This window comes from uncultured Maribacter sp., from assembly GCF_947500405.1.
Classification (GTDB): Bacteria; Bacteroidota; Bacteroidia; order Flavobacteriales; family Flavobacteriaceae; genus Maribacter_B.
In genome coordinates this window covers 57,672-115,342 of the sequence record NZ_CANMRY010000002.1, presented here as the reverse complement: position 1 = coordinate 115,342, position 57,671 = coordinate 57,672, and the positions used below count along the sequence as shown (strand labels likewise).

At 31.1% G+C, this 57,671-nt stretch carries 60 protein-coding genes (2 of these 60 cut by a window edge); 47 read left to right on the top strand and 13 right to left on the bottom strand.

Translation table 11 applies throughout. From position 1 onward, the window contains the following. From Q0945_RS02690 to Q0945_RS02675, 4 genes are all read left to right on the top strand, one after another. Nucleotides 1–595, top strand: the 3' end of a protein-coding gene (locus Q0945_RS02690) for a glycerol-3-phosphate dehydrogenase/oxidase (protein WP_299430517.1). It extends 1,055 nt beyond the left edge of the window; the window shows 595 of its 1,650 coding nt (coding positions 1,056–1,650); its start codon lies beyond the left edge, outside the window; its stop codon occupies nucleotides 593–595. Nucleotides 596–853: 258 nt separating this feature from the next. Then, entirely contained in the window at nucleotides 854–2,242 is a 1,389-nt protein-coding gene (gene rimK / locus Q0945_RS02685; RefSeq protein ID WP_299430515.1) for a 30S ribosomal protein S6--L-glutamate ligase, read from the top strand. 56 nt (nucleotides 2,243–2,298) lie between these two features. Further along, the gene (locus tag Q0945_RS02680) at nucleotides 2,299–2,796 is read left to right on the top strand and encodes a hypothetical protein (protein WP_299430513.1); all 498 of its coding nucleotides are present in this window, start codon (nucleotides 2,299–2,301) and stop codon (nucleotides 2,794–2,796) included. 15 nt (nucleotides 2,797–2,811) lie between these two features. Further along, nucleotides 2,812–3,249, top strand: a complete 438-nt coding sequence (locus Q0945_RS02675; protein ID WP_299431158.1) for a nuclear transport factor 2 family protein — start codon at nucleotides 2,812–2,814, stop codon at nucleotides 3,247–3,249. A 70-nt stretch (nucleotides 3,250–3,319) separates the two neighbouring features. On the opposite strand, the gene Q0945_RS02670 is transcribed toward Q0945_RS02675, so the two are convergent. From Q0945_RS02670 to Q0945_RS02660, 3 genes are all read right to left on the bottom strand, one after another. Beyond that, on the bottom strand, nucleotides 3,320–4,018 hold the full coding sequence (locus tag Q0945_RS02670) for a hypothetical protein (RefSeq protein WP_299430511.1): 699 nt from the start codon (nucleotides 4,016–4,018) through the stop codon (nucleotides 3,320–3,322). Nucleotides 4,019–4,148: 130 nt separating this feature from the next. Then, a complete protein-coding gene (locus Q0945_RS02665) occupies nucleotides 4,149–4,523 on the bottom strand; it encodes a hypothetical protein (RefSeq protein ID WP_299430509.1) in 375 nt (124 codons plus the stop codon). Nucleotides 4,524–4,638: 115 nt separating this feature from the next. Beyond that, nucleotides 4,639–5,445: an NAD(P)-binding domain-containing protein gene (locus Q0945_RS02660; RefSeq protein WP_299430508.1), complete on the bottom strand. Its 807-nt coding sequence runs from the start codon at nucleotides 5,443–5,445 to the stop codon at nucleotides 4,639–4,641. A 195-nt stretch (nucleotides 5,446–5,640) separates the two neighbouring features. Between Q0945_RS02660 and Q0945_RS02655 the strand changes: the two genes are divergently transcribed. Beyond that, nucleotides 5,641–6,105 carry a CBS domain-containing protein gene (locus Q0945_RS02655; RefSeq protein ID WP_299430506.1) on the top strand — a complete coding sequence of 155 codons (465 nt, stop codon included), beginning with the start codon at nucleotides 5,641–5,643 and terminating at the stop codon, nucleotides 6,103–6,105. A 2-nt stretch (nucleotides 6,106–6,107) separates the two neighbouring features. On the opposite strand, the gene Q0945_RS02650 is transcribed toward Q0945_RS02655, so the two are convergent. Both Q0945_RS02650 and Q0945_RS02645 read right to left on the bottom strand, forming a co-directional pair. Then, nucleotides 6,108–6,458: a hypothetical protein gene (locus Q0945_RS02650; protein WP_299430504.1), complete on the bottom strand. Its 351-nt coding sequence runs from the start codon at nucleotides 6,456–6,458 to the stop codon at nucleotides 6,108–6,110. A 3-nt stretch (nucleotides 6,459–6,461) separates the two neighbouring features. Next, entirely contained in the window at nucleotides 6,462–6,953 is a 492-nt protein-coding gene (locus Q0945_RS02645; protein ID WP_299430502.1) for a DUF6265 family protein, read from the bottom strand. 321 nt (nucleotides 6,954–7,274) lie between these two features. Here Q0945_RS02645 and Q0945_RS02640 point away from each other — a divergent pair, with 321 nt between their 5' ends. Further along, nucleotides 7,275–8,648 (top strand): glycoside hydrolase family 71/99-like protein, encoded by a 1,374-nt coding sequence (locus Q0945_RS02640; RefSeq protein ID WP_299430500.1) that lies wholly within the window; start codon nucleotides 7,275–7,277, stop codon nucleotides 8,646–8,648. 291 nt (nucleotides 8,649–8,939) lie between these two features. On the opposite strand, the gene Q0945_RS02635 is transcribed toward Q0945_RS02640, so the two are convergent. From Q0945_RS02635 to Q0945_RS02625, 3 genes are all read right to left on the bottom strand, one after another. Continuing rightward, the gene (locus Q0945_RS02635) at nucleotides 8,940–10,751 is read right to left on the bottom strand and encodes a lysophospholipid acyltransferase family protein (RefSeq protein WP_299430498.1); all 1,812 of its coding nucleotides are present in this window, start codon (nucleotides 10,749–10,751) and stop codon (nucleotides 8,940–8,942) included. A 77-nt stretch (nucleotides 10,752–10,828) separates the two neighbouring features. Beyond that, entirely contained in the window at nucleotides 10,829–12,079 is a 1,251-nt protein-coding gene (locus Q0945_RS02630) for an aspartate kinase (RefSeq protein ID WP_299430496.1), read from the bottom strand. 34 nt (nucleotides 12,080–12,113) lie between these two features. Then, nucleotides 12,114–12,596 (bottom strand): GNAT family N-acetyltransferase, encoded by a 483-nt coding sequence (locus Q0945_RS02625; RefSeq protein WP_299430495.1) that lies wholly within the window; start codon nucleotides 12,594–12,596, stop codon nucleotides 12,114–12,116. A gap of 194 nt (nucleotides 12,597–12,790) precedes the next feature. Here Q0945_RS02625 and fbp point away from each other — a divergent pair, with 194 nt between their 5' ends. Beyond that, nucleotides 12,791–13,798 carry a class 1 fructose-bisphosphatase gene (gene fbp / locus Q0945_RS02620; protein WP_299430493.1) on the top strand — a complete coding sequence of 336 codons (1,008 nt, stop codon included), beginning with the start codon at nucleotides 12,791–12,793 and terminating at the stop codon, nucleotides 13,796–13,798. Between the two features lie 58 nt (nucleotides 13,799–13,856). Here fbp and Q0945_RS02615 read toward each other — a convergent pair whose 3' ends face one another. Further along, entirely contained in the window at nucleotides 13,857–14,276 is a 420-nt protein-coding gene (locus Q0945_RS02615) for a TerB family tellurite resistance protein (protein WP_298484917.1), read from the bottom strand. Between the two features lie 139 nt (nucleotides 14,277–14,415). Here Q0945_RS02615 and mfd point away from each other — a divergent pair, with 139 nt between their 5' ends. Both mfd and Q0945_RS02605 read left to right on the top strand, forming a co-directional pair. Then, nucleotides 14,416–17,781 (top strand): transcription-repair coupling factor, encoded by a 3,366-nt coding sequence (mfd, locus tag Q0945_RS02610; RefSeq protein ID WP_299430490.1) that lies wholly within the window; start codon nucleotides 14,416–14,418, stop codon nucleotides 17,779–17,781. Nucleotides 17,782–17,844: 63 nt separating this feature from the next. After that, nucleotides 17,845–19,164 (top strand): TlpA disulfide reductase family protein, encoded by a 1,320-nt coding sequence (locus tag Q0945_RS02605; RefSeq protein ID WP_299430488.1) that lies wholly within the window; start codon nucleotides 17,845–17,847, stop codon nucleotides 19,162–19,164. A 56-nt stretch (nucleotides 19,165–19,220) separates the two neighbouring features. On the opposite strand, the gene Q0945_RS02600 is transcribed toward Q0945_RS02605, so the two are convergent. Further along, a complete protein-coding gene (locus Q0945_RS02600) occupies nucleotides 19,221–19,880 on the bottom strand; it encodes an aspartate kinase (protein WP_299430486.1) in 660 nt (219 codons plus the stop codon). Nucleotides 19,881–19,935: 55 nt separating this feature from the next. Next, nucleotides 19,936–20,295 carry a YraN family protein gene (locus tag Q0945_RS02595; protein WP_299430485.1) on the bottom strand — a complete coding sequence of 120 codons (360 nt, stop codon included), beginning with the start codon at nucleotides 20,293–20,295 and terminating at the stop codon, nucleotides 19,936–19,938. A gap of 181 nt (nucleotides 20,296–20,476) precedes the next feature. On the opposite strand from Q0945_RS02595, the gene Q0945_RS02590 reads away from it, so the two are divergent. Further along, nucleotides 20,477–21,979, top strand: a complete 1,503-nt coding sequence (locus Q0945_RS02590; RefSeq protein WP_299430483.1) for a DUF1800 domain-containing protein — start codon at nucleotides 20,477–20,479, stop codon at nucleotides 21,977–21,979. Nucleotides 21,980–21,990: 11 nt separating this feature from the next. Further along, nucleotides 21,991–23,730, top strand: coding sequence for a DUF1501 domain-containing protein (locus Q0945_RS02585; protein WP_299430481.1), 1,740 nt, complete (start codon nucleotides 21,991–21,993; stop codon nucleotides 23,728–23,730). A gap of 56 nt (nucleotides 23,731–23,786) precedes the next feature. Here Q0945_RS02585 and Q0945_RS02580 read toward each other — a convergent pair whose 3' ends face one another. Continuing rightward, nucleotides 23,787–23,948, bottom strand: coding sequence for a hypothetical protein (locus tag Q0945_RS02580; protein ID WP_170146690.1), 162 nt, complete (start codon nucleotides 23,946–23,948; stop codon nucleotides 23,787–23,789). 179 nt (nucleotides 23,949–24,127) lie between these two features. On the opposite strand from Q0945_RS02580, the gene metG reads away from it, so the two are divergent. The 7 genes from metG (at nucleotide 24,128) to Q0945_RS02545 (ending at nucleotide 32,683) form a co-directional block, all read left to right on the top strand. Next, nucleotides 24,128–26,194 (top strand): methionine--tRNA ligase, encoded by a 2,067-nt coding sequence (metG, locus tag Q0945_RS02575; protein ID WP_299430478.1) that lies wholly within the window; start codon nucleotides 24,128–24,130, stop codon nucleotides 26,192–26,194. 24 nt (nucleotides 26,195–26,218) lie between these two features. Then, nucleotides 26,219–27,547, top strand: coding sequence for an AAA family ATPase (locus Q0945_RS02570; protein WP_299430476.1), 1,329 nt, complete (start codon nucleotides 26,219–26,221; stop codon nucleotides 27,545–27,547). Further along, nucleotides 27,540–28,085 (top strand): hypothetical protein, encoded by a 546-nt coding sequence (locus Q0945_RS02565; protein ID WP_299430474.1) that lies wholly within the window; start codon nucleotides 27,540–27,542, stop codon nucleotides 28,083–28,085. The genes Q0945_RS02570 and Q0945_RS02565 overlap by 8 nt, the downstream gene beginning before the upstream one ends. Nucleotides 28,086–28,169: 84 nt before the next feature. Next, nucleotides 28,170–28,688, top strand: a complete 519-nt coding sequence (locus Q0945_RS02560) for a ferritin (RefSeq protein ID WP_299430473.1) — start codon at nucleotides 28,170–28,172, stop codon at nucleotides 28,686–28,688. A 308-nt stretch (nucleotides 28,689–28,996) separates the two neighbouring features. Next, a complete protein-coding gene (locus Q0945_RS02555; RefSeq protein WP_299430471.1) occupies nucleotides 28,997–31,114 on the top strand; it encodes a Tex family protein in 2,118 nt (705 codons plus the stop codon). An 8-nt stretch (nucleotides 31,115–31,122) separates the two neighbouring features. After that, nucleotides 31,123–31,998: a phosphatase PAP2 family protein gene (locus tag Q0945_RS02550; protein WP_299430469.1), complete on the top strand. Its 876-nt coding sequence runs from the start codon at nucleotides 31,123–31,125 to the stop codon at nucleotides 31,996–31,998. A 79-nt stretch (nucleotides 31,999–32,077) separates the two neighbouring features. Then, nucleotides 32,078–32,683, top strand: coding sequence for a hypothetical protein (locus Q0945_RS02545; protein WP_299430467.1), 606 nt, complete (start codon nucleotides 32,078–32,080; stop codon nucleotides 32,681–32,683). 59 nt (nucleotides 32,684–32,742) lie between these two features. On the opposite strand, the gene Q0945_RS02540 is transcribed toward Q0945_RS02545, so the two are convergent. Beyond that, complete coding sequence (locus Q0945_RS02540) at nucleotides 32,743–33,981, bottom strand: NAD(P)/FAD-dependent oxidoreductase (RefSeq protein WP_299430465.1); 1,239 nt, start codon at nucleotides 33,979–33,981, stop codon at nucleotides 32,743–32,745. Between the two features lie 103 nt (nucleotides 33,982–34,084). Between Q0945_RS02540 and Q0945_RS02535 the strand changes: the two genes are divergently transcribed. The 29 genes from Q0945_RS02535 to Q0945_RS02395 form a co-directional block, all read left to right on the top strand. After that, on the top strand, nucleotides 34,085–35,611 hold the full coding sequence (locus tag Q0945_RS02535; protein ID WP_299430463.1) for an aromatic amino acid ammonia-lyase: 1,527 nt from the start codon (nucleotides 34,085–34,087) through the stop codon (nucleotides 35,609–35,611). A 5-nt stretch (nucleotides 35,612–35,616) separates the two neighbouring features. Beyond that, on the top strand, nucleotides 35,617–36,747 hold the full coding sequence (locus Q0945_RS02530; RefSeq protein ID WP_299430461.1) for a WG repeat-containing protein: 1,131 nt from the start codon (nucleotides 35,617–35,619) through the stop codon (nucleotides 36,745–36,747). 22 nt (nucleotides 36,748–36,769) lie between these two features. Further along, nucleotides 36,770–37,522, top strand: coding sequence for a 3-oxoacyl-ACP reductase FabG (fabG, locus tag Q0945_RS02525; RefSeq protein ID WP_299430459.1), 753 nt, complete (start codon nucleotides 36,770–36,772; stop codon nucleotides 37,520–37,522). Nucleotides 37,523–37,537: 15 nt separating this feature from the next. Continuing rightward, on the top strand, nucleotides 37,538–38,755 hold the full coding sequence (locus tag Q0945_RS02520; RefSeq protein ID WP_299430457.1) for a beta-ketoacyl-[acyl-carrier-protein] synthase family protein: 1,218 nt from the start codon (nucleotides 37,538–37,540) through the stop codon (nucleotides 38,753–38,755). 4 nt (nucleotides 38,756–38,759) lie between these two features. Then, nucleotides 38,760–39,002 (top strand): phosphopantetheine-binding protein, encoded by a 243-nt coding sequence (locus Q0945_RS02515; RefSeq protein WP_121063795.1) that lies wholly within the window; start codon nucleotides 38,760–38,762, stop codon nucleotides 39,000–39,002. Nucleotides 39,003–39,009: 7 nt separating this feature from the next. Continuing rightward, nucleotides 39,010–39,897 carry a lipid A biosynthesis acyltransferase gene (locus Q0945_RS02510; protein WP_299430455.1) on the top strand — a complete coding sequence of 296 codons (888 nt, stop codon included), beginning with the start codon at nucleotides 39,010–39,012 and terminating at the stop codon, nucleotides 39,895–39,897. Continuing rightward, nucleotides 39,894–40,823, top strand: coding sequence for a dialkylrecorsinol condensing enzyme DarA (locus Q0945_RS02505; RefSeq protein WP_299430453.1), 930 nt, complete (start codon nucleotides 39,894–39,896; stop codon nucleotides 40,821–40,823). The genes Q0945_RS02510 and Q0945_RS02505 overlap by 4 nt, the downstream gene beginning before the upstream one ends. Then, the gene (locus tag Q0945_RS02500) at nucleotides 40,820–41,953 is read left to right on the top strand and encodes a beta-ketoacyl-ACP synthase III (RefSeq protein WP_299430451.1); all 1,134 of its coding nucleotides are present in this window, start codon (nucleotides 40,820–40,822) and stop codon (nucleotides 41,951–41,953) included. Before Q0945_RS02505 ends, Q0945_RS02500 begins: the two co-directional genes overlap by 4 nt. Next, nucleotides 41,954–42,391, top strand: coding sequence for a hypothetical protein (locus tag Q0945_RS02495; protein WP_299430449.1), 438 nt, complete (start codon nucleotides 41,954–41,956; stop codon nucleotides 42,389–42,391). It begins immediately after the preceding gene. Nucleotides 42,392–42,398: 7 nt separating this feature from the next. After that, the gene (locus Q0945_RS02490) at nucleotides 42,399–42,848 is read left to right on the top strand and encodes an ABC transporter permease (protein ID WP_299430448.1); all 450 of its coding nucleotides are present in this window, start codon (nucleotides 42,399–42,401) and stop codon (nucleotides 42,846–42,848) included. A 2-nt stretch (nucleotides 42,849–42,850) separates the two neighbouring features. After that, on the top strand, nucleotides 42,851–43,252 hold the full coding sequence (locus tag Q0945_RS02485) for a hypothetical protein (protein WP_299430446.1): 402 nt from the start codon (nucleotides 42,851–42,853) through the stop codon (nucleotides 43,250–43,252). Between the two features lie 5 nt (nucleotides 43,253–43,257). Continuing rightward, nucleotides 43,258–44,253 carry a BtrH N-terminal domain-containing protein gene (locus Q0945_RS02480; RefSeq protein ID WP_299430444.1) on the top strand — a complete coding sequence of 332 codons (996 nt, stop codon included), beginning with the start codon at nucleotides 43,258–43,260 and terminating at the stop codon, nucleotides 44,251–44,253. Nucleotides 44,254–44,265: 12 nt separating this feature from the next. Beyond that, entirely contained in the window at nucleotides 44,266–45,009 is a 744-nt protein-coding gene (locus tag Q0945_RS02475) for an ABC transporter ATP-binding protein (RefSeq protein ID WP_299430442.1), read from the top strand. After that, on the top strand, nucleotides 45,002–46,270 hold the full coding sequence (locus Q0945_RS02470) for an ABC transporter permease (RefSeq protein WP_299430440.1): 1,269 nt from the start codon (nucleotides 45,002–45,004) through the stop codon (nucleotides 46,268–46,270). Before Q0945_RS02475 ends, Q0945_RS02470 begins: the two co-directional genes overlap by 8 nt. Beyond that, entirely contained in the window at nucleotides 46,248–46,697 is a 450-nt protein-coding gene (locus tag Q0945_RS02465; RefSeq protein WP_299430438.1) for an acyl-CoA thioesterase, read from the top strand. Before Q0945_RS02470 ends, Q0945_RS02465 begins: the two co-directional genes overlap by 23 nt. After that, complete coding sequence (locus Q0945_RS02460) at nucleotides 46,690–47,838, top strand: beta-ketoacyl synthase (RefSeq protein WP_299430436.1); 1,149 nt, start codon at nucleotides 46,690–46,692, stop codon at nucleotides 47,836–47,838. The genes Q0945_RS02465 and Q0945_RS02460 overlap by 8 nt, the downstream gene beginning before the upstream one ends. An 18-nt stretch (nucleotides 47,839–47,856) precedes the next feature. Then, nucleotides 47,857–48,918 (top strand): methyltransferase, encoded by a 1,062-nt coding sequence (locus Q0945_RS02455; RefSeq protein WP_299430434.1) that lies wholly within the window; start codon nucleotides 47,857–47,859, stop codon nucleotides 48,916–48,918. A 6-nt stretch (nucleotides 48,919–48,924) separates the two neighbouring features. Continuing rightward, nucleotides 48,925–49,542: a 3-oxoacyl-ACP synthase gene (locus tag Q0945_RS02450; RefSeq protein ID WP_299430432.1), complete on the top strand. Its 618-nt coding sequence runs from the start codon at nucleotides 48,925–48,927 to the stop codon at nucleotides 49,540–49,542. Between the two features lie 5 nt (nucleotides 49,543–49,547). Continuing rightward, entirely contained in the window at nucleotides 49,548–49,805 is a 258-nt protein-coding gene (locus Q0945_RS02445; RefSeq protein WP_121063768.1) for a phosphopantetheine-binding protein, read from the top strand. 40 nt (nucleotides 49,806–49,845) lie between these two features. Beyond that, nucleotides 49,846–51,042: a beta-ketoacyl-[acyl-carrier-protein] synthase family protein gene (locus Q0945_RS02440; protein ID WP_299430430.1), complete on the top strand. Its 1,197-nt coding sequence runs from the start codon at nucleotides 49,846–49,848 to the stop codon at nucleotides 51,040–51,042. Then, nucleotides 51,042–52,106, top strand: a complete 1,065-nt coding sequence (locus Q0945_RS02435; protein WP_299430428.1) for a beta-ketoacyl synthase N-terminal-like domain-containing protein — start codon at nucleotides 51,042–51,044, stop codon at nucleotides 52,104–52,106. Before Q0945_RS02440 ends, Q0945_RS02435 begins: the two co-directional genes overlap by 1 nt. After that, entirely contained in the window at nucleotides 52,100–52,876 is a 777-nt protein-coding gene (locus Q0945_RS02430; RefSeq protein WP_299430426.1) for a polysaccharide deacetylase family protein, read from the top strand. The genes Q0945_RS02435 and Q0945_RS02430 overlap by 7 nt, the downstream gene beginning before the upstream one ends. Next, nucleotides 52,869–53,492 carry an outer membrane lipoprotein carrier protein LolA gene (locus tag Q0945_RS02425; RefSeq protein ID WP_299430424.1) on the top strand — a complete coding sequence of 208 codons (624 nt, stop codon included), beginning with the start codon at nucleotides 52,869–52,871 and terminating at the stop codon, nucleotides 53,490–53,492. Before Q0945_RS02430 ends, Q0945_RS02425 begins: the two co-directional genes overlap by 8 nt. Beyond that, nucleotides 53,473–54,081 (top strand): hypothetical protein, encoded by a 609-nt coding sequence (locus Q0945_RS02420; RefSeq protein WP_299430422.1) that lies wholly within the window; start codon nucleotides 53,473–53,475, stop codon nucleotides 54,079–54,081. Before Q0945_RS02425 ends, Q0945_RS02420 begins: the two co-directional genes overlap by 20 nt. A gap of 1 nt (nucleotide 54,082) precedes the next feature. Then, nucleotides 54,083–54,670, top strand: a complete 588-nt coding sequence (locus Q0945_RS02415; protein ID WP_299430420.1) for a porin family protein — start codon at nucleotides 54,083–54,085, stop codon at nucleotides 54,668–54,670. Nucleotides 54,671–54,673: 3 nt separating this feature from the next. Next, a complete protein-coding gene (locus Q0945_RS02410) occupies nucleotides 54,674–55,042 on the top strand; it encodes a 3-hydroxyacyl-ACP dehydratase (protein ID WP_299430418.1) in 369 nt (122 codons plus the stop codon). 1 nt (nucleotide 55,043) lies between these two features. After that, nucleotides 55,044–55,529: a hypothetical protein gene (locus tag Q0945_RS02405; protein WP_299430416.1), complete on the top strand. Its 486-nt coding sequence runs from the start codon at nucleotides 55,044–55,046 to the stop codon at nucleotides 55,527–55,529. A gap of 67 nt (nucleotides 55,530–55,596) precedes the next feature. Then, the gene (locus Q0945_RS02400; protein WP_299430414.1) at nucleotides 55,597–56,799 is read left to right on the top strand and encodes a DUF2062 domain-containing protein; all 1,203 of its coding nucleotides are present in this window, start codon (nucleotides 55,597–55,599) and stop codon (nucleotides 56,797–56,799) included. Next, nucleotides 56,792–57,671, top strand: the 5' end (the start) of a protein-coding gene (locus tag Q0945_RS02395) for an MMPL family transporter (protein WP_299430412.1). It continues 2,795 nt past the right edge of the window; 880 of the gene's 3,675 nt are visible here — the first part of the coding sequence; its start codon is at nucleotides 56,792–56,794; the stop codon falls past the right edge of the window. The genes Q0945_RS02400 and Q0945_RS02395 overlap by 8 nt, the downstream gene beginning before the upstream one ends.

The following is a 57,671-nucleotide window of genomic DNA, read 5'->3' as shown; positions in this document are numbered from 1 at the left end:
TCCTTCAGAACTTTCTAGAAAAGATGAGATATTTATTTCAGATACGGGTCTTATTAGTATGGCTGGCGGTAAGCTTACTGGCTATAGAAAAATGGCAGAAAGAGTCGTAGATAAAGTTCAGAAAAAACTAGAAAAAGAAACTCAAGTAGATTACAAAGATGTATTTACAGATAAAATACCTTTGACTGGTGGCCCTTGGAAAAAGTATAAAGAAGTAAAAAAATATATAAAGAAGTTAGCAAAAGACCTAGAAAAATACGGTTTTGAACCTTATACAGCTTGGTATTTAACTACTACTTACGGTAAACAATCAGAACAAATAATAGCTAATTTTAATACTAAAACTGGAAAAGATATTGAAGAAAAGCTACTGTTGGCAGAATTAGATTTTTGTGTGCAAAATGAAATGGTAGTAACACCAATAGATTTTTTTGTTAGAAGAACTGGACGTTTGTATTTTGATATAGATAGTATAAAAATGTATTTAGAAAGAGTGTTACTAGAATTTAGTGCAATTTTTAAATATTCAGATTCTAAAATAGAAGAATTTCGTAAAACTATGTTGTCCGAAATAACAAAACATTCCGAATTTTAATCTTCCCATTTTTAAGTTTAAGAAAGCTGTATTTTGTAGCTTTTTTATATATAAGAAAGACACTTTTAGTTTCTATTATTTTCTTTTGTTAAGAGAAGATTATATTACTTCATTTTTTTAATTAATAGTATTGAATTTCCTTTTTTTTGTTTTCATTTGCCAAAAAAAATGCAACGCTATTTTTTGTGTTTTTCTATACAAAATAAGAGTACTTTTAAGAGAATGTTTTTTTGATAAATTATTTTAAGAATAAAATTTATGGCAGTAAGTAATTTAGGAATTATAGGTAGTGAGGAATGGTGCGTTTTTAACGATTTAGGAGTTCCTGCAATAAAAGCTAGGGTAGATTCTGGTGCAAAAACTTCGTCTATACAAGCTACAAATATTAAAGTTTATTCTAAAGGAGCAGAAGAATGGGTTAAGTTTGATATTAATCCACTTCAGGAAAATAGAAGTATAAGTATAGAATGTGATGCTAAGTTAGTAGATCGTAGAATGGTAAAAAGTTCTTCCGGAATTTCTGAAGAGCGCTTAGTAATTAAAGCAGCTGTTACTTTAGGGAAAGAAGTTTTTGAAATAGAACTAACATTAGCTAACAGAGATACTATGGAGTTTAGAATGCTCTTAGGTAGAGAGGCAATTAACCAGAGATTTATGGTAAATTCTGCTGAAAATTATTTAATCCAAGATTTTACAGAAGACGAAATAGATGCAAAGTATAAGGCTTATTTTAAAGAAAAAACGGGATTAAAAATTGCGTTACTTGCAAGTAATCCAAAGTTATATAGTAATAAAAGAATAATAGAAGCTGCGGAGGCAAGAGGACATGAAATTATTTTTTTAAATGTAGAGCAGGCATACATGAAATTAGACGCTAAATCTCCAGAGATGAGGTATAGAGGAGGTGCTATATTGAATGATTTTGATGCTGTAATACCAAGAATAAAACCAGCAGTTACTTTTTATGGTTGTGCACTTATTCGTCAGTTCGATTTTTTAGGGGCATATTGCCAAAATTCTGCGGAGGCAATTACACAGTCTAGAGATAAACTATTTGCATCACAATTATTTTCTAAAAACGATATACAAATACCAATAACTGGGTTTGCAAAATCTCCAATGGACACCAAAGACTTAATACGCATGGTAAACGGAGCGCCATTAATAATAAAGTTGCTAGAAAGCACACAAGGTAAAGGTGTGGTTTTAGCAGAAACAAATAAAGCTGCAGAAAGTGTAATTAATGCTTTTAAAAGTGTACAAACTAACATCTTAGTCCAAGAGTTTATTAAAGAAGCAAACGGGCAAGATATTCGTTGTTTTGTGGTTAACGGTAAAGTAGTTGCCTCTATGCAACGACAAGCACAAAAAGGAGAGTTTAGAGCAAATATTCATCAAGGAGGAAAAGCATCTGTCGTAAAAATTACATTAGAAGAAAAAAAGCTAGCTATTAAAGCAGCAAAAGCGTTAAGACTTGCTGTTGCGGGGGTAGATATTATTAGATCTAATAAAGGACCTTTATTACTAGAAGTTAACTCTTCTCCAGGTTTGGAAGGTATAGAAAATGCAACAGGAAAGGATATAGCTAATAGTATGATTGTTGCTATTGAAAACAAGCTTAAATTTTCGAGTAGTACTGTAAAATAAAATTTCTATAATAGCATAATTACGGTATCTGCTCCTAAAATTTGTACCTTCGTAGTATGAGAAGCGTATTTATTTTAGGAGCTCTTTTTTTAGCTTTTTTTAGCTGTAACACTAAAGATAAAGAAGTAAGTTCTACACAGGATCAAATAGTTAAAATAGAAACCAAAAAATGGCCTAAAAAGTTAACGGTAGCTGGTAAAGCGGCCACTATTTTAAGTGAGTGGCCAGAATTTAATGCTTTTGATTCTAGTTTTGACGCTATTTATGGTGTAGAAGGAAAAGAAGATTTAATTTTAATCATAGAAGATTTAATAGAAAAACAGAAGTTACTAGCAAAATCTAAATACCCAGAAGATTTTAATTTACCACAAGTAAAGAGTAGACAAAAAATAGCACTTACGTATCTATTAAAAACCAAAGGCGATTTAGAATATCATATAAACGCAGAAGAATCTGTCATAGAATTTATAAATGCATATAATGCTATGCGTAATCAATTTACTGTATTGCTTAATAATACATTAAATAATAAACTTATTCTAGATGAAGAATAAACTATTTTTTATTGTATTTGTTTAGGAGTTTTTACTTCTTTTTCTCAAACCGCGGAAAAACTGCAAATAAATAAAGTTTTAACAGAATGGCATAAAGCAGCTGCAGATACAAACTTTGATGCTTATTTTGGAAAAATGACCAATGATGCTGTTTTTATAGGCACAGATGCTTCCGAGAATTGGCAAAACAAGGATTTTAAAGAATATTGTAAACCTTATTTTGATAATGGAAAAGCATGGAGCTTTACCACTATAGATAGAAATATATATTATAAAGATAAAAAAATAGCTTGGTTTGATGAGCTTTTAAAAACGCAAATGGGAATTTGCAGAGGTTCTGGAGTAGTAAAGAAAGTTAGCGGTCATTGGAAAATTGCACATTATGTTTTGTCTATTACCATTCCTAATGAGCAAATTAAAGAAGTTATTTTATTAAAAAAGAAGAGAAAGTGACGCTAGAAAATAAGTGAACAAAAAAGGGAAAAGCAACGCTCTTCCCTTTTTTGTTTTATGGCTAAAAGAATTATTTTTCTTTTTCAGGAGTTTTTTCTTTCCTAGCTACCAAAGCTTGCTTACTTAAACTAGCTAAGTTAAATTTTGGGTCTATTGTAAGAGCCTGGTCAATTAAAGCTATAGCCTCATCTACGTTAGTCATATCTGCTTTATAAATTGCTAAAGCTTTTAAATGTAAAAAAGCTGCTTTTAATGGCACTTCATAAGGCTGCTGGCGTTCATAGAAAGCATATTTCATATCCTCTTTTGCATTAGTAATACCGTATTCTATATGGGTCGCAGCTCCAACTTTATCACCTGTTTGTATTTTTAAATCAGCAATTTCATAAGCCAAATAAACATTTGGAGTTCTTTTGTTTAAAACCTCAAATTGTTCTAATGCTCTTTTAGGTTGGTTTAGTGCTTTTAGGGAAATAGCCTTTACTTGTACCGCTAAATCAGAATCCGTATCTAATTTTTCTATTCCTATGGTATTTAGTGCTTGTAAATGTTGGTTATCATTAGCATAGATAAATGCTAAGGTGTCTTTTCTTTGTTTAGATGGCGCAATAACGTTTAAATGCGTAAGAGCACTTATAACACCAGTTACATCGCCCTGTAGTCTCATTTCTTTATAAAAAGCTTCATAATGCTTTTGTAATTCGGTTTTAGTTTGTGCAATAGCAGATACCCCTAGAAGTACTATAAAGGCAAAAAATATTTTTTTCATTTTTATTAAAATTTAGGGCACTAAACTATTAAATAATTTAGAGTATTCTGTTAATATTGTCTTTAAAACGCATTTTATAGAAAAAGGGATACTCAAAGTATCCCTTTTTCTATAATTTGTAGTGAATAATTTAAACAACACTGAGTTTTACTTCTTTTTTTGTAAAAGTTCTAAGTAAACTGGCATAAAAGGCCAAATTTTTAGTGTCCTTATCTATACAAGACTTTAAGAAATCTTTTAAATTTTCAAAAAACAGATTTGTATAGATTGTACTTAGATTTGTATTTATTGTTTTTGGATCATATTGCTTATCATCTACAATTATATTCATTGTAACACGGTTTCTATGGTAATCTATAGAAACATCTGCTGCATTGTAATGTTTTTTTAATATAGCAACATGCAGTTTATTAAACTTTGAACTACTTTTTTGAAAGGAGCTACTACGAGAAATTAGGTTTTCAACATCCAGTAAAATTCTCCTTTTTAAACTTGAATTTTTCATGGCTTTTATATTTAATATAAAGGTATGTATTTCATCGATAATCTACTGTTGTTCAGTTATATAATTAACATAAGAGCACTCTTTTTGTTGTGAAAAACGTTCCTTTTGATGTGTCTTAACTATAAATAGAGGTGTTAAAATGGTATTTTTTAACATTTATAAGCCATGTAGAGTCCACTTTTTTGCTGTTTACTTTATTACAAGTTATATATTTTGGGGGTTTTATGTCCCTTAATAATGCTTCTTGTGTATAATATTCTTTTTTGGTTGGGTGTAATGGGTGTACCGCATTCATAATAACATTCCACCAACCTTTACTAATACTAGTTTTAATAATAGAAATACAATCCTGTAAATGAATTAAATTAACAAGGGCATGTCCATTAGTTAAGTTCTCTTTACCTGAAAGCATTGTTACCGGATGCCTGTCAGGTCCAATTAAGCCGCCAAACCTAATAATAGTTGATTGTAATTCAGGGTCTTCTAAGAAAAGTTTTTCGCATACGAGTAATTGTTTTCCAGATTCTGTGTTTGGTTGGGTTTTACTTTCTTCGGTAACAGTTCCACTTACATTCCCATAAACAGCAGTACTACTAATAAATATAATTTTAGAGCATTTTGTTTTTTTTATTTCTGTATGGAGAAGTGTCATTTTTTTTATAAAATTCTCTCTAATTTTCCCTCTTAATCTTGGAGGAATACTAATAATTACTATATCTAAGGACTTTAGAAAGGTATTAATATCTCCTTCAATTTTATCTTCAAAGAATATAATTTTGGAAGCTTTTATTCCATCATTTTTTAATTTTTCAATTTTGCTTTGTCTGGTTGTTGAGCCATATACACTATACGCATCCTTTAAAAGTTCTTTTGCTAGTGGGTATCCTAGCCAACCGCAGCCTAATATTCCAATATTTTTCATATAGTTTGTAGTGCTATTTATTGTAAATATAAGCGGTTAAATATTTTTTTTTGCTACTGTAGATATAATATTTTTTGAATACGAATTTTACATTAAAATCTTTTTAATGGTATTATTAATTCAATTAATATTAATAATTATTGCGTAATTCATATTTTTTTCTATCTTTAGTAATCAACCTAAAAAATAACGTATATGGGAATTAAAAGCTTTCAAGGAGTAAGGAAAAGTACCAAAAAGGAATTTGATGCTCCTTTTTTGGTTGAAGATTATATGACAAAAAAGCTTCTTACGTTTAGTCCAGAACAATCTATTTTAGAGGTTATGGAGCTTTTTGCTAAAAACCATATTTCTGGTGGGCCTGTTATAGATTCTAATGGATTTCTTGTTGGTATTATATCTGAAGCAGACTGCATGAAACAAATATCTGAAAGCCGTTATTTTAACCAGCCTATACTAGATAAAAGTGTAGAAAGGTTTATGACTAAGAATGTAGAAACTATTGATAATGACATTAGTATTTTTGATGCTGCAGGTATATTTTATAATAGCAATAGACGTAGATTGCCTGTAATGAAAAATGGTATTCTTGTAGGGCAAATTAGCAGAAAAGATATTGTAATTGCAGCATTAAAATTAAGCGGGCAAAATTATAAATAATTTTACTCTCTTTTAACTATCATATAGTAATCATTATCTAAAGGCAAATAACCTAAATCATATACAAAGAAATAGGTTGTGCCTTTTTTTGTTGTATAGAGGTTAGTAATAAAATCAAAATCAAACCCCTTGTCTAGCAGTCTAGTTCTAGTTGTATTTGTTTTACCGTCTTTTAATTTAAAACTATCTAATATTCTATAATTTTTTCTAAGTCTATTATTTATATTTCTAATTAAATTTTTACTGTCTTTATTTACTTTGTTATTGTAAGCATTTCTACAATAGTCAGAACAATATTTTTTATCAATTCTTCCTATGATTTCGGTATTACATTCTAAGCATTTCTTTTTCATTAACTACAGTTTTTTGTAATTAAATTTTTCTTCTTTTTTAGTGCCATCTTCATGTGCTATTAAAACATATAAATTAATTTCATTAGCATTTATTTTTTCTATTGTAAAATCTTCAAAATATACTTTATTTTCTTCGATCTTAACAAGTTTAAAGTCTATAGTTTCTTCTTTTTTTTCCCAACCTTTTAAATTTTCTGTAAAATGCTTTAGTTGTAATATAAGACTTTCTTCTTGCTCTTTAATATGTCCAATTTCATAGAATTGCACTTTTCCTTCGCTTACTAGTTTAAAAACAAACATCATAGAATTTCCTAAAGGCGGACTCCATATTTCTTCCGTAATGCCACCAAAAGCCTCTCCTTTCCAATGGCCAGCAATCCAAGATACGTCTACTAAACTTGCTTTTGGGGAATTTTGACCTTCTTTTAACTTTATGGTATTTTGGGCAAAAATATTTAAAGAAAAAAAGAAGAAAAGTACATAAGTAAATTTCATTTTTAAATGGTTGTATTTACTACAAGATACAAATTTCATTAGTATTTAATTATTAGATCATGCTTAGCTAATAGCCCTTTTAAATTTGAGTTAGAGAATTTTGCCTTTTTTTATTTTGTTAATCTTTGGATTAATTGTAAGATTATAAGCTGTACTAAAATCACTTTTTTCTAAATTACATTCTTTAAAAATTGTAACGTGTTGATAGTATTATCACTTGTAAATGTTAAAAATATGTTAATGTCTAATTTGTAGGAAAAAACTCATAAAAATATTTTTACTTTCACCTTGTTCCCCAATTTTAATTAAAATTTTGATTATATGTTATATAATAAGAAGGTAATTTTAATATTGGCAGGAGTATTTTTTTTAATTCTTGCGTCTTGTGAGAAAGAAAAAACAGAGGATTTTAAAGATTCTAAGCAAGAGGTTTTTAGTACAGAAGCTCTCGAAATAATTCCAGATTCCATATTACGAGCTGTTTTAGATGAAGAAGATAGTTTTAAAGAAGCTACTTTGGCAGGGAGGATAGTAGATATTTCAGGAATGGATGTTGTTAAAGATAATCCTAAAAAGGTATATGCGCATTATATGCCTTGGTTTCAAAACTTAGATTTTGATGGGTATTGGGGGCAGCATTGGACAATGGCTACTAAAAACCCAAATACTGTAGATGCTAATGGTAAAAGAGAAATTGCTTCGTATTACTATCCTATTATAGGCCCTTACTCTTCTAATGATCCAGATTTACAGGAATACCATTTTTTAATGATGAAATTATCTGGTATAGACGGTGTTATTTTTGATTGGTATGGTAGTAAAGATGTATATGATTACCAACTTATTAAACAGTCTACAGAGACATTTATGAATAGATTGCAAGATTTGGGTATGGAATTTTCTATTATGTATGAAGATCGTGTTGCACAAGATATATATAATGCTGGGCTATCAACTAGTGTTGTAAATGCTGCTACGATGGACTTTAATTATATTAAAAATACCTATTTTACAAAATCTAACTTTCTTAAGTATAATTCTAAAGAACTTATGTTTGTTTTTGGCCCTGAAACTATAACAACAACTTCAGATTGGGATAGCATTTTTTCTGTATTTCCCCAAGATCAAGAGCCTTATTTTTTAACCTTGTGGGCTGCACAAAATATGGTTGGCAATAATGCCTCTGGTGAATTTTTATGGGTTGCTGGGGATCACCTTTTAGCACACGAATATTACTATGATACTTATTTAACTAATAACCTAGTAACCGTTGGTAGTAGTTATCCTGGTTTTAATAGTTTTTATGAAGAAGGTGGCTGGGGGTTACACCATACTTGGAATATAAACCATGCAGATGGGGATACGTTTGTAGAAACATTAAATTACACCCACCATGAAGCTGCAGATTTTATACAATTAGTTACATGGAATGATTTTGGAGAAGGAACCATGTTAGAACCAACGGAAGAATATGGTTTTCTTAATTTACAATTACTTCAAGAATATACAGGAGTTTCTTATGTTCCCCAAGATTTACAAGTTGCATTAGATTTGTATAAAGCAAGAAAAGAATTTAAAGGTAATGCTGCTGTGGAATATTATTTAAATAGAACGTACAAAAAAATTAAACAATCAAAACTAGCTAGGGCTCGTTTAATATTAAGAGCAGTAAATAGGCTTTATGGTTCTAAGTAATTCTTAATAATATACTTAATGGTATGTGTTTTTAATATAATTTTTAAGAATATTTTATAATCTTAATTCACGACTACTTTTCATTTATAGGTTTAATTTTCAGGTAATTAATTTTGGTCTAATTGGTATATAAATTTATAATATACCAATTGGTACTGTATTTTAGATTTTTTTATCCCTAAAAATTATTTTTTAATAGCAAATGAAAAATGAAATTTTTAGTTGTGCTTTTTAAGACTAAATTGGGTGTTAAAAGTGAGGATTTGTACTTGTCTTAGTGAGTAGGATTCTTTATTTGAGAGTGTTAGCTTCAGCCATTTTACGCTCTAATTCTGCCTGAAATTCTTCCATAACAGGTTTAACCGTGCTCTCTGGTAAATCTTCTATTTTAATATACATTAAACCATCTACAGAGTTATTAAAAAGTGGGTCTACATTAAATGCAATTACTTTAGCATTCTGTTTTATATATTTTTTAATAAGAACAGGTAATCTTAGGTTACCTGGTTCTACCTCATCAATAAGTCTATCAAACTTATTTAAATCTGCCTGCGTTTCGTCAAAAACAAAATCTTTATCGGCATCTTTAAGTTTAACTTTAAATTCTTTTTTAGGGCGTATATATTGCGCAACATAAGGATCCCAGTAATTAGATTTCATAAACTCAATCATTAAAGATTTAGAGAAATTAGAAAACTGGTTGCTTATGCTTACACCTCCTATTAAATATTTATGTTCTGGATGCCTTAAAGTAGTATGTACAATACCTTTCCATAATAAGAATAGTGGCATAGGTTTTTGTTGGTATTCCTTAACTATATAGGCTCTACCCATTTCAATAGAATTTTGCATCATTCCATATAATTCGGGTTCCACTCTAAATAAATCCTGTAAATAAAATCCATTTATACCATGTTCAGGGAATATCTCTGAGCCCATTCCCATTCTATAAGCACCAACAATACATTTTTCTGTATTATCCCACAAAAAAAGATGGTAGTAATAAGAGTCAAAAACATCCAAATCTATTGCGTTATTTGTGCCTTCTCCAATAGCTCTAAAGGTTACTTCTCTTTGTCTTCCAATTTCTTTTAAGATAAAAGGCATATCTTTTTCTTGTGCTAAGAAAACCTCATAATTTTTACTTTGTAAAAGACGACAATCTTTTTCTCGTAGTTTTTCTATTTCGCCTTGCATTACCTCTGTTGGAATTGGAGAGGCAATTTTTTTTGGAGCTTTAGGTATTTTAAGGGTTGTCGGTATTTGGTCTATTAAGCGCTCTTTTTCGTAGGCATTGGATAGTATGTAAGTTTTTCTTCGTAAAAGCTCTGTGAACTCTTCTAATGTACCCTGTTCCTTTTGTGTTTTTACAGATATAGGTTGCCCTATACGGATTTTTATAGGACGGTTTTTTTGCGAATATACTTCTGAAGGTAATTTTGCAGTTCTAAAAACGTCACTTATTTTAGATAAACGATAAAATAATTTACTGTTTTTTGCATGAAAATATATTGGTACAACGGGCACTTCTGCTTTCTTAATAAGTTTTAATGCCGCTTCTTCCCATGGTTTATCTACAATTAATTTTCCATCTTTATAGGTAGATACTTCTCCTGCAGGGAAAATACCAAGTGGATGGCCATCATTTAAATGTTTCATTGCATTTTTAAAACCAGCAATACTGCTTTTAGCACTTTTGTGATTCTCAAAAGGGTTTACAGGTAAAATATATGGTTTTAATGGGGTTAACCTGTGTAATAAAAAGTTTGCAATAATTTTAAAATCGGTTCTATGAGCTAGTATAAGTTTTAGTAATAATGCACCGTCTATTCCACCTAATGGGTGGTTAGATATGGTTATATATGCGCCATCTTTAGGAAGTCTTCTAAAATCTTCTTCAGGTATCTCAAAATCTATGTCATAATGTTCTAATATAGCTTGTAGGAAAGCAACACCTTCTAAGTGCTTATAGGTGTCATAACATCTATTTATACTAGATATTCTGGTAACTTTCATTAGGAGCCACCCAATAAAAGTGCCAAAAAACCCATATTTTTTTAGATTAATAGCAGCTGCTACTTCCTTTGCGGTTACTAAACCCATAGAATTTAAAAAATTTCAGAACCGTAAATATAGCAAAAACCAGCGTTAAGCAATTCCTTTTTATATTTTGGAAGTATTTATCTTACGACTAACTGCACAGTTTCTTTTGCACGTTGTTCTAATAAAACCTCGTGACCATTTTGCAAAGATGCTAAAGCGTCAGAATTAAAATGACGAATTGTATATAAAGAAACTCCTTCTTGATGTACTACTTTAAAACGACTTTTTAATGTGTTTAGTAATTCTTCCAAACGACCAAATCTATTGTCCACACAAACAGAAAAGCTAATAGCAGAGTTTTGAATTAGGTCTACCTTCATTTTATATTCATGAAAAAGCTTAAATAACTCACTAATATTATCTTCGACAATAAATGAGAAATCTAAAGAAGAAAGCTTCATTAAAACTTGGTCTTTTTTAACAATAAAGCAAGGTACTTTAGGCTCTATACCATTTCCTTTTTCTACTGTTGTACCATCATTTTTTGGATTAATGAAAGATTTTACAAGTAGAGGTATTTCTTTACGTTGTAGAGGTTGTAGTGTTTTTGGGTGTATTACAGAAGCACCATAAAAGGCAAGTTCTATAGCTTCTCTATAAGATATTTTGTTTAGTAATTGTGTTTCTTTAAAATATCTAGGATCAGCATTTAAAACACCAGGTACATCTTTCCAAATAGTTACAGAATCTGCGTTTAAGCAATATGCAAGTATTGCAGCAGTATAATCAGAACCTTCTCGTCCTAAAGTAGTTGTAAAGTTATTGTCATCACTACCTAAAAATCCTTGGGTAATATTAAGAACTTTTTTATCTACAGTTTGGTTTATTTGTTCTTGTGTTTTTTCCCAATTAACAGTGGTATCTCTATATATGTTATTGGTTTTTATTAAGCTACGAACATCTAACCAGTTATTTTGCATACCAATTTCATTTAAATAGGCACTTATAATACTAGTAGAAATTAATTCTCCATAACCTACAACTTGATCATATACAAAATTATAGTTTGGAGATTTATTCCAAGCTAAAAAACCTTGAACTTCATCAAATAAAACTTTAACTCTTTTGTAAACCTCATGCTCTTTATTTGGAAATAAATCTTTTAAAATAACAGCGTGATAATCTATAACTTCTTGTACTTTAGAAGATAAGTTGTTTTTATCATTAAAATATGCCCCAACAATAGCTTCCATGCCATTGGTAGTTTTTCCCATAGCAGAAACAACTACCAAGGTATTCTTGTAACCTACTTCTTGTAATACTTTTACAACATTTTTTACTCCATTGGCATCTTTTACAGATGCTCCTCCAAATTTAAAAACTCTCATTAAGCTTAATTTTATACCCCGAGTAGGGTTTATTTTAATTATTATTTTTTAAATAGTCTTTTATTCCCTGCTCATCTAATTGTACCACATCCCAATCTCTCATTACATTAGCCCCTTTAGATTTATAAAAAGATATTGCAGCTTCATTCCAATCAATTACTTCCCAGCTAATTCTTTTTACATTTAATTTTTTACTGTATTTAACTACAGAGGTTAATAAAGCTGTTCCAAGCCCAGTTCCTCTATATTCTTTAGTAACAATAAGATCTTCTAAATGTATAACAGGCCCTTTCCAAGTAGAATATCTTGGATATACTAAAGCCATACCTACAATTTTAGAATTACTTTCTGCAACAAAACAATGAAATAATGGATTTTCTCCAAAACCATCATTTTCTAGTTGCTCTACGGTTATTTCTACAGCATCTTCTTCTTTTTCAAAAACAGCTAGTTCATTGATTAAACCTAAAATTTGAGGCGTATCTTTTATTTGGCTGTCTCTAATAGTAAAACTCATTTATTATTATTTAAATATGACAAAAGCAATTTGGATAAATATTAGACGTTTAATTCCTGTATAATATAGAGAAAACATATAACATGTTACAAATATAACACATAGTTATAAATTTAAAAATCAAAAAAAATCGAAATCGTTATAGTATCACAAAAAAAGCGATATTTGTAGTCTAAATAAACACAATCATAATAATGCTAAAAAAAAATAAAACATTAGGAGAGTTTATTATTGAAAATCAATCTTCTTTTCAATATTCATCTGGAGAATTATCAAAACTTATAAATGCAATTAGGTTAGCAGCTAAAGTTGTTAACCATGAAGTTAATAAAGCTGGCTTAGTAGATATTCTTGGAGAAGCTGGAGATACTAATATACAAGGAGAAAGTCAGCAAAAACTAGATGTTCTAGCAAATGAAAAATTTATTCAAACATTAAAAAATAGAGAAATTGTTTGTGGAATTGCATCAGAAGAAGAAGATGATTTTATTACCATTAATAGTTATGATGAGAAGCATCAAAATAAATATGTAGTATTAATAGACCCTTTGGATGGGTCTTCCAATATAGACGTAAATGTTTCTGTAGGTACTATTTTTTCAATTTATAGAAGAGTTACACCGGTAGGAACTCCTGTAGAACTCAAAGATTTTTTACAAAAAGGTAGCGAGCAAGTTGCTGCAGGGTATATTGTTTATGGTACCTCTACCATGTTAGTTTATAGTACCGGGCATGGTGTTAATGGGTTTACTCTAAACCCTGCGTTAGGTACTTTTTATCTTTCGCATCCTAATATGCAATTTCCTGAAGATGGTAAAATATATTCTGTAAACGAAGGTAATTATGTACATTTTTTACAAGGAGTAAAAGATTATATAAAATATTGCCAGAAAGAAGAAGGAGATAGACCCTATACTGCAAGATATATTGGCTCTTTAGTTTCTGATTTTCATAGAAATATGATTAAAGGAGGGATTTATATGTATCCAAAAAGTAGTATCGCCGAGAATGGTAAACTACGTTTGTTGTATGAGTGTAACCCTATGGCATATTTAGCAGAACAAGCTAATGGTATTGCAAGTGATGGTTTTAAGAGAATATTAGAAATAGAACCTACGGAGCTACATCAAAGAGTTCCTTTTTTCTGTGGAAGTAAAAACATGGTAGAAAAACTCCATGAGTTTATGACAAAAAACACATAATTAAAAAAGCGGTCTATTTTTATTTTAGACCGCTTTTATAATTTTAATACTTGTATTGTTATTTTAAAAGAGATTGGTAATCTTCAAAATCAATCCTTCCGCTAAAAATCGCAATAGAACGCTCTATTAATTTATTAGCTTTTTCTGAAGAATAACCAAGACCAATAGCATACTTCTTTAGTAGAACCATTTCTTCGTTATCTATAAAATGATCAGAGAATATTATTCTAAATAAATCGTACAAACGCTCTAATCTTTTTTCAGAATTTACAGGAGGTTCAATAGGATACTTATTAGTAGGTTTCATAACCTCTTTGTATTCTTCTTCCGAAATATCAAGTTTATTAGCAAAACGATCTAATAAAGTTTTTTCTTGTTCAGAAATTACTCCGTCCGATGCAGCTAAAGTGGCCATAGCAGCAAAATGAGCTAAATTGCTTCTGTGTTCGCTATTACCGTATAAATCTTTAAATGACATATTTTTTTATTGTTTAAGAGCACAAATATAAATTTTTATAATAACTATTTATATTTCAATTATTTTTTAATGTAAAAAAAAGAAGATTCCTTTTTGTACACCCTATAAGTAGAAGTTATATTTGTACAAATTTATACCGTTGACCTATTCTATTATTCAACAAGGTTTTGCACAGTCTCCGCAATCGCAGAAACTGCAAAAAACTATTGCCCAATCTCAAAAAAATATTGCATTAACAGGAACTACAGGCTCTGCATTATCTTTTATTTTAGCAGATGCTTTTAAGAAAGCAGAAAGTCCTTTCCTATTACTTTTTAATGATAAAGAAGAAGCTGCTTATTATTTAAATGACTTAGAACAGTTTATTGGAGAAAAAGAGGTTCTTTTTTACCCTGGGAGTTATCGTAGACCATACCAGATAGAAGAAACCGATAATGCAAATGTTCTTTTAAGAGCTGAAGTTTTAAACAGAATAAATTCTAGAAAAAAACCAGCGGTAATAGTTACCTACCCAGATGCTATTTTTGAAAAAGTAGTAACAAGAAAAGAGTTAGAAAAAAACACATTAAAAATAAAGGTTGATGATACACTGACCTTAGATTTTTTAAACGAGGTTTTGTTTGAATATAAATTTAAAAGAGTAGACTTTGTAACGGAACCTGGCGAGTTTTCTGTTCGTGGCGGAATTGTAGATGTATTTTCATTTTCTCACGACCGCCCCTATAGGATAGAATTTTTTGGAGATGAGGTAGATAGTATTAGAACGTTTGATGTGGAAACACAACTTTCTTTAGAAAAGATTTCTAAAATAACTATTATACCAAATGTAGAAAACAAACTATTAAATGAAACTAGAGAAAGTTTTTTAAAATATATAGCAAAGGATACTGTAGTATATATAAAAAACTTAGATTTTGTATTAGATAAATTAGATACTTTTTTTGCAAAAGCAATTACTGCATTTTCAAAATTGTCTGAAGATATAAAGCATGTGGAACCCCTAGAGCTTTTTGTTAATGCTACACTATTAAAAAAACAACTTGGGGTTTTTAGAATTATAACCTCCGGAAAAAATGCATCTGCTTTAGCAAAGGTTGCAACAATACCTACCGAGGAAATAGTGTATAAAACAAAACCGCAACCCTCATTTAATAAAAAGTTCGATTTATTAATTCAGGAATTAAACGAGAACAATACTAAAGGGTATACAAATTATATTTTTTGCGCTACAGACCAGCAAGCGCAACGTTTTCATGATATTTTTGATGAGGCGGAAGAGCAGGTTCATTATAAAACTATAGTTTTTTCTTTACACCAAGGGTTTATAAATGAGAACCTAAAAATTGCATGTTATACAGACCACCAAATTTTTGAGCGTTACCATAAGTTTCATTTAAAAAATGGGTATGCAAAGAAACAGGCTATTACATTAAAAGAATTAACAAAGCTTGATGTTGGAGATTATGTAACCCATATAGATCATGGAATTGGAAAGTTTGGAGGATTACAAAAAATAGATGTAGAAGGAAAAAAACAAGAGGCTATAAAATTAATGTATGGGGAAAGAGACATACTTTATGTTAGTATACATTCTCTACATAAAATTTCTAAGTTTACAGGTAAAGACGGTACTCCTCCAAAGGTGTTTAAGTTGGGTTCTGCAGCTTGGAAAAAACTAAAGCAAAAAACTAAATCTAGAGTTAAGAAAATAGCTTTTGATCTTATTAAAGTATATGCAAAAAGAAGGTTAGAAAAAGGTTTTCAATATGCTCCAGATAGTTATTTGCAGCATGAGTTAGAAGCCTCTTTTATCTACGAAGACACCCCAGACCAAAGCAAAGCTACTGAAGATATTAAAAAAGACATGGAAAGCGAACGGCCAATGGATCGTTTGGTTTGTGGCGATGTTGGTTTTGGAAAAACGGAAGTTGCTATAAGAGCTGCTTTTAAAGCAGTAGATAATGGCAAACAAGTAGCAGTATTAGTGCCAACAACAATATTAGCTTTTCAGCATGCACGTTCCTTTTCAGAGCGTTTAAAAGAAATGCCGGTAACGGTAGATTATCTTAATAGGTTTAAAACCGCTAAAGAAAGAAAATTAACGTTAGAAAATTTAGAAGCTGGTAGGGTAGATATTATTATTGGAACACACCAACTAGTAAATAAGAATGTAAAGTTTAAAGACTTAGGATTACTTATAGTAGATGAAGAGCAAAAGTTTGGTGTATCTGTAAAAGATAAGTTAAAATCTATCAAAGAAAATGTAGATGTTTTAACCTTAACGGCAACGCCTATTCCAAGAACATTACAGTTTAGTTTAATGGCGGCAAGAGATCTGTCACAAATAAATACAGCACCACCAAACAGGTATCCTATAGAGAGTGAAGTAATTCGTTTTTCAGAAGAAACTATTAGAGATGCTATTTCTTATGAAATACAAAGAGGTGGGCAATCCTTTTTTATTCATAATAGGATAGAGAATATTAAAGAAGTAGCAGGTATGATCCAGCGCTTAGTACCAGATGCTAAAATAGCAGTTGGGCATGGGCAAATGGATGGAAAAAAATTAGAAGCACTCATGATTTCTTTTATGAATGGTGAGTTTGATGTTTTAGTGTCTACTACTATTATAGAAAGTGGTTTAGATGTAACTAATGCAAATACCATTTTTATAAATAACGCAAATAATTTTGGATTAAGCGATTTACATCAAATGCGAGGGCGTGTTGGCCGTAGTAACAAAAAAGCCTTTTGTTATTTTATAACTCCGCCTTATGAAGTAATGACAAATGATGCTCGTAAAAGAATACAAGCCTTAGAGCAATTTACAGAATTAGGTAGCGGATTTAATATCGCTATGAAAGATTTAGAAATTCGTGGTGCAGGAGATATTCTTGGAGGGGAGCAAAGTGGCTTTATAAATGAAATTGGGTTTGATGCGTATCAAAAAATTCTTTCTGAGGCTATTAGTGAGCTAAAAGAAAATGAATTTAAAGATTTATACGAAGAGGTAGAAGGTGCCCAAGAGAAAATATATGTAAAAGAAACGCAAATAGATTCGGATTTTGAGCTTCTTTTCCCAGATGATTATATAAACAATATTACAGAGCGCCTTACATTATATACCAATTTAAATACTCTTAAAGAGGAAGAAGAATTGGTAAAATTTGAGAAAGAATTGGTAGACCGTTTTGGAGAGCTGCCAACACCTGCGGTAGATTTATTAAATTCTGTTCGTATAAAATGGATTGCTAACCAAATAGGGTTGGAGAAAATTGTAATGAAACAGAAAAAACTTATTGGTTATTTTATTGCAGACCAACAGTCCGATTTTTACCAGAGTCTAGTATTTACAAGAGTATTGCAGTTTGTACAAGCAAACTCAAAAGTATGTAAAATGAAAGAAAAACAAACAAGAAATGGACTCCGTCTATTGTTGGTTTTTGAGAATATAAATACGGTAGAAAAAGCATTAAAAGTTTTACAACCCTTAAAAATTAAATAGTATCATTTTTATGGTATTATTTTTGAAATGTAACTAATACCAGTTCCTGAAAAGAGTAATATTATGAAAAAAATTATCCTAGGTTTTTTATTATTTTTTAGTGCTTTTGTTTTTGCACAACATACTATTTCTGGAACCTTTATGCCAGCAAAAGACTATAGTTGGATAATTGCGTATAGATTAAAGCCTGGAACGCAAGTTTATGTGGCTGACACAGCAATTAAGAACGGGGAATTTAGTTTAAATATTCCGGAAAATTCGCCAAAGGGAATGTACAGATTAGTTTATGCTGTTCCACAAGAAGAGTTTTATTTTGATGTAGTTTATAATGGAGAAGAAGATATTAAACTACAATTTACAACAGAAAACGGAGTATCTTTTTTAGAATCTAAAGAGAATATTATTTTTAATAGTTACTTTAATGAGGTAAGTGCTATTGAGGCCAAGATAATTGAATTTTATTCTTCCGGAAGTACAAGTAAAAAAATATATAATACTCTTGTAAAAAAATTACATAATGCACAGTCTAGTTATGAAACTAAATCAGCAGGGTTAATGGCTAATGCTTTTATAAAAGCAAATAAATTGCAACTATCAGAAACATACGTTGACGTTTTTACCTTTGTTGCAGAAAAAAAGAAAAATTACTTTAATGGTTTAGATTATACAAATACTACATTACAAGCTTCGGGTTTTTTAACAGATAAGACTCTTAACTACGTGTTTACTGCTTTGCCTTTAGAACAAATGACAAAAGAGGCTACAGAAAAAATAATGCAAAATAATGTAGACAAAGTTAATTTAGAAACTAAAAATATAGATTCTAATTATAGATTACATTTATTTTATACAATATGGGCGCAAGCGGCTGCTAGTCAATTTAACGCTACTTCAGATTATGTATTTACTACTTATTTAAAAAAGTTAGCACAAGATTTAGGAAAAAAAGATATTGTCCAAGAGATACAGTTACATAATAGATTAAGAATAGGAGCTATTGCGCCAGAAATTAGTTGGAAAGAGGGAAATAACGTACAGACTTTAAATACACTAAAGGGTAGTAAAAACTATATTTTAGTTTTTTGGAGTAGTACATGTTCGCATTGTTTAAAGGAGCTACCAGTATTGCATAAAGAACTTAAAAAGAATCCAGATATTACTGTAATTGCAGTTGGTATGGAAGAGGATACTATTAGTTGGGATGTAGAAAAAGCTAAGTTTCCTAATTTTAAACACGCTATTGCATTAGGTAAATGGGAAAGCGATTATGCAAAACTCTATGCAGTAAACCAAACTCCTACATACTTTATATTAGATAGTAATAAGAGGTTTATTGCCAAGCCAGAAGATGATAAGCAGGTTATAGAATACTTAAATAAATAACCTCGAGGGGGTTAGTCCACGAGGTATTTAAATAGAAATTATCTAGAATTACTAGCTTATAATGTTTTTAAATCTTTAATAGTTTTAAAGGCAATATCTACTTGGGCATCATCAACCAGAATAGTAAATTCATTAGTAGTAGATATTACTTCATACAAAACAATACCTTCCCATGCTAAACGCTGAAAAATGAAGTAATAAATACCAGGAACAGAAACATTTTCTGCAGGTAGTTTTACCGTTATAGAAGATAAATCTTGTGCTTTTTGCGTACACTTTTCACCAACAAATAAGTTTTCAACAACACCATCCATTAAATTGCTAATCACAATGTTAATTTCGTTTACACCTCTAGAAGAAGTGTAAAAAACATCTTGGTTAGAGTTAATTTCTTCTAAAAGTTTAGCTTGTTGCTTTAAAATCGTATCCGATGCTAAAAAAGTATAATCTGTTAATGAAGAACGTACCGTAATTTCACCTATATTTTTTAGGACTTTTATAATTTTATGGGTTGCTCTAAATTCTAAATCATCAGATAAACGTTTAAGTGCCATAACTATGGCGCCATTACGAATGTCTTTACCTAATTCTTCCTCAATTTCTGGTTTTACTATTCTAGAAAGGGAAGTTAAGTTAATAATACCTTGCGCTAGAGCGCTTTGTAAGAATGGTTTTTTCTTAATGTACTGTTCTACTACAGAAGAGATTGTTTTCATTTGGATGCGGTGTTGTTGTGCAAATATAACAAACTGTTATAAATAAAACAAATTGTCAGAAATGATAATATGCATTTTCTATATGATTTATTAAATATTCAGTTTTATCCTTACGAATTGTAATAATATCAAACTGTACATCTACATCTAAGTCTAAATCTGTAACATAATAATCTGCGGCAATTATTTGTAGTTGCATTTTCTTTTTGGTAACAGTATCTGCAATGTTTTCAATAAAGTTGGTACTTCTAGAGCGGACTTCTACAATAGCTAGTATTTCTCCTTTTTGAGCAATAATATCTACCTCTGCTTTTAAATACCTGTAATTTTTTTCAAGGATAGAATACCCTTTTTTAAGTAAAAAATCTACAGCTAATTGTTCTCCTTTTTTACCAAATTCATTGTGTTTTGCCATAAAAACAAGCGTTAATTGTGTAGTTTATCGAAAATATAAGGAGTTCAACGTTTTTAATAATAAAACATTGTATTTTCGAAAATAATATTCAAAAAAATGGATCATAATACTATCCATGATTTTGTTACGTTATTACAGAGCCCCAACTCTAAGAACTAAAAATACTAATGCCTAAATCGCTATGGAATATTTCATTAATTGTAATACTTCTTCATTTGCTGTTTATACTGGTCCTCTAGATTACCAAAAAGCAGCACACCTATATAGAAGACTTGGATTCAGCGCTTCTATAGATACTATTAATACAGCAACAACGCAATCTGCAAGTAATTTGGTAGATGCACTAGTAGATCAAGCCCTTAATACGGCTCCTACTACAGCACCAACTTGGGCAGATTGGAATAATAGTAATTACCCTGCAGATGATGATGCAGCTCGTCAATTACGAAATTCACAAAGACAAGAATGGAGATTAGCATATTCAAATGATATGCTAGATAATAATCTAAAAGAAAGAATGAGTTTCTTTTGGAGTAACCATTTTGTAACCGAGATAGATATATATGAATGTAATTCTTTCTTATATCATTATACAAATTGCTTGCAAAGAAATGCTTTAGGGAATTTTAAAACCTTTGTAGAAGAAATAGGGTTAACAAATGCCATGTTATATTACTTAGATGGTGTATTTAATAATGGTAATAATCCTAATGAGAATTATGCAAGAGAGCTTTATGAACTTTTTACTTTAGGAGAAGGTAATAATTATACAGAAGAAGATATTATTGAGACTGCTCGTGCACTAACAGGTTATGTAGAGAGAGGAGAGTTAGGTTGTGAACCTGTGCAATTTGATCCTACAAAACATGATGCTGGTACTAAAACTATTTTTGGACAAACAGATACATTTGATTACCAAGGTGTAATAGATAATCTTTTTGCACAACGTTCTAATGAAATTGCGGAGTTTATTTGCAGAAAATTATATGAATTTTTTGTACACCCAGATTCTAGAGATGCGGCTAATAATGCCCAAACCATTATAGATGGTATGGCAACAGTTTTTATCACAAATAATTTTGAGATAGCTCCAGTATTGCGGCAGTTATTTAAGAGCCAACACTTTTTTGATGATGAGGCAGTAGGGGTAATTATTAAAAGCCCTTTTGATCTTTATTTTAACCTTTTTAAAGAAACAAACTTTACGATTACAGATACAAATGTAAGTGAGGCTGTTAATTATAGCTCTTTATTAGGGCAAACATTATTTGAGCCTTTTGATGTTGCTGGTTGGCAAAGAGACCGTTCTTGGATCAACACCAATTTTATGATTGGTCGTTGGTTAACTATAGAAACAATTCTTCTTGGATTTTATGATAGTAACCCAGAACAATTTAAAGAATTTGGAATACAAGCGGCAGATCCAGGGGGTATCACAACCAATGATCCCGCAGCGGTGGCTACTGCAATAGTAGATAAAATATTACCTAAAGGCCTTTTAACCCAAGCAGATTACGATACTGCGATAGGAATTTTTAGAGGGCCTTATGAAGATAATGGTGTTTATGAAGATAGTCCCGACCCTAACAACTTTGGTTGGAATATGAATTTAGAAAATACACCAACCCAAGTATATCTTTTATTACAACATCTAGGAAGGCAACCTGAATTTCAATTAAAATAAAACCTACAACTATGTGCGATACTCATGATAATTCTCCTCATAAAGGAAAAGAACATAAAGGACATAATGAAGAACATGCAACTTGGAGTCGCCGTTCTTTTTTACAAACACTAGGAATTGCGGGTTCTGGAAGTATGATGCTTGGTTCAAATCTTTTATCTGCATCCGCCCCATCTCGTTTAACAAATGCATTAGCAGATGTAGAAACTGATAATATTTTAATATTAATACGATTGTCTGGCGGTAATGATGGACTTAGTACTGTTATACCAATAAATCAGTATGATGCTTATGCAAATGCAAGACCAAATATTTATATACCAGAAAGTAAAATACTAAAACTTACCGATGAGTTTGGTGTACCCTCCTATATGAGTTCTTTAGAGCCTATGTGGGGAGAAGGGCAATTTAAAGCAGTTCATGGTGTAGGGTATGAGGGGCAAAGCCTTTCTCATTTTACAGGATCCGATATTTTTGCAAATACAGATTTAGCTACAACAGGTTTTAGTGGAACTAATACAGGCTGGCTAGGTAGGCATTTTGAAAATTTATATCCAGATTATTTATCAGACTTCGAAGGCAGTAGACCAGAAGGCCCTGCGGCAATACAAATTGGAAGTTATGGTAATTTAGTATTTGAAGGAGAAGAAACTAATTATGCTTTCGTAACTAATAATGTAGACCAATTACAACAAATAGCTGAAACAGGGGTGCAATACCCAGTAGATCAAGCACTTTTTGATGATTGTATGTATGGCGATCAGTTACGCTTTTTAAGAGGTGTTTCTAATGTTACTAATGAATATGCTGGTACTATCCATGAAGCATATTTAAGAGGTCATGATTTACAATGTGTAGAATACCAAGATAATTCTTTTGCAAGGCAATTAGAACTTTTAGCAAAACTGATAAAAGGAAACTTAGGAACTAAAGTATATATGATTTCTATGGGTGGTTTTGATACCCATGGGAACCAACCATTAGCACATGAAAGATTAATGACCAACCTATCGGTTGCCGTTAATAATTTTTATGAAGATTTAAAATGTACAGGTCAAGATGAGAAAGTTTTAAGTATGACTTTTTCTGAATTTGGAAGAAGAATTTTTGAGAATGGTTCTAATGGTACCGATCACGGTAAAGCTGCTCCAACTTTATTCTTTGGTTCTGGATTAAATGGTAGTGCTTTTGTTGGGGATCACCCAACACTAGACAACCCAGATGGTAGAGGTAATTTAGAATATACTATGGATTTTAGAGATTTATACGGCACCGTTCTTGCAGAATGGTTATGTGTAGATCCAACAACCGTAAATCAGCACCTTAACCCAACCAATGTGCCAGGATATAATTATACTCCGGTAGATTTAGGTTTTCAATGTCATTCAGAAACCGTATTTCCAGATATAGCTATGGATGATAGTGAGCCAACACTACCAACGCAACCAGGTTCAGAAGAGGATCCAGAATATAGTCCAGAACTTTTAAATGCAATAGTACATAAGCCATTTTACCCTACAGAGGAAAACCCTCATATTTATATTGAAATGCCTTTTTCTGCAGTTGTAGATATTAAGTTATATAATATAATGGGACAAAATGTGGGAACGGTTTATAGCGAAAGAATGTCTGAAGGTTCTACAGAAATAAACATTAGAGAAATGTTGCCAAATTACCTAGCAACTGGAAAATATATTTATAGAATAAATGTACAGAATAAAAAAATGAGCAAGTCCGTTATGGTTGCTTAAAAGTATCCCCACTATGTACTTAGCCTTCTGCGTACCTTGGTATTTAGAAGGCTTTTTTATGCCAACTTAGATTTATTATTTTTTGTCGAAAAAGTAAGCTCTTTTTTAATTTTGTGGCTCTTGTCTTTATGAACTCTAGTTATGTTAGAGTCTATTTTTTCATTTTCCTTTGCTATATCTTTAGCAAGTGTAAACTTTTTGGGGTTTCCAACACTCATGGTTTTTATTTTGTAAGATTTACCTTATAATTTAACATAAATATTTTAAATTTCGTATACTTTTTCGATGTGTAACACATTTTGGTTTACTACTCCTATTGTTTTCTAATTTCATTTACTGTAGAATGCTAACAACTAGCCTCAAAATCTGTATTTTTGTTGCTTAATTAAATTTTTACATGTCTACACAGCAAAATAAACCTTCCAGATATACAATTACAGCAGCATTACCATATACTAACGGACCAATACACATTGGACATTTAGCAGGAGTATATGTTCCAGCAGATATTTATGCACGTTATTTGCGATTAACAAATAATGATGTGGCTTTTGTTTGTGGTAGTGATGAGCATGGAGTTGCTATATCCATGAAAGCAAAAAAAGAAGGTATTACTCCAAAAGATGTTATTGATAAGTATAATGGTATTATAAAAAAGTCGTTCCAAGATTTTGGGATTACTTTTGATAATTACTCGAGAACATCGGCAGATATTCATCATAAAACAGCTTCCGATTTTTTTAAGACTTTAGATGAAAAAGGAGAGTTTATAGAAGAAACTACCGCACAATTATACGATGAAGAAGCAAAGCAATTTTTAGCAGACCGTTTTGTTATTGGTACTTGCCCTAAATGTGGTCACGAAGAAGCCTATGGAGACCAGTGCGAAAATTGTGGTTCGTCTTTAAATGCAACCGATTTAATAAATCCTAAATCTACCATAACAGGAGCAGTGCCAACTTTAAAAGAAACCAAACACTGGTTTTTACCATTAGATAAACATGAAGATTTTTTAAAAGAGTGGATTTTAGAAGGTCACAAAAAAGATTGGAAGCCTAATGTGTACGGACAATGTAAAAGTTGGATAGATGATGGTTTAAAACCAAGAGCAGTTACTAGAGATTTAAACTGGGGTATTCCAGTTCCAGTAGAAGGAGGAGAAGGAAAAGTGCTATATGTTTGGTTTGATGCTCCTATTGGGTATATTTCCTCCACTAAAGAATGGGCAGCTCGTGAAGGTAAAGATTGGGAACCGTATTGGAAGTCTGAAGACACCAAAATGGTGCATTTTATAGGTAAGGATAATATTGTTTTTCATTGCATAATTTTTCCAGCAATTTTAAAAGCACATGGCGGTTATATTTTACCAGAAAACGTACCAGCAAATGAGTTTTTAAATTTAGAAGGGAATAAACTTTCTACGTCTAAAAATTGGGCAGTTTGGTTGCATGAGTATTTAGAAGAATTTCCAAATATGCAAGATGTTTTGCGTTATACATTAACCGCAAATGCACCAGAAACTAAGGATAATGATTTTACTTGGAAAGATTTTCAAGCACGTAATAATAATGAATTAGTAGCCATTTTTGGAAATTTTGTAAACCGTGTAGCTGTACTAACACATAAATATTATGACGGTGTAATTCCTGAGTCAGCAGAATTTACAGAAGTAGATTTAGCGGCTTTAGCAGAAGTAAAAAAATATCCAGAAATTATTTCTAGTTCTATAGAAAGGTATCGTTTTAGAGAAGCAGGGCAAGAGCTTATGAACTTGGCACGTTTGGGAAATAAATACTTGGCAGATGAAGAACCTTGGAAACGTATTAAAACCGATGAGGAACGTGTAAAAACAATAATGTACGTTGCCTTACAAATAGCAGCAGGGTTAGCGGTACTAAGTGAACCATTTTTACCATTTACATCTACCAAACTAAAAGGAATCTTACAATTAGATGCTTTAAGTTGGAATGATGTAGCAGATAAAGAAGTGCTTTTAGCTTCTAACCATAAAATAAATAAAGCAGAATTACTCTTTAGAAAAATAGAAGATAAAGAAGTGCAAGCACAATTAGATAAGTTAGAGGCAACAAAGAAAGCTAATGAAAACGCAAACAAAGAAATAGTGCCACAAAAAGACACTATAACTTTTGAAGATTTTTCTAAGTTAGATATGCGTGTTGGGACTATTATAGAGGCAGAAAAAATGCCAAAAGCTAAAAAGTTGCTAGTTTTAAAGGTAGATACAGGTTTAGATACTAGAACCATTGTTTCTGGTATTGCAGAGAGTTTTAAACCAGAAGAAATAATTGGCAAAAAAGTTACGGTATTGGTTAACTTAGCTCCAAGAGCACTACGTGGAGTAGAAAGTGAGGGAATGATATTAATGAACCAAAATACAGAAGGAAAATTAGTTTTTGTAAATCCGGATGAAGATGGGGTTGTTAATGGTAACCAAATAAGTTAACTTTATATTTGAATACAAACTAAAATGGCTGAAAAACTTACTTTAAGAAATTTTGGACCGATTAAAAAAGCGGAGATTGAAGTCACCGATATGATGGTTTTTATTGGTGCTCAATCCAGTGGAAAAAGTACTTTGGCAAAACTAATAACAATTCTTAATGATTTTAATTTTCGACAAAATTACGGAAGTGAACTTATCAAAGAACTTGAAAAATATAATCTTTCATCTTTTATAAATAAGAATACTTATATAAATTACGATTCGCCTTTTTTTCGTTTTAAATATGAGAAAGGTGAAGAAGAAAAATTTGAATATAGTAGGATTCTTAATTATTTTCTTAATAAGAAAGAACATAAGAAAGATGATATAGAAACTATTGAGCTGATAATTGGTATTATGATAAGTATAATAGTCAGTGATGAAAAAAGCGACATACTTCTACGTGAAATACAAAAGGATAATCATTTTGGCCTAATTGAAAACCCAGAAAGTTTGCTTGAAATTAACAGTGAATCAAAACAGAATTATAGCTTATTTCCGAGTCACATACTTAAAAAATATAATAAAGATTTAAATTTATCAGAACTTAATCAGTTAGCAAGACAAGTTATTAGAGTCTTTTCATTTATACGACCTTTAGATTCAATGTATGTTCCTGCAGAAAGAACATTAATTCCATTAATTGTAAATAATATTGCAGGTTTAATTAATAATAAAATTTCTTTCCCTCAATATATGCTTCAAGCAGTGCAGGAGTTTGAAAAAGGTTTAAATACAATTAATTCTTTTAGTTTAGATATTATTGGTTCTCTACGTTATAAAAGAACCAATAATCAGTCTTATATTTATCATAATAAAAATCAAAAAGTTTTATTAAAAGAGGCTTCTTCAGGAGTTCAAAGTATCTTGCCAATTTTACTTTTGATAGAATCATCTGTAAGAAAAGAAAATTATATTAATCTAAATTACGTAGTAGAGGAACCAGAATTAAATTTATATCCTGAGGCACAGTATGAACTATCGAAATATTTAGTAAAGTCTTGCTTAGAAACTGAATTAAAAGTTCAAACCAAAAATTTAATAATTACAACACATAGCCCTTATATTTTGGCTTCAATAAATAATCTACTTTTGGCGCACAAAAAAGGTACTAAAAATAAGAAGTTAGTAGATGAAATTGTTAAAGAATCAAGTTGGATAAATCCCAAGAATTTTAATGCTTACGAAGTAAAAAATGGTACAGTACAGAGAATATTTAACAAAAAAAATAAGCTAATAGAAGATAATATTATTGACGAAGTAACTGAAATAATAATGGAAGATTTTAAAAAATTAGCTTTAATTAATGATTGAGCAAATAAAGAAATTTTACCAGCATTGTGACACAAATCATTGTCATAAAGAATTCGAAAATTCTTTTTATCTTCATGATCACAATAATTCTAAATGTGAAGCAACTTCGGACAGTAATAACGCTACTTGTTTAATTGAAACTTCGGATAATAATAAGGTTGATTTTATTGCAATTGATGAATGCCTAATAAGTGAAAGTAATATTAAAAAGTGTGATGCGCTAGTTGCTAAAGAAAAAGTAGTTTGGTTTATTGAATTAAAAGAAGTTAACTGGTCAATTAACACAAGCTTGAATGTGAAGAAAAGAAGAAATGCAAGACTAAAAGCGGTAAAACAACTAGCTTCTACTATAAATGATTTTAAATCTAAAGGTATTGATTTTCAGTTATATACTGTGGCGGGTCTTATATCATTTCCACCCTTTGCACTGTCCAACCCAACTTCATTACCCTCAACATCTTCACAAGCAAGAATTTTAGAATTTGTTAATCTTTGTGGATATAGTGAATTATATGAGGGTAATCATATTGTACTTTAAGATTCTTTATTTCTCTTGATGAAGAAGGAGTTACTAATGGGGAAACAATAAATTAAAATTGTAATTTTATAAAAAAGAAAAGATATGTTATCCAAAAAAATAGAAAAAGCATTAAATGCACAAATAAAAATAGAAGCAGAATCTTCGCAAATATATTTAGCAATGGCTTGTTGGGCTGAGGTTAAAGGATTAGAAGGTGTTGCAGGGTTTATGTACGATCAATCGCAAGAAGAACGTGATCATATGCTAAAATTAGTAAAATTTGTAAATGAAAGAGGAGGGCACGCGCAGGTTTCAGAATTAGCGGCACCAAACGTTACATTTACTTCTTTTAAAGAAATGTTTGAAAAATTATTAGAACATGAAATTTTTGTTTCTAGTAGTATTAATGATTTGGTGCATATTACTTTAGAAGAAAGAGATTATGCTACACATAACTTTTTACAATGGTATGTTTCGGAACAAATAGAAGAAGAGGCAATGGCACGTACTGTTTTAGATAAAATAAACCTTATCGGGGATGATAAAGGTGGTTTGTATTTGTTTGATAGAGATATAGAGCAAATAACAGTTACCTCTGCATCTATGGATACATCAGAATAATTTTTTATAATTACTTATTTAGATTAAATTAAAATAACATATATTTGTTGTCAGCAAATAATAATGTTGTTTTGGGAAAAAATAAAAAAGCAATAAAAAGACTAGCAAAAACGGTTTCTATTAAACCAAACAAGCTAAAGAGTAAATGTTGCAATAAGTACAAGAAATCAGAAAGTAAGCGTTGCGGTAAATGCCCTTGTTTTGATTTACTTAAAAAAGTTGCTTAATTATTTTTAAAATAAATTCTATTATCTCAATAGAGTTAAATATATTACAGGCCTTATAAATTAATTTATAAGGCTTTTTTTATGATAAATTATATACGTAAACACACCAATCTTCCTGAAAGAGGGATTAAAAATACTATAGAGCTATTAAAAGAAGATTGTACGGTTCCTTTTATCTCTAGATATAGAAAAGAACGTACAGGTAATCTAGATGAGGTTCAAATAGGACAAATAGTTGCTTTTAAAGCGCAATTTGAAGCTTTAGAGAAACGAAAAAAAGCGATACTTAAAGCGCTAGAGGAGCAAGAGGTACTAACCTTAGAACTTAGAGAGAAAGTTGCCAAAGCGCCAGATTTAACAACTTTGGAAGATATTTATTTACCTTACAAGAAAAACAAAAAAACAAAAGCAGAAACTGCGCGCAAGAATGGGTTAGAGCCTTTGGCAAAAATAATCATGGCGCAACGTAATAATGAAATAGAATTTGAGGCTAGTAAGTTTTTAAATAATACTGTTAAAAATGAGGACGAAGCTTTAGAAGGAGCAAGACATATTATTGCAGAGTGGATAAATGAGCGTTCAGATATTAGAAGCCAAATAAGATATCATTTAGAAAAATTTGCGCAAATAACAACCAAAGTAATAGGAACTAAAAAAGACGATGAAAAAGCGCAAAAGTTTCGCGATTATTTTGACTGGAGTGAGTCTTTAGGAAGGTGTCCTTCCCATAGATTATTAGCAATTTTAAGAGCTGAAAACGAAGGTTATATTCGTGTAAAAATAGAGATAGATGCGGAAAGAGCTTTGTCTAAAATAGAAGACCGTATTATTAAGAGCAATAATGCTTGTAGCTCCCAAATTTCAATAGCAATAAAGGACGCGTATAAAAGATTGTTGTATCCTTCGTTGTCCAATGAGAGATTAAAACTTGCTAAAGAAAAAGCAGATGATGGAGCGATAACTGTTTTTTCTAAAAACCTTAAGCAGCTATTGTTAGGTTCTCCGTTAGGTGAAAAAAGAATATTAGCTATAGATCCGGGGTTTAGAACAGGTTGTAAGGTAGTTTGTTTAAGTGCACAAGGAGATTTAGAACACAATGAAACTATTTATCCGCATGCGCCGCAAAATGATAGTGCAGGCGCTATAAAAAAAATTAGCTCCCTAGCAGATGCCTACAAAATAGAAGCAATTGCAATAGGAAATGGAACAGCATCTAGAGAAACAGAACATTTAATTAAAAGAATTCATTTTAAAACCAATATAGAAGTTTTTGTGGTTAGTGAAGCAGGAGCATCTATTTATTCTGCTTCAAAAATAGCAAGGGAAGAGTTTCCTAATTATGATATTACCGTAAGAGGAGCAGTATCTATAGGAAGAAGGCTAGCAGACCCTTTGGCAGAGCTGGTAAAGATTGATGCAAAGTCTATTGGTGTTGGGCAATACCAGCATGATGTAGACCAAACAAAACTGCAAAACTCTTTAGATACGGTTGTAGAAAGCTGTGTAAATTTTGTTGGGGTTAATATAAATACAGCCAGTACTTCTTTATTGAGTTATGTTTCTGGAATTGGTCTTAAATTGGCAGAAAATATTGTTGCCTTTAGAAATGAAAATGGGCCTTTTAAGAGTAGGACTGCAATTAAAAAAGTACCTCGCCTTGGAGGAAAAGCATTTGAGCAAGGAGCGGCTTTTTTAAGAATAAAAAATGCAAAAAATCCATTAGATGATTCTGCCATACACCCAGAAAGTTATGCAATTGCCGAAAAAATGGCAAAAGATAGAGGAGTTGCCATAGAAAAACTTATTGGAGATAAAAAAGAGTTAAATGCTATTGATCTTAGTAAATATACATCGGATAGTATAGGTCTGTTAACTTTAAAAGATATTGTTAAGGAATTAGAAAAACCAGGATTAGATTTACGAGAAAAAGCAAAGGTTTTTACATTTAATCAAAATATAAAATTTATAACAGATTTAAGAGAGGGGCAACTTTTGCCTGGAATAGTAAATAATATTACAAACTTTGGTTGTTTTGTAGATGTTGGAATAAAAGAAAGTGGATTAATACATGTTTCTAATTTAGCAGATACTTTTGTAAAAGATGTGAACGAACATGTAAGTTTACAGCAACAAATTATTGTAAAAGTTTTAGAGGTAGATGTGCCAAGAAAACGTATTCAATTAGCTTTGCACAACTAAAATTATATATGGAATTTAAAACAACCAATACTTTGTTTTTATATAACCTATCAAAAATAGTACTACTTTTCTTTTTATTTTTTTCAGTGACTTCTTTTGCACAGGATAAAACAATAAAAATGCCAGAAACCAGATGGAAAATGTTAAGCTATGACATGGGTAATGTATTTAAAGGGGTGGGATACTCCTATACAAGGCCGCTACATTGGCAAGGTAAACAATGGGCAACATTAGGGTATACTATGGCAGGTACAGGGTTAATTTATTTAGTAGATGAGCCAGTATCCGATTATTTTATTGGAATAAAAGAGGATATTCCAAAAGGAATTAGCAATTATGGTTTTAGTGTTGGTAGCCCCACTAATAATTATATGATTACAGGAGCAGTTTATTTAACAGGTTTAGCTTTAAAGGACGAAAAATTAAGAAGAACAGGGGTTTTATTAATAGCATCTGCTACATCTGCGGGTTTTTTGCAGCAAGTGTTAAAATCTGCAGTAGGAAGAGCAAGGCCTTTAAGCGGAAAATCTAGTGATACTTTTAGACCTTTCTGGGCAGGGAATAAAGAGTATCATTCTTTTCCTTCCGGACATACTATTTTGGCAATGACAAATGCCCATGCAATTGCAAAACAATTTAAAAGTCCTTGGGTAAAAACTGGGGTTTATGCAGTAGGATCAATACCAGCAATTTCTAGATTATGGGAAGGAAAACATTGGCTTTCAGATGTTGCTTTAGGTGTAGCAATAAGTATTTTTACAGTAGAGTCTATAGATAAGTATTTAGATTCTAAGTATAATCAGAAATATAACGAGGGGAGTAAAAAAATATCTTGGAACTTAAACTTTGCTCCAGGACAAATTGGGGTGGTAGGTACTTTTTAAAATGTAATATATACTTTAAACCAATATTGCTCGTTTTCGTTAATATAAATTTATAATTAACAACCATTAAAAATTACATATGAAAAAGATTGTATTACTAGCATTTTTATTTATTGCAGGAGCAACTCAAGCTCAAAAAATGAAGGATATAGACGGTAATCCTAAAGACTTAAAAGAAATTAAAGAGTATAACCTTGAGTTTAATTATTCTAATTTAGAAATTCCTAAGTACGATTCGGAAGAGGATTTCTTAGCAGATAAAATGAAGAAGAGAGAAGAAAAAGAAGCTGGTTTAGGAGAAAAATTTAAGGCGTCTTGGTTTTCTGATAGAGAAGAATTTTATGAGCCTAAGTTTATAGAGTCTTTTAATAAAAGATTTGATGAAGGTGAACTTTCTGTTTCTAGTGAAAATGCAGAGGCAGAATACACAATGAAAGTACACACCAATAAAATATATGCAGGATACAATGTTGGTATTGTAAGAAAAAATGCAGAGATAGATGTAACGTTTACTATATATGAAACTAGTAACCCAGGAAACGTTTTATTCTCTGGAAAGTTTTATGATGTACAAGGTTACGGTGCTATGGGTAATGATTATAACTCTGGTTATAGAATTTCTGAGTGTTATGCTAAAGCAGCAAAATCTTTTGCAGCGTATCTTAAGAAGAAAGCTTTAAAATAATAAGGCTTTATAAGTATAAAAAAAGAGAGCAATTATATTAATTGCTCTCTTTTTTGGTATTACACGGTTTGGTTTTCCATGTCTATTACCTTTGCAACAGTCCTTACCAAACGATTATGATTTTTTACAAAAGGGTTAGTTTTATCCCAAACATACCCAGCTAGTACTGCACATATTTGCTTTTTTATTTCAGGATTTTCTGGTCTGTGAAAAAATATTTTTTGTAGGTTTCCTGTATACCACTCTTTTACATAAGTAGAAAAAACATCTACACCTTCTTTTATGTATTCATAATATTCTACTTCCCAATTAACTTTTTCTCCTTTTAGTTCTTTTGCAGCCAATTTTGCTGCAAGTAAAGCAGATTCTGTTGCGAAAGTTACACCAGAAGAAAATACAGGGTCTAAAAATTCTGCACTATTTCCGGTAAGAGCATATCCTTTACCATAAATTTGTTTTACAGATTTAGAGTAATTTTTAATAAGTTTTGGTTCAAAGTTAATATCTACTCCATCAAAACGGTCTCTATAGTACGTAGAGAGGTTTATTATTTCTTTTAATTTCTCTTCGTTTGTCCCTTTAAAAGAATCCATGTATTCCGTGGGTCCTACAAGACCAATACTTGTGCGTCCATTAGAAAAAGGAATTACCCATAGCCAGGTTTCTTTACTCAAAACATCAAACGTTATTAGGGTCCCTTCCACACCTTCAGGTCGTTTAGGGTCATTTACATGCGCAAATATAGAAGAGTGTTTTGGTAGTGGAGACGGTTTATCTAAATCTAGTATTCTTGGTAATACTCTACCATATCCACTAGAGTCAATAATAAATTTGGCAAAAATTTTAGAAATTTCACCTTTATTATTTTTTAAACTAATTGTGGAACCTTCGTCTGTAATAACGACATCTGTAACTTCTTGTTCAAAAGCAATGTCAACGCCTCTTTCTATTAGCGTATTGGTTAATATAGTATCAAAATCTGCTCTAGGTACTTGCCAGGTCCAATCCCAACCTTCGCCATGTTTTTTTGCAAAGTCGAAGTTACAAATTTCTTCCCCTCTCATAAATCGAGCACCAGATTTAACTTCAAATCCAAAATCTTTTAAAGGTTGTAATAAATCCACTTCATCAAAATGATCCATACATCTTGGTAGAAGACTTTCCCCAATTACAAATCTAGGAAATGTACTTTTCTCTACAACTTTTACTTTAACGCCATTGTTGTGCAAATAGGAAGCTGCTACTGAGCCAGATGGTCCTGCTCCTATTATTAATACTTCAACATTTTCTTGAATCATCTTACAGATTAAATTGGATATTTATTAAATAATGTAAATTTGCACAGCAAATTAATCATTTTTATTTATAAATTGCCGCTTATTTAAGTATAGCCAACATTAGATGCCAAAAATTAAAGGAAAGTTAGGAATTACAGAGTTTTATAATGTAATTTTCAAAGGAGAAAAGTTAACTATAGACCCAAAAGTTGTAGCTACAATTAATGAAAGCCATAATTTTTTAAAAGAATTTTCTCAGAATAAAGTAATCTACGGAGTAAATACAGGATTTGGGCCAATGGCTCAGTATAAGATTAAAGATTCTGAAAGAATTAAATTGCAATACAATCTTATAAGAAGTCATGCTTCTGGAACAGGAAACCCAATAGCACCAAAATATGTGAAAGCAGCAATGCTTGCAAGGATTAACACATTGAGCTTAGGGAATTCTGGAATTCATATTTCTGTTGTTGAGTTAATGATAGAATTAATTAATAGAGATATAACTCCGTTAATTTATGAACATGGTGGTGTTGGTGCTAGTGGAGATTTAGTTCAATTAGCACATTTAGCTCTGGTTTTAATAGGAGAAGGGGAGGTTTTTTATAAAGGAGAAAGAAGACCAACAGAAGAAATATTTAAAAAGGAAGGTTTACAACCAATTTCTGTAGAACTTAGGGAAGGTTTAGGACTTATTAATGGTACTTCTGTAATGACGGGTATTGGTATTGTAAATACCATATATACTCGTAGACTTTTAGAGTGGATGATTTCTTCTTCCTCTGCTATAAATGAAATAATGCAAGCTTATGACGATCATTTATCAGAAGAGCTAAATAATACAAAAATGCATAAAGGTCAGCGAGAAATTGCACGTTCTATGCGTAGCCATTTAAAAGATAGTGAGTTAACAAGAAAAAGAGAACATCACTTATATACCAATAATGATGGCGTCTCTGTTTTTGAAGAAAAAGTACAAGAGTACTACTCTATTAGGTGTGTGCCACAAATATTAGGACCAGTTTTAGACACCTTAAATGGTGTTGAAAAAATAATGATAGAAGAAGTAAACTCTGCAAATGATAACCCTATTGTTAATGTAGAGAAAAAGCATGTATATCATGGCGGAAATTTCCATGGAGATTATGTTTCTTTAGAGATGGATAAGCTAAAAATAGTAGTTGCTAAAACCAGTATGTTGGCAGAAAGACAACTAAATTATTTAATGAACTCTAAGTTGAATGATATATTACCGCCTTTTGTTAATTTAGGAGAACTAGGTTTAAATTTTGGAATGCAAGGAGTACAGTTTACAGCAACTTCTACTACTGCAGAAAACCAAATGTTGTCTAACCCTATGTATGTGCACAGTATACCAAATAACAATGACAATCAAGATATTGTTAGTATGGGTACTAATGCAGCTTTAATAACCAAAAAAGTAATAGAAAATGCTTTTGAGGTTATGGCAATAGAGTTAATTACTATAACACAAGCAATAGAGTATTTAGGAGTTCAGGATAAAGTTTCTTCTAAAACTAAAACTTTATATTCTAAAATAAGAAAAATTGTTCCCCCGTTTAAAGAGGATCTTGTTATGTATCCTTTTGTTAATCAAGTAAAAGATTTTATTATTAACAACGAAAACTAAAAATTATGAAAAAGGGGTTTTTATTTATTTTAACTATTTTATTATCAGTTTCTTCTTTCTATGCGCAAGAACTTGCATTGGTTAGAGAGAATGATTTATTTGGGTATATTAATAAATCTGGGGTATATGTAATTGAGCCTCAATTTGAAAAAGCTGCAAGCTTCTCGGGAAAATATGCAGCTGCTAGAAAAGATGATAAGTGGGGTTTTATTAATGCAAAAGGAGAATGGGTAATTAAACCTGAATATGACAAAGTAAAAAGATTTAACTCTGGATACGCCTTAGTCTATAGTAATGAGGTTTGGAAGTATGTAGATGGGACAGGAAAACAATTAGAAACCCCTGTGCCAGATAAGTATTATGATTTTAATGATGGTGTAGCATTATTTAAAAAAGGAGAAAGAATAGGAATTTTAGGAACAGACGGTAAACTTATTTTAGAACCTAAATATACAGTAGTAAAAAACTTTTGGGAAGGTCATGCTAAGGTAAAAATTGGAGAGTCTTGGGGGCTTATAAATAAAAAAGGGGAGCTTGTTATACCTGCAGATTATAAAGAAATAAGTAAATATAATAGCAATGGTATATGGGGAAGAAAAGGAGAAGATTTTGGTGTTATTGTTGATGGTAAATTGCAAGTTGTGCCTGGTGCTACTAAAATATGGGATTTTCATTCCTCATCTAAACTTACGTATGCTAGGAAAGGAAAAACTTGGGGTTTTATTAATGCAAGCGGAGAATGGGTTATAGAACCAACTTTTAATAAAGTAAAAGCTTTTGTTGATGGATTGGCGCCAGTTTTAAAAGGAAAAGCTTGGGGTTATATCAATGAAAAAGGAGAAGAGGTAATTCCTTTTGATTATAGAGATGCAGAAATCTTTGGAGATAAAGGTTTGGCGCCAGTAAGAGATAAAAAGTGGGGATTTGTAAATACATCTGGAGCATTAGTAATTCCTATGGAGTACGATATATCTGGTGGATTTTCCTTTGTAATGTCTGGATTTAAAAAAGGTTTTATTAACGGTTTAGCCAGAGTAAAGTCTAACAAAAAGTGGGGCTTTATTAATGAAAAGGGAGAAGCTTTAGGAGGCAAATGGTTTCAGAATGCAGAAAACTTTGTAGATACTAGTAAATAACTTTAGAAAGCATCATAAATAAATGAAGGAGAAAATTGCGCCTAAAAAATATGCTCTTGTAACTGGAGGATCTCGTGGAATAGGAAAAGCTGTTTGTATTCAGCTAGCTAAAGATTCAGAATATAAAATTCTAATCAATTATAATAGTAACCAAAAAGCAGCAGAAGATACTTTAAAAGAGGTTGAGAATGCTGGTGGTTCTGGAGAGATCATTCAATTTAATGTTGGAAATTTAGAAGAAGTAAAAGCGCGTTTAGATGCTTGGCAAGAAGCAAATGAAAATGCAATTATTGAAGCTGTAATTAATAATGCAGGAATAACAAAAGATGGTCTATTTATGTGGATGAAACCAGAAGATTGGTCTAGTGTTATTAATACAAGTTTAAATGGCTTTTTTAATGTCACCAATCACCTAATTCAAAAATTGCTTGTAAATAAATACGGAAGAATTGTAAATATGGTTTCTGTATCTGGTCTTAAGGGTACTCCGGGTCAGACCAATTATTCGGCTGCAAAAGGAGCAATTATTGCAGCAACCAAAGCATTGGCACAAGAAGTTGCTAAAAGAAACGTTACTGTAAATGCTGTAGCTCCTGGTTTTATTAAAACAGATATGACTGGAGAATTAGATGAAAAAGAATTAAAAAGAATGATTCCTGCCAATAGATTTGGGGAAGCTCAAGAAGTAGCAGATTTAGTTTCTTTTTTAATTTCTAAAAAAGCTTCTTATATTACAGGAGAAGTTATTAATATAAATGGAGGGATATACTCTTAAATGAGTTTGTAGGTAATGAGAAGAGTGGTAATAACGGGAATGGGTATTTACTCTTGTATAGGCAAAAATCTAGAGGAGGTAAAATCTTCCCTATATGAAGGTAAATCTGGAATTGCTTTTGATCAGGAAAGAGAAGATCTTGGATATAGATCTCCGATTACTGGTATGGTAGATTCCCCAAATCTTAAAAAAGAGCTTTCTAGACGGCAACGTATTAGTTTAGGTCAAGAAGGTGCTTATGCTTATGCCGCAACACAAGAAGCACTTGCTAATGCAAAAATTTCACAAGATTTTTTAGATGCAAATGAAGTAGGAGTTATTTATGGTAATGATAGTACGGCCAAATCTGTAATAGATTCTATAGATACGGTTAGAGAAAAAAAAGATACTACCCTTGTTGGTTCTGGTGCAATTTTTAAAGCTATGAATTCTACCATAACCATGAACCTTTCTACAATATTTAAATTAACAGGAATTAATTTTACTGTGAGTGCGGCTTGCGCAAGTGGGTCTCATGCTATAGGAATGGCGTATCATTTAATAAAAAGTGGTATGCAAGATTGCATTATATCGGGAGGTGCTCAAGAAATTAACCCTTTGGCAATGGCTAGTTTTGATGGATTGGGTGTTTTTGCAATAAATAATGAAAATCCAACAAAGGCTTCAAGACCTTTTGATAAAGACAGGAGTGGACTTGTACCAAGTGGTGGCGGTGCTACCGTAATATTAGAAAGCTATGAGTCCGCGGTAAAAAGAGGGGCTCCAATTTTAGGAGAGATTGTAGGCTATGGTTTCTCGTCAAACGGGGGTCATATATCTACACCAAACGTTGATGGGCCATCTAAAGCAATGAAAAAAGCTTTAGAAGACGCCAATATGAACGCTTCGCAGATAGATTATGTAAATGCGCATGCTACATCAACTCCTGTAGGAGACGCTAATGAGGCAAAGGCAATTCATGAAGTTTTTGGAGATTATCGTCCATTAGTAAGCTCAACAAAATCTATGACTGGGCATGAATGTTGGATGGCTGGGGCTAGTGAGGTAATATACTCTATGCTAATGATGCAAAACTCATTTGTAGCCCCAAATATAAATTTAGAGAATACAGATGAAGATTCCGCTAAATTAAATTTAGTAACCAAAACCGTAGATAAAAAAATTGATGTATTTTTATCCAATTCTTTTGGCTTTGGAGGAACAAACTCTGCGCTTGTAATAAAAACAATATAATTAGATGGATAAAGAAGTTATTATTGAAAAGATAAACGACTTTCTTATAGACGAATTTGAGGTAGAACAAGATGATATTCATCCAGAAGCTAACCTTAAAGATACTTTAGAATTAGATAGTTTAGATTTTGTAGACCTTGTGGTTGCAGTAGAGTCTAATTTTGGAGTAAAACTTGTTGGTGAAGACTTTATCAACGTTACTACATTACAACATTTTTACGACCTTATTGAGAAAAAATTAGGCTAACATTGCAATGGCAAAAAAGTGGGAAGGAAAATCCAAAGGAACCGTTTTAGGGTATAAAATCTTTGTTTTTTTTATAAAAACTTTAGGTCTGTCTTTTGCCTACTTTATATTAAATTTTGTTGTTGTTTACTACTTTTTCTTTTCAAGAGAAGGTAGAACATCTAGTTATGACTATTTTAAAAACCATTTAAAATATTCTACCCTAAAAAGTACCATAAGTATATTAAAGAATACCTATGTTTTTGGGCAAACCATAATAGATAAAGTTGCTATATCTAGTGGTTTAAGAAACAAGTTTACCTATGAGTTTGATGGTGTAGAAGAAATAAATAACCTTCTTAAAGAAAAGCAAGGAGGTATTCTTATTAGCGCTCATGTTGGAAATTTTGAAATAGCAGATTTCTTTTTTGATGAAATAGATCATAATTCGCAAATTCACCTTGTAACTACAGATAGCGAGCATGAACAAATAAAAGAATATTTAGAAAGTGTAACAAGAAAATCTAAAATTAAGTTTATCCTTGTTAATGAAGATTTAAGCCATATTTTTGAAATAAAAACAGCGCTTGATCAAGGAGGTCTAGTGTGTTTTACAGGGGATCGTTATTTTGAAGGAAATAAAACCTTAACAGAAAAACTATTAGGAAATGAGGCAGAATTTCCTGCTGGACCTTTCTTAATGGCATCTAGATTAAATGTTCCTGTTCTTTTTGTATATGTAATGAAAGAAACAAAAAAGCATTACCATTTATATGCAAGAAAAGCTAAGGTAGAGAATAGGAATGCACAAGCTTTATTAAAAGAATACACAGAAAGTATAGAGTGGATGTTGGGAAAATATCCTTTACAATGGTTTAATTATTTTAAATTTTGGAATTCTAAAAAAGTAGAATGAAAGAAATACTAGTTATACATTATTCTCAAACAGGGCAGCTAACAACTATTCTTAAAAATATGATTACCCCAATTTTTAAGGAAGAAATTAATGTAACTTATTATGAAATAAAACCCGTAAAGCCTTTTGAATTTCCTTGGGGGAAAGATAGTTTTTATGATGTTTTTCCAGAGACCTTTTTACAAATACCCTCAGAGATAGAAACCCCTCCAAAAGAAATTTTAAACAAAGATTTTGATTTGGTGGTTTTAGGGTACCAAGTTTGGTTTTTAACTCCTTCAATACCTATAAACTCTTTTTTGAAGTCAGAATTTGCAGAGAAAATAATGGGTAATACACCTGTTATAACAGTTGTTGCTTGTAGAAATATGTGGTTGCAAGCGCAAGAGAAAGTAAAAAGACTTTTAGTAAAAGCCAATGCAAATTTGGTTGGACATTTAGCTTTTGTAGATAAGCATATTAATCATATTAGTGTTATAACTATTGAATACTGGATGTTATCTGGTAAAAAAGACCGTTACTTAGGAATTTTTCCTAAACCAGGTGTATCAGATAAAGATATAAAAGAGGCAAATAAATATGGGGCGCCAATTAAAGAAGCATTAGAAAAAAACGATTTTTCAACACTTCAAAAAACATTTGTAAAGCTTGGAGGTGTTATTGTGAACCCTTATTTAGTAATGACAGATGAAAGAGGTAATGTTATCTTTTCTAAATGGGCAAATCTTATTATAAAAAAAGGAAAGTCTGGAGCACCTAAAAGAGTAAAATTTCTTAAGGTTTTTAAGTATTATTTATTATTTGCAATTTGGGTTATTGCACCAATAGTTTTTATTGTATTTTTGTTGACTTATTTGCCTACGCGCCTTAAAAGAAAAAGAGAGAAAGAATATTTTTCTTCGGTTTATTTAAAGGAAAATTCATGAAAGAAGTATACATAACAAGAATATCTAAGTTTTTACCTAACAAACCAGTTGATAATGATCAAATGGAGGAAAAACTTGGAAAAATTGGAGGAAAAACATCAAAAGCAAGACGTATTGTTTTGCGTAACAATAAAATTAAAACTAGATATTATGCCATTGATGAAAATGGCCAGGTTACCCATAATAATGCGCAGCTAACAAAAGAGGCTGTGGAGAATTTATGTGATGCTAATTTTACAACAAAAGATATACAGTTGTTATCCTGCGGAACATCTAGTCCCGATCAAATATTACCTTCTCATACCTCTATGGTACATGGTTTTTTAAAGAATGGTAATATGGAAATAAACTCTCCGTCTGGAGCTTGTTGTTCTGGAATGAATGCTTTAAAATTTGGATTTCTTTCTATAAAAACTGGTCAAGTAGAAAATGCTGTTTGCGCAGGTTCTGAAAGAACTTCTAGTTGGATGCGAGCAGATGTTTTTGAAGATGAAGTAGAGCAACTTAGTGAGTTAGAAGATAGCCCTATTTTAGCTTTTAATAAAGATTTTTTACGTTGGATGCTATCGGATGGTGCCGGTGCTGTTCTTTTAGAAAGTGAACCTAAAGGGAATACTCCATTAAAAGTAGAGTGGATGGAAGGTTACTCTTATGCACATGAAATAGAAGCATGTATGTATGCAGGAGCAGACAAATTAGAAGATGGAAACCTAAAACCTTGGAGTGAGTTTCCTGCAAAAGAATGGGGTAAAATATCCTTGTTTGCTATGAAACAAGACACACGTTTATTAGGTGAAAATATCTTAGTAAAAGGTGTAGATAGTTTAAAATTAGCTTTTGAGAAAAATAATATAGACCCAGAGGATGTAGATTATTATTTACCTCATATTTCGTCCTATTATTTCAAAGAAAATCTTTATGAGGAGCTTAAATTACAAGGGGTAGAAATTCCTTGGGATAAGTGGTTTTTAAATTTAGAGAATGTAGGTAATGTAGGAGCTGCATCTATATATGTAATGTTAGAAGAATTGGTGGCTTCTGGGAAACTAAAAAAAGGAGATAGAATACTTCTTCATGTTCCAGAAAGTGCTCGTTTTTCTTATACTTATGCATATTTAACTGTATGTTAAATGAATGTAGTAGAACAACCAATTACTGATGAAAGTTTTATACAGAACTTAATTCCACAAAAATGGCCGTTTGTAATGGTAGATACATTGTTCTATTTTTCAACCGAGAAGATAATTTCTGGCTTTAAAATAAAAAAGGAAGACTTATTTTCATCTAACGGTTATTTTCAGGGTCCTGGATTAATAGAGAATATGGCACAAACCGTTGCCTTACATACCGGATATTCATATTTTCTTAAAAACCAAGAAGCACCTACTGGTTATATAGGTTCTATAAAAAAAGCGGAGATAATTAAGTTGCCAAAAGAAGGACAAGAACTAAAAACCTCGGTTGTTATTTTACATGATATAATGGGAGTAACTTTAGTGAAAATTGAAGTGGAGTGCGAAGGGGAAATTATTGCATTAAGCGAAATGAAAACCGTATTAGCAAAATAAAAAATACGTGGGCAAAAATAAAATTGGCATTAAAAACTTTTTACCTCATAGAGACCCAATGCTCATGGTGTCTTATATTACCCATATAAATGACGATAGTGCCACAGGAGAATTTCAGATAAAAAACGATTGTGTTTTTGTAAAAGACGATGTTTTAAAAGAACCTGGCCTTATAGAGAATGCTGCACAAGTTAGCTCTGCGGTTGTGGGGCAAAGTTTTTTTGAAAAAGGAGATTTAGAAGGTAAAACTAATAATATTACAGGCTATATAAGTGCAATTAAAAAAGTAACTATACATCAGCTTCCAAAGGTAGGAGATACCATTGTTACTAGGACAAAGTTAGTTTCTAGGTTTGATACGGAAGGAGTTAGTATTTGTACAATTGAAGGGGCTATTTTTAATAATGATGAATTAATTGTAGCTTGTACTCTAAACTTTCTAATTCACGAAATATAGAGATGAAGAAAAACGAAGTGCCTCAGGATAAAAGTAATCTAGAGTCGGCTAATATTAAAGAAATGTATTATGCTGTAGATGAAAATGGAGAATATACTACAGAATTAAGTACTGGTTGGGATCCTAAAACCATTGCTTTAGATAATGCTATTAAGGATATAGAGGAAAGAACCGAGATTGCTAAGCAAAAAGTTCTAAATAATACTACCAGTCCTATTGAATATTACATGGAACTCCACAAAATGGATGTAGGTATTTTAGCAAGTTATGTAGGCATGTGGGCATGGAGGGTAAAAAGACATTTTAAACCCTCTGTTTTTAAAAAATTAAGTAAAAAAACACTTCAAAAATATGCCGATATTTTTGAAATTACTATTGAACAACTAAAGGATATTCATAAATAAAGTCCATGGAAATAAACTTTACCCACAAACAATCTGCACATTGTGAAAATGGCGTAGTGTCTAACTTAATGCGTTTTAATGGTTTTGAAGTTAGTGAACCAATGGTTTTTGGCATTGGCTCTGGATTATTATTTAGTTACCTTCCTTTTTTAAAAGTTAATCATGCACCTGTAGTTACGTATCGTGCAATGCCAGGAACTATTTTTAATCGTTTTGCAAAACGTACTGGGGTAAAAATAAAACGCGAAAAATTTAGTACTGCACAAAAAGCAAAAGCAAGGTTAGATGAAAATTTAGAAAAAAATAACCCTGTTGGTTTGCAAGTTGGAGTGTATAATTTAGTATATTTTCCAGAAGAATATCGCTTTCATTTTAATGCTCATAATATGGTTGTATATGGGAAAAAAGAAGGAAGATATTTAATAAGTGACCCTGTTATGGAGGAGGTTACTTCTCTATCAGAAAAAGAACTAGAAAAAGTTCGTTTTGCTAAAGGAGCATTTGCCCCTAAAGGGCATATGTATTACCCTATAGAATTTCCAGACAAATTAGAATTAAAAAAGGCAATTGTAAAAGGGATAAGGCATACTTGTAAAGACATGACAGCTCCTGTTCCTCTTGTTGGAGTAAAAGCTATACGTAAAATAGCAAAACTAATTCGTAAGTGGCCAGCAAAAAAAGGGGTTAAAACCGCTAATCACTATTTAGGACAAATTGTTCGTATGCAAGAAGAAATTGGTACTGGTGGTGGTGGCTTTAGGTATATTTATGGTGCTTTTTTACAAGAAGCAAGTAAGATTTTGGAGAATGACCAACTTTCTACATTATCTAAAGAAATTACACAAATTGGAGATTTATGGCGAGATTTTGCTGTAGATGCTTCTCGTATTTATAAAAACCGTAGTGCAACCGAAGATGGTTATAATAAAGTAGCGGATCAATTGGCTACTATTGCAGATAAAGAAGAAGCTTTTTTTAAAAAATTAAAGAAGGCGGTCTAATTTTATATAAAAATGATAACTATTAACCAACTATCTAAAAAATATATAGGAGCAGAAGAATATTCAGTGTCCAATATAGATTTGGTAATAGAAAATCAAGAAATTTTTGGTTTACTAGGGCCTAATGGAGCCGGAAAAACTACTTTAATTTCTATGCTTAGTTCTTTAATAAAACCAACGGAAGGTTCGTTTACAATAAACGGACTTACCTATAAACAGAATAAAAATAAACTTAAGCAAATTATTGGAATTGTTCCGCAAGAATACGCTTTGTATCCATCATTAACGGCATATGAAAACCTTTTTTATTTAGGAAGTATGTATGGGCTTAAAGGAAATAAGCTTAAGGAGTTAATAAAACAACATGTAGAAATTCTAGGTTTAACCGATTTTTTAAATAAAAAAATTCTTCATTTTTCTGGCGGAATGAAAAGAAGAATTAACCTAATAGGGAGTATTTTACACGAGCCAAAAGTGTTATTTTTAGATGAACCAACAGTAGGTGTAGATGTACAATCTAAAAATGCAATAATTAGTCATTTAAAAGAATTAAATAAAAACGGAGCAACCATTGTTTATACATCGCACCATTTAAATGAAGCAGAAAGTTTTTGCACTAGAGTTGGTATTATAGATCATGGTAAGCTTATTTGTAATGGAGAACCTTCTGAATTAATAAAACTACAAGAAGGAGCTCGTAGTTTGGAAGAGGTTTTTATTGCAAAAACAGGAAAAGAACTCAGAGATTATGTATAAACTTTGGGCTTCAGCATATAAAGAATTTTTACTTTTAATCAGAGATTTGGGAGGAATGGCCATTCTTTTTGTAATGCCGTTAATTTTACTAATAACCATTACTTTAATTCAAAATAACACCTTTAAGACCATTAATGATTCTAAAATTCCTATTCTTTTTGTAGATAATGATAAAGGTTCTGTCTCGCAACAAATAAATAAAGGACTTACAAGTACCAATGCTTTTGAAGTAATAAACAAGGTTTCAGAACAGGAAGCCAAAGACTTAGTTTTTAAGGGAGATTATCAATTAGCAATTGTAATACCAGAAAACTTATCTTCAGATTTAGAAATAAAAGTAAATGAAAATGTTGATGGCATTCTAGCTAAATTTGGAGTAGAGGAAGAGTTAGAACCTAGTATTCTAAAAAAGGATAAAAAGAAAGAAGTTAAACTTTATTTTGACCCTGCAACCCAACAATCTTTTAAGAGTTCTGTTAAGAACGGTATTGATAGAGTAATTTCGGGTATAGAGATACAAACTATTTATAGAGCTTTTGAAGAGCAGCTGTCTGAAGAGCCTAGTACAGAACCAATTTTTGATACCAATAGTTTTATCTCCTTTAAGGAGATAGTCCCGGAAAGTGCTAAAAATACCATACCAAATGCCAGTCAGCATAACATTCCTGCATGGTCCCTATTTGCTATATTTTTTATTATACTACCGCTTTCCATAAATATGGTAAAGGAAAAGTCTCAAGGAACTTTTGTTAGGTTGCGAACAAATCCTGTTTCTTATGCCACGGTTTTAGGAGGAAAAACTATAGTTTATTTGGGTGTTTGTGTAGTGCAATTTATACTTATGCTATTAGTAGGATTGTATTTGTTCCCTGTTATTTCTCTTCCAGAAATTACTATTACAGGAAAATTGCCATTGCTATTAATAGTTTCCTTATTTGCAGGCCTTGCGGCAGTAGGTTTAGGATTATTACTTGGTACAGTTTTTAAAACACATGAACAATCTGCACCCTTTGGAGCAACCTTAGTAGTTATTCTTGCAGCTTTAGGAGGCGTTTGGGTTCCAGTTTTTGCAATGCCAAAATTTATGCAAGTATTATCAAATATATCCCCAATGAATTGGGGACTAAATGCATTTTATGACGTTTTCTTAAGAAATGTAGGTTTTTCAGAAATTATTCCAGAAATTACACTCTTGTTTTTATTTTTTATAATTACAACAACAATAGCCATACTTTATAATGAGAAAAAAATTGCGGTCTAGACCCTCAAAGGAAATTTCCTATACTAGTGAAATTCGTGTGCGTTTTGTAGAAACGGATCCATTAGGAATTGTATGGCATGGTAATTATATACAGTATTTTGAAGATGGTAGAGAGGCTTTTGGAAGACATCATGGTATTTCCTATTTAGATCAGAAAGATAATAATTTCTCTACGCCAATAGTAAAATCTAATACAGAGCATAAATTACCATTGCGTTATGGAGATATAGCTACTGTTAAAACAACTTATGTAGATTCCCCCGCTGCAAAAATGATTTTTAAGTATAAAATTTTTAATCCTGAAGGAGAAATTGTTTGTACAGGAGAAACGGTTCAAGTTTTTGTAGAATTAGGAGGAGAATTATCCTTGACAATTCCAGAGTTTTTTATGAAGTGGAAAAGAAAAGTGGGTTTAATAGATGCATAAAATTTATCTTTCCTATAATAATATAGTTTCGTCTTATGGCTTTAACAGTGCCGCTGCTGTTAATAAAATTAAAGATGAGATTACTAGCTTAAAACTGGTTAATAACAAAGCGTTAATGCCAGAGTCTTTTTATTCTTCTTTAGTAGATAAAGAAAAATTGGAAGAAGAATTTATGAGTTTAAATTCTAAAAATGCACATACTACATTAGAGAAAATGATGATACTTTCTCTAAGTAAAGTTATTTCTGCTAGTAAAATTAAAATTACAGAACGCTCAGGGTTAATTATTTCTACAACCAAAGGAAATATTGATGTTTTAGAAATTAACTCTACGCACAATGAAGGTAAAGTATATTTATCTGAATTAGGAAAAGCAGTGCAAACTCATTTTGGGTTTTTAAAAGAACCTTTGGTTTTATCTAATGCTTGTGTTTCTGGTGTTTTAGCAACATCCATAGCAAAACGTTTAATTAAACAAGATTTGTTTGACTCTGTTTTTATTGTAAGCGGAGATTTGGTAACTAAGTTTACAGTTTCTGGTTTTAATTCTTTTCAAGCACTAAGTAATGAGCCGTGTAAACCGTATAGTAAACACAGAACTGGAATTAATATTGGGGAAGTTGCAGCAAGTATTTTGGTAACTAAAGATATATCTAATTTAGCACCCGAAGCAGTAGAGATTTTAGGCGACGGTACCGCTAATGATGCAAACCATATTTCTGGCCCTTCAAGAACAGGAGAAGGTTTGGTTAGGAGTGTAAATTCAGCTCTTAAAGAGGCTAATATTCTTGCTTCGGAGATAGACTATATTTCGGCTCACGGAACAGCAACAATCTTTAACGATGAGATGGAGGCAATAGCTTTTAATAGGTTGCAAATGAACAAAACCCCACTTAATAGCCTTAAGGGTTATTTTGGTCACACTTTAGGTGCTTCAGGCTTATTAGAAACTATAATAGGAATGCATTCCATGCATAAAAATACACTTTTTGCTTCTTTAGGTTTCGATGAAATAGGGGTAAGTAAAACAATAAATATTATTAAGAGTACTGCCGCTAAAAATCTTACTATTTTTCTAAAAACAGCTTCTGGTTTTGGAGGTTGTAATACAGCAGCAATTTTTAAAAAAGTAAAACACTAATTATTCAAAATTAAATAAATGCCACAAAAACACATGAAAGCAATAGATGCACTAGAAGAAGCACAAAAAATTGCTTTTGCACCGTTTATTTTTCAAACCTCGGTTTCTTTAAAAAAATTAGGGGTTTTAGATTATATTTTTGATAAAAATAAATCAGGAGGAACTACTATAGATGAAATAGCAAAAGATTTATCTGTTAGTGAGTATGGTTTAGGTGTTTTGTTAGAAATGGCAGAAAGTTCAGATATTGTTTATGTAAATGAAAATAATAAATACGAGCTTACTAAAGTTGGTTATTTTTTAGCGTTTAATGAAACTGCTAGGGTTAATATGAATTTTACTAATGATGTTTGTTTTAAAGGGCTTTATCATTTAAATGATTCCATAAAAACAGGAAAACCTTCTGGTTTAAAAGAGCTTGGAAAATGGGATACCATTTATGAAGGATTATCTGTTTTACCAGATGAAATTAAAAAGTCTTGGTTTGAGTTTGATCACCATTATTCCGATGGTGCTTTTGAAGAGGCTTTAAAAATTCTTTTCAGAAATAAACCAAAACAAATTTTTGATATTGGCGGTAACACAGGAAAATGTGCTTTACTTTGTTGTAAGCATGATCCAGATGTTAAGGTTAAAATATTTGATCTTCCTGGGCAACTAAATGTGGCACTTAATAATGCTAAAAAGAATAATTTAGACCATAGAATTTCTGGACAAGAGATAGATTGGCTTTCTGAAAATCCAAAAGTAGGAACTGGAGCAGATGTTATTTGGATGAGTCAATTCTTAGATTGTTTTTCTGAGGATGAGATTGTAAAAATACTATCTACCTGTGTAGAAGGTATGAATGAGGATACAGAGCTTCTAATTATGGAAACGTTTACAGACAGGCAACGGTTTGATAATGCTAAATTTATTCTAGAAGCAACTTCTTTGTACTTTACAGTCCTTGCTAATGGTAACAGTAAAATGTACAGAGCAGAAGTTATGATTAGACTAGCGGAAAAAGCTGGACTATACATTAAAGAAGATATTGCGATAGGAGAATACCATACTATATTAGTTTGTAAAAAAAGATAAGAATAATTGAGTTCTAAAACTTACATAACGAGTTATTGTCATATAAAAAACAATTCTATTTTCTTAAATGGAGAATTGCTTTATAAGGCTCCAGAAAAAGAATCTTTTGTAGACTTTATAAAAATGGCTTATAAAAATTTGGAAACGGATTATTCCAAGTTTTTTAAAATGGATAGCTTAAGTAAATTAGCTTTTTTAGGAGCAGACGTTTTATTAAAACATGAAAATGTTGTACCAGAAAAAGAAGAAAATATTGCACTTGTTTTTTCTAATAACGCCTCTAGTTTAGATACCGATAGAAAATATCAAAAATCTATAGAGGATAATGATAATTTTTATCCTAGTCCGGCTGTATTTGTATATACATTACCAAATATTTGCATGGGCGAAATTAGTATTAAACATAAACTGTATTCTGAAAATAGTTTCTTTATCTTTGAAAACTTTAACCCAGAATATCTATATGCATATAGTGAAGGTTTAATACAAGAAAATAAAGCAGAAAAGGTTTTATGTGGATGGGTAAATGTAGATGAAGAAGAGTATACCGCTTTTTTATATCTAGTAACAAAAGAGAAAACAGAAATTCCGCACACAATTAAAGAAATAAATAATAGATTTTAAATATTATGGAAGCGTTAAAAGAAGAGTTAAAAAATAAGATTATTGAGCAGTTAAACTTAGAAGATGTTTCAGTAGATGAAATTGCAGATAATGACCCTTTATTTGGAGAAGGCTTAGGGCTAGATTCTATTGATGCTCTTGAACTTATTGTAATGTTAGATAAGGATTACGGGATAAAATTGTCGGACCCAAAAGAGGGGAAAAAGATATTTGAATCTATAGATACAATGGCTACTTATATTTCTGAAAATAGCCCTAAATAATAATCTTAGAGAAAGATTTTATATTATTTTTTAAGAATCTATGAATAAGGGAGTTGCAATAACTGGAATGGGAATTATTTCTGCGATTGGAAACAATGTAGAAGAGAATTATAATTCCTTAATTTCTGGAAACAAAGGCATTTCTAGAATTTCTAAAATAGATACGGTTCATAAAAATGCTATTATGGTTGGTGAAATTGCTTTCACTAACAAAGAGCTAGAACAACAATTAGGAATACCACCAGACAACAATTATTCTAGAACAGCTCTTTTAGGATTAGTAGCGGCTAAGGAAGCAATGAAAAATGCTAATATTCTAGATGTTACGGCGTACAAAACTGGATTAATTTCGGCAACTAGTGTTGGCGGAATGGATATGACAGAGAAATACTATTACGACTATCTAGAAACTGATGCGCATAGAAAATATATAGAAGGCCATCATGCAGGAGATTCTACCCAAAAAATAGCAGAAGAGTTAGGTATAAAAGAAAGCTTAGTTACTACTATTAGTACTGCATGTTCCTCGGCAGCAAATGCTATAATGTATGGTGCCAGACTTATAAAATCTGGAAAGTTAGACCGTGTTGTGGTTGGCGGTGCAGATTGCTTATCTAAATTTACTATTAATGGTTTTAAAACCTTAATGATATTATCAGACACCTATAATACTCCTTTTGATGAAAATAGAAAAGGGCTAAATTTAGGAGAAGCAGCAGCTTTTTTAGTACTAGAATCTGATGCCTTGGTGGCTAAAGAAAATAAAAAAGTATTGGCCTACGTAAAAGGATATGGGAATGCTAATGATGCTTATCACCAAACAGCATCTTCGGAGAATGGAGATGGAGCTACTTTAGCAATGGAAAAAGCTTTAAAAGTTGCCAATTTAAAGCCAGAAGCTATAGATTATATAAATGCGCACGGCACTGCAACAGGAAATAATGATTTATCGGAAGGTAGAGCTATAATACGTGTTTTTAAAGATGCTGTTCCAGATTTTAGTTCTACAAAACCATATACAGGACATACCTTAGCAGCTGCAGGTGGTATAGAGGCAGTGTACTCTATTTTAGCACTTCAGAATAATGTGATATTTCCTAATTTAAATTTTACAACTCCTATGAAGGAGTTTGCAATTAGGCCACAAGTAGAAATAAAAGAAAAAGAATTAAATACAGTTTTATCAAATTCTTTAGGGTTTGGAGGAAATTGTTCCACCGTAATATTTTCTAAATAATGAAAAAAGTTTTTATAAACGGTTGTGGTGTTATTTCTGCTCAGAAAACCTTTGATAATAAAGCGTTTTTAGAGGAAGTAATTACCTATAATGACAGAGTTATGCCTGTGGTAAACCCTGTTTATAAAGATTTTATTTCTGGCGGTGCAGCTCGTAGAATGGCACTTGGTGTAAAAATGGGAGTAGTTGCTTCTAACCTTGCTATGCAAGACGCACAAATAGATTCAGTAGATGCAATAATCACAGGAACTGGAATGGGGTGTTTAATAGACTCTGAAAAATTCTTGAGTAAATTAATAGATAATAATGAGGAGTTTTTAACCCCAACTTCATTTATACAGTCTACACACAATACTGTCGGCGGACAAATAGCTCTTGGCATACAATGCAAAGGATATAATTTTACATATGTACATTCTGGAGCGTCTTTTGAGTCGGCTTTACTAGATGCGCAATTACAATTATCTTCAGGTGAAGAAGAAAATATACTAGTTGGTGGTGTAGACGAGAATGCCCCACATACAGTTAAGATTCATCAGTTAATAGGTTTTGTAAAAGAAGAAAACACAGCTACTTCTTCTTTATTAGAAAGTAACACTTCTGGAGCTATTTTTGGAGAAGGGGCGGGCTTCTTTGCACTATCTGCTAAACAACAAGAGAGTTCTTACGCTCAAGTAATTGCAATAGAAACCCTAAATACACTTTCAAAAGAAAATTTAGAAAAACGCATAATTTCTTTTTTAGAAGAAAGCGGTTCTAATGTATCCGAAATAGATGCTGTTATCCTAGGTAATAATGGCGATGTAGATTTTGACGGGTATTATAATCTGCTTTCTGAAGGTGTTTTTGCAAATACACAACAAGTATATTACAAACATTTAAGTGGCGAGTATAATACAGCATCTTCTTTTGGCTTTTGGTTAGGAGCTAAGGTTCTTAAAACCCAATCTATCCCAGATGTGGTTAAACTAAATCAAAAACAAACTAGCACTTTAAAAACCATTCTATTATATAATCAGTATAGAGGAGAAAATCATAGCTTCACTTTACTAAAACAATGCTAAGGTTTGGTAACGTAAATAGAATTGTAATTGCGCTTTTCTGTTTGTTATTAATTGCAAATTATTGGCTTCCTATCCCTTTTTATTTATATGGTATTATAGCTTTTATTTGGTTTGCGTTAACAGTTTTTGGCTCTTTCTTTATACAATGGAATTACCATTTAACCTCCCATCATAAAAATCAAAGAATAGAAGAAAATAAAGTCGCCATTACTTTTGATGACGGTCCGCATCCAGAATTTACACCTCAAGTATTAAACCTTCTAGAAAAATATAATGCAAAAGCTACTTTTTTTTGTATAGGTAAAGAGATAAAGGAACACCAAGATATTGTTTCTACAATATTAGAAAAAGGCCACACTATAGGGAACCATACTTATTCACATACTCGTAATTTTGGATTTTTAAGTACAGAAAAAGTAAAGCAAGAATTAGAGGAAACAAATGCTCTTGTAAAAGCTATTTTTAACAGAAATATGCGTTTATACAGGCCAGCTTTTGGGGTATCAAACCCAAGAATTAAAAAAGCAGTAAAAGAGTTGAAATTAACTTCTATAGGCTGGAGTGTTCGTTCTTTAGACACTACTAAAAGATCAAAGAATATGGTGGTGCGTAGAATAACCAAAAACTTAAAAAAGGGCGATATTATTCTTTTACATGATACTAGTACTAAAAGCGTGGCTGTTTTGGAACAGTTATTGCTATTTTTACAGCAGAAAAAAATGCAGTCTATACCTGTGAATGAATTACTAGATATTGTAGCTTATGAATAAAATAGTATATTTTCTTTTTTTTATTGCTTTAGGAACAGTAGCTACGGCACAAACAAAAATGAGCTCTAAAGAGGCTGATGTATTAAAGAATAAAGTGAAAGTTACTGCAAATAAAACCCAATCTATCTCTAGTGATTTTACCCAATACAAACATTTAGATTTTTTGTCTAATGATATAGAGTCTACAGGGAAGCTATCTTTTAAAGCTCCAAATACAGTAAAATGGGAATATATAAAACCTTTTGCGTATTCCGTTTTGTTTAAAGGAGAAACCCTTTATATAAATAATGAAGGAGATAAGAGTAATGTAGATATTGGTTCTAATAAGTTATTTAAAGAGCTAAATACACTTATAGCTGCTAGTATAAAAGGGGATATGTTTAATGATGAATACTTTACTATTACCTATTTTAAAAAAGATAAAAATAGCGAAGTGCATTTTGCTCCAAAAGACCCAAAATTATCCGAATTTATAAAAGCCTTTCACATTACATTTACTAGTAATGGGGATGTTTTGGAAGTAAAAATGGTAGAGCCTTCTAATGATTATACACAGATTATTTTTTCTAATCGTGAAGTAAATAAAGTAATTCCAGATGCGGTATTTGCTCAGTAGTATTTGTTTGTTAGTTATGGTTTCCTGTGCAAGTTATCCTAAGAAAAATGGTTTTGCAGAAAGCAATATAAGCGTATCTCAAGTTTATAATCCTTATTTTTCTAATGCAACAAAGGATTATGTTTATAAGGCCGATTTACAGTTTTACAAAAAAAAATTATCTGGAATTATTATCATAAAAAAGATTGCAGATAAAGAGCATAGATTAGTTTTTACAACGGAAATGGGAAATAAAATTTTAGATTTTTCATTTTATAAAAATGACTTTAAAGTAAATCATATCTTGGAAGATATGAATAAGAAAATTATTTTGAATGTTTTAGAAAGAGACTTTACAACATTAGTAAAAGAATTTAATGTAAGTACCCAAACTTATACTAAAGAACATATTCAAGTTAAAGAAGCGGAAGTATTAAACAAAAACCATTTTTATTTTTATGAGAATATAGGGTTAACAAAAATTATTAGAGAGGATAAGGGAAAAGAAAAAGTGGTATATCATTTTTTAAACATAGAGGATGCTGCTGCAAAGCGTATTTTAATAGAACATAAAAACATCAAATTAAAAATACAATTAAAAAGAATTTAAGATGAAGAAGGTAATTTTAGCAACCCTATTTTTTGCTTTTTCTATTGTAGGTTTTGCACAATCTAAAGTAAACCCAGGAATACGTTTAGGGATAAATAGTGCTAACATTTCTAATACTAATTTAGAGGATAAAATTGGACTTAATGGCACTATTTTTTTAGATGTTAGGTTCACGAATTTTTACGCTTTACAACCAGAAATAGGGTTTTCTAGTCAAGGCGGAGAATCTTCTAATGATGAAGAAGATTTGAATATAAACTATATTTCTATAGCTGCAGTAAATAAATTTTATGTAGCACCTAAACAAGGATTTCATTTTATTTTGGGGCCTAGTTTAGATTTAGATTTTGATAATAATTTTATAAATATAGTTAATGATACAAATGAGTCTGATGTTACACCAATAGATTTATCTTTGCTTTTTGGAATAGGATATGAATTTCCTTTTGGACTTATAATAGAAGCGCGTTACAAACAAGGTCTTGTTAATATAGACTTGTTTGATGACTTTTTTGACGATTATAATGGTAATAATACAAGCTTAAACAATGTTTTTCAAGTAGGTATAGCTTATAAATTTAAGATTTAAAATATGTTGATAGAAGGATTATATAGTGTAGAAGATTTTACAGAAGAAGCAGGAACTGTAATTGCAACTATAAAAATATATAAAGAACACGATATTTTTAAAGGTCATTTTCCTGGGAATCCAGTAATGCCAGGAGTTTGTATGATACAGATTATAAAAGAACTTACAGAGAAAGCAACAGGAAAGCAGTTGTTTTTATCGGTGTCTTCTAACATTAAATTTATGGCAATTATTAACCCAGAAAAGAATGCTACTCTTAAACTTACTTTAACAATTACAGAAGTAGAGGATGCCATTAAGGTTAAAAATACAACCTCTTTTGAGGAAACCCTTGCATTAAAATTAAGTGCAACCTTTAAAATTATAAGCTAACATGAAATTTTTCATTGGTAATATACTTTTAATACTAAGTTTTCTAAGCCATAATTTAACCGAAATTAGAAAGGATTTTATATTGGCAAGTGATAGTAAAGAAGTTTCTGAAAAGCTATATATAGCTTTAGAAAATATTACTAAAGAAAGTAAACCTATTTTAGTAGCTTATAAAGGAGCAACTGCTACCCTAAAAGCAAAGCATAGTAAAGGAATAAAACAAAAAAAGAGCTTCTTTAAAGAAGGGGTAGACTATTTAGAATTTTCTATACAAAAAGCACCAAAAAATATAGAGATACGTTGCATTCGCTTAAGTGTGCAAGAGCATTCGCCAAAAATTTTAAAGTACAAGAGTAAAATAGAAGAAGACAAACAATTTTTAATAGACCATTATAAAAAAAATACAGATAAGGCTATCAAGAAGTTTGTTAAAGATTATGTTTTGCAATCTTCTCTTTTTACTGCTTCTGAAAAGAAGTTGTTTTAGTATTTTCAATTGTTATCTTTGTTAAAAACTAAAGTCTTTGTAAAAGACCTCCACAACGTATATATTTTTGGCAGAAAACACATCATCTATAAAGGAGTCTATGGAGCAGCTAAAATGTTGTGTAGTTATTCCAACCTACAATAATCAAAAAACCTTAAAAAGAGTTATTTTAGGCGTTCTTGCGTATAGCCAAGATATTATTATAATAAATGATGGCTCTACAGATGCTACTTCCAATGTTTTAGAAGAATTTAAGCATTTAAACTGTATAGTATTACAAGAAAATAAAGGAAAAGGTAATGCATTAAGAGTAGGTTTTAAAAAGGCCTTTGAGTTGGGCTTTACCTATGCCATTACGATAGATTCTGACGGGCAACACTTCCCAGAAGATATTCCTGTTTTTATAAATGCTTTAGAAAAAGAAGAAACCAAAAATGTTCTTTATATAGGCGCTCGTAATATGGGACAGACTGATGTTCCTAAGAAAAGTAGCTTTGGAAATAAGTTTTCTAACTTTTGGTTTTGGTTTGAAACTGGAGTAAAATTAAAAGACACCCAAAGTGGCTTTAGGTTGTATCCAATTTCAGAACTAATGGATTTAAAATTTTACACTCCTAAATTTGAGTTTGAAATAGAGGTTATAGTAAGAGCAGCTTGGAAAGGAACTTTAGTAAAGAATTTACCAGTACAAGTTACCTACAATGAAAAGGAAAGAGTGTCGCATTTTAGACCTTTTAAAGATTTTACAAGAATAAGTATATTAAATACTTGGTTGGTATTAATTGCTTTGCTTTATATAAAACCAAGAGATTTATACAGGCGTTTTAAAAAAAAAGGATTTAAACGATTTATAAGGGAAGATTTTTTGCAGAATGATGATTCTCCAAGAAAAAAAGCACTCTCCATAGCATTAGGAATTTTTATTGGTCTTTCTCCATTATGGGGTTTACATACCGTAATAGTTATTTCTTTAGCCATACTTTTAAAATTAAACAAAGTCTTAGCATTTACTTTTTCTAATATAAGCTTACCGCCATTTATACCTTTTGTATTGTATGCAAGCTCTAAAGTTGGACAATTTATGTTAGGAGATTATTATTCCTATACCATAGAAGAAATGACTACTAATTTTGAAGGTCTTAAACACCTAAAAACGTACATAGTAGGTAGTCTAACGCTTGCTACATTTGGAGCCATTTTATTTGGACTCTCTGCATATTTATTTTTAACTGTTTTTGAGAAAAAAAAGCTAGTAAGTCATAATGGGTAATTTTCTATATAAAATATATGAACTATTACGTAAGCAAAAAGTTGTTGGCTTACTCTCATTCTTTACTATTTTAATAGCTTTTGGTTTTATTGCTAGTAAAATTTCTTTCGAGGAAGACATTACAAAGCTTATCCCTGTTAATACTGATAATAAAGACTATCAAAAAGTACTAAAGACCGTTAAGTTTACAGATAAAATTATTGTAAACATTAAAAGAGAACCTAATAGTAAGGTTTCAGATATTACTGCTTATGCAAATACGTTTTTAGATAGCCTATCTAAGGAGTCTAATTATGTGGAAAATATTCAAGGGAAAGTTTCGGATGCTGTTGTTTTTAATACGATTGATTTTGTTTACAAAAATTTACCGCTTTTTTTAGAGGCCTCAGATTATAAAATTCTGGAACAAAAAACGACAAGAGATAGTTTACTAAGCATTACAAAGCAAAATTACAATACCCTTATTTCTCCTACGGGAATAATTGCAAAAAAAACTATTTTAAAGGATCCATTAGGATTGTCTTTTATGGCAATGAAAAAATTGCAAAGTTTAGGTGTTGGGGACGATTTTACTCTTAAAGATGGCTTTTTACTAAGTAAAGATGAGCAACATATATTGCTTTTTATCACCCCAAAATACCCTTCTAGTGAAACCGATAAGAATACTAGATTTTCTACATCGCTATATAAAATACAAGAAGAGTTAAACACAGCATATAAGGGTAAAGTAAGTAGCGAGTATTTTGGTGCTGCCTTAGTTGCAGTAGCCAATGCAAACCAAATTAAAAAGGACATCCAGTTTACAGTAGGAATAGCATTAACACTACTACTTGTAATTCTAATTTTTTTCTACCGTAAAATTACAGTACCTA

Bases quoted from the DNA above. Each gene is read 5' to 3' on its own strand.
- Q0945_RS02540 (WP_299430465.1), bottom strand. From the start codon at position 33,981: ATGATTCAAGAAAATGTTGAAGTATTAATAATAGGAGCAGGACCATCT.
- Q0945_RS02550 (WP_299430469.1), top strand. From the start codon at position 31,123: ATGGAATTTAAAACAACCAATACTTTGTTTTTATATAACCTATCAAAA.
- Q0945_RS02665 (WP_299430509.1), bottom strand. From the start codon at position 4,523: ATGAAAAATTCAAGTTTAAAAAGGAGAATTTTACTGGATGTTGAAAAC.
- Q0945_RS02585 (WP_299430481.1), top strand. From the start codon at position 21,991: ATGTGCGATACTCATGATAATTCTCCTCATAAAGGAAAAGAACATAAA.
- Q0945_RS02485 (WP_299430446.1), top strand. From the start codon at position 42,851: ATGAAGAAAAACGAAGTGCCTCAGGATAAAAGTAATCTAGAGTCGGCT.
- Q0945_RS02505 (WP_299430453.1), top strand. From the start codon at position 39,894: ATGAAAGAAATACTAGTTATACATTATTCTCAAACAGGGCAGCTAACA.
- Q0945_RS02460 (WP_299430436.1), top strand. From the start codon at position 46,690: ATGCATAAAATTTATCTTTCCTATAATAATATAGTTTCGTCTTATGGC.
- Q0945_RS02445 (WP_121063768.1), top strand. From the start codon at position 49,548: ATGGAAGCGTTAAAAGAAGAGTTAAAAAATAAGATTATTGAGCAGTTA.
- Q0945_RS02660 (WP_299430508.1), bottom strand. From the start codon at position 5,445: ATGAAAAATATTGGAATATTAGGCTGCGGTTGGCTAGGATACCCACTA.
- Q0945_RS02515 (WP_121063795.1), top strand. From the start codon at position 38,760: ATGGATAAAGAAGTTATTATTGAAAAGATAAACGACTTTCTTATAGAC.
- Q0945_RS02430 (WP_299430426.1), top strand. From the start codon at position 52,100: ATGCTAAGGTTTGGTAACGTAAATAGAATTGTAATTGCGCTTTTCTGT.
- Q0945_RS02555 (WP_299430471.1), top strand. From the start codon at position 28,997: ATGATAAATTATATACGTAAACACACCAATCTTCCTGAAAGAGGGATT.
- Q0945_RS02545 (WP_299430467.1), top strand. From the start codon at position 32,078: ATGAAAAAGATTGTATTACTAGCATTTTTATTTATTGCAGGAGCAACT.
- Q0945_RS02520 (WP_299430457.1), top strand. From the start codon at position 37,538: ATGAGAAGAGTGGTAATAACGGGAATGGGTATTTACTCTTGTATAGGC.
- Q0945_RS02670 (WP_299430511.1), bottom strand. From the start codon at position 4,018: ATGAAAAAAATATTTTTTGCCTTTATAGTACTTCTAGGGGTATCTGCT.
- Q0945_RS02615 (WP_298484917.1), bottom strand. From the start codon at position 14,276: ATGTCATTTAAAGATTTATACGGTAATAGCGAACACAGAAGCAATTTA.
- Q0945_RS02535 (WP_299430463.1), top strand. From the start codon at position 34,085: ATGCCAAAAATTAAAGGAAAGTTAGGAATTACAGAGTTTTATAATGTA.
- Q0945_RS02590 (WP_299430483.1), top strand. From the start codon at position 20,477: ATGGAATATTTCATTAATTGTAATACTTCTTCATTTGCTGTTTATACT.
- Q0945_RS02680 (WP_299430513.1), top strand. From the start codon at position 2,299: ATGAGAAGCGTATTTATTTTAGGAGCTCTTTTTTTAGCTTTTTTTAGC.
- Q0945_RS02605 (WP_299430488.1), top strand. From the start codon at position 17,845: ATGAAAAAAATTATCCTAGGTTTTTTATTATTTTTTAGTGCTTTTGTT.
- Q0945_RS02565 (WP_299430474.1), top strand. From the start codon at position 27,540: ATGATTGAGCAAATAAAGAAATTTTACCAGCATTGTGACACAAATCAT.
- Q0945_RS02595 (WP_299430485.1), bottom strand. From the start codon at position 20,295: ATGGCAAAACACAATGAATTTGGTAAAAAAGGAGAACAATTAGCTGTA.
- Q0945_RS02420 (WP_299430422.1), top strand. From the start codon at position 53,473: ATGCGGTATTTGCTCAGTAGTATTTGTTTGTTAGTTATGGTTTCCTGT.
- Q0945_RS02510 (WP_299430455.1), top strand. From the start codon at position 39,010: ATGGCAAAAAAGTGGGAAGGAAAATCCAAAGGAACCGTTTTAGGGTAT.
- Q0945_RS02425 (WP_299430424.1), top strand. From the start codon at position 52,869: ATGAATAAAATAGTATATTTTCTTTTTTTTATTGCTTTAGGAACAGTA.
- Q0945_RS02475 (WP_299430442.1), top strand. From the start codon at position 44,266: ATGATAACTATTAACCAACTATCTAAAAAATATATAGGAGCAGAAGAA.
- Q0945_RS02440 (WP_299430430.1), top strand. From the start codon at position 49,846: ATGAATAAGGGAGTTGCAATAACTGGAATGGGAATTATTTCTGCGATT.
- Q0945_RS02630 (WP_299430496.1), bottom strand. From the start codon at position 12,079: ATGAGAGTTTTTAAATTTGGAGGAGCATCTGTAAAAGATGCCAATGGA.
- Q0945_RS02570 (WP_299430476.1), top strand. From the start codon at position 26,219: ATGGCTGAAAAACTTACTTTAAGAAATTTTGGACCGATTAAAAAAGCG.
- Q0945_RS02470 (WP_299430440.1), top strand. From the start codon at position 45,002: ATGTATAAACTTTGGGCTTCAGCATATAAAGAATTTTTACTTTTAATC.
- Q0945_RS02635 (WP_299430498.1), bottom strand. From the start codon at position 10,751: ATGGGTTTAGTAACCGCAAAGGAAGTAGCAGCTGCTATTAATCTAAAA.
- rimK (WP_299430515.1), top strand. From the start codon at position 854: ATGGCAGTAAGTAATTTAGGAATTATAGGTAGTGAGGAATGGTGCGTT.
- Q0945_RS02410 (WP_299430418.1), top strand. From the start codon at position 54,674: ATGTTGATAGAAGGATTATATAGTGTAGAAGATTTTACAGAAGAAGCA.
- Q0945_RS02600 (WP_299430486.1), bottom strand. From the start codon at position 19,880: ATGAAAACAATCTCTTCTGTAGTAGAACAGTACATTAAGAAAAAACCA.
- Q0945_RS02560 (WP_299430473.1), top strand. From the start codon at position 28,170: ATGTTATCCAAAAAAATAGAAAAAGCATTAAATGCACAAATAAAAATA.
- Q0945_RS02500 (WP_299430451.1), top strand. From the start codon at position 40,820: ATGAAAGAAGTATACATAACAAGAATATCTAAGTTTTTACCTAACAAA.
- Q0945_RS02650 (WP_299430504.1), bottom strand. From the start codon at position 6,458: ATGAAAAAGAAATGCTTAGAATGTAATACCGAAATCATAGGAAGAATT.
- Q0945_RS02455 (WP_299430434.1), top strand. From the start codon at position 47,857: ATGCCACAAAAACACATGAAAGCAATAGATGCACTAGAAGAAGCACAA.
- Q0945_RS02655 (WP_299430506.1), top strand. From the start codon at position 5,641: ATGGGAATTAAAAGCTTTCAAGGAGTAAGGAAAAGTACCAAAAAGGAA.
- Q0945_RS02435 (WP_299430428.1), top strand. From the start codon at position 51,042: ATGAAAAAAGTTTTTATAAACGGTTGTGGTGTTATTTCTGCTCAGAAA.
- Q0945_RS02495 (WP_299430449.1), top strand. From the start codon at position 41,954: ATGAATGTAGTAGAACAACCAATTACTGATGAAAGTTTTATACAGAAC.
- Q0945_RS02415 (WP_299430420.1), top strand. From the start codon at position 54,083: ATGAAGAAGGTAATTTTAGCAACCCTATTTTTTGCTTTTTCTATTGTA.
- Q0945_RS02580 (WP_170146690.1), bottom strand. From the start codon at position 23,948: ATGAGTGTTGGAAACCCCAAAAAGTTTACACTTGCTAAAGATATAGCA.
- Q0945_RS02480 (WP_299430444.1), top strand. From the start codon at position 43,258: ATGGAAATAAACTTTACCCACAAACAATCTGCACATTGTGAAAATGGC.
- Q0945_RS02625 (WP_299430495.1), bottom strand. From the start codon at position 12,596: ATGAGTTTTACTATTAGAGACAGCCAAATAAAAGATACGCCTCAAATT.
- metG (WP_299430478.1), top strand. From the start codon at position 24,128: ATGTCTACACAGCAAAATAAACCTTCCAGATATACAATTACAGCAGCA.
- Q0945_RS02465 (WP_299430438.1), top strand. From the start codon at position 46,248: ATGAGAAAAAAATTGCGGTCTAGACCCTCAAAGGAAATTTCCTATACT.
- Q0945_RS02645 (WP_299430502.1), bottom strand. From the start codon at position 6,953: ATGAAATTTACTTATGTACTTTTCTTCTTTTTTTCTTTAAATATTTTT.
- Q0945_RS02405 (WP_299430416.1), top strand. From the start codon at position 55,044: ATGAAATTTTTCATTGGTAATATACTTTTAATACTAAGTTTTCTAAGC.
- fabG (WP_299430459.1), top strand. From the start codon at position 36,770: ATGAAGGAGAAAATTGCGCCTAAAAAATATGCTCTTGTAACTGGAGGA.
- fbp (WP_299430493.1), top strand. From the start codon at position 12,791: ATGCTAAAAAAAAATAAAACATTAGGAGAGTTTATTATTGAAAATCAA.
- Q0945_RS02640 (WP_299430500.1), top strand. From the start codon at position 7,275: ATGTTATATAATAAGAAGGTAATTTTAATATTGGCAGGAGTATTTTTT.
- Q0945_RS02530 (WP_299430461.1), top strand. From the start codon at position 35,617: ATGAAAAAGGGGTTTTTATTTATTTTAACTATTTTATTATCAGTTTCT.